At 58.0% G+C, this 53,877-nt stretch carries 46 protein-coding genes (1 of these 46 cut by a window edge); 34 read left to right on the top strand and 12 right to left on the bottom strand.

Going from position 1 to position 53,877, the window contains the following annotated elements:
- The 4 genes from FNT36_RS15850 to FNT36_RS15865 form a co-directional block, all read left to right on the top strand.
- Window positions 1-435, top strand: the 3' portion of a protein-coding gene (locus FNT36_RS15850) for a YDG/SRA domain-containing protein (protein WP_144849689.1). It extends 27 nt beyond the left edge of the window; only the last 435 of its 462 coding nucleotides appear in the window; its start codon lies off the left edge, out of view; the stop codon is at window positions 433-435.
- A 152-nt stretch (window positions 436-587) separates the two neighbouring features.
- The gene (locus tag FNT36_RS15855; RefSeq protein WP_144849692.1) at window positions 588-1,232 is read left to right on the top strand and encodes an O-methyltransferase; all 645 of its coding nucleotides are present in this window, start codon (window positions 588-590) and stop codon (window positions 1,230-1,232) included.
- Window positions 1,233-1,290: 58 nt separating this feature from the next.
- The gene (locus tag FNT36_RS15860; RefSeq protein WP_233635969.1) at window positions 1,291-4,206 is read left to right on the top strand and encodes an outer membrane beta-barrel protein; all 2,916 of its coding nucleotides are present in this window, start codon (window positions 1,291-1,293) and stop codon (window positions 4,204-4,206) included.
- Window positions 4,207-4,439: 233 nt separating this feature from the next.
- The gene (locus FNT36_RS15865; protein ID WP_144849696.1) at window positions 4,440-6,308 is read left to right on the top strand and encodes a lytic transglycosylase domain-containing protein; all 1,869 of its coding nucleotides are present in this window, start codon (window positions 4,440-4,442) and stop codon (window positions 6,306-6,308) included.
- Window positions 6,309-6,359: 51 nt separating this feature from the next.
- Here FNT36_RS15865 and FNT36_RS15870 read toward each other — a convergent pair whose 3' ends face one another.
- Together FNT36_RS15870 and FNT36_RS15875 are read right to left on the bottom strand one after the other, a co-directional pair.
- Complete coding sequence (locus FNT36_RS15870) at window positions 6,360-6,791, bottom strand: hypothetical protein (protein WP_144849698.1); 432 nt, start codon at window positions 6,789-6,791, stop codon at window positions 6,360-6,362.
- A gap of 186 nt (window positions 6,792-6,977) precedes the next feature.
- Window positions 6,978-8,459 carry a TlpA family protein disulfide reductase gene (locus FNT36_RS15875; protein WP_144849700.1) on the bottom strand — a complete coding sequence of 494 codons (1,482 nt, stop codon included), beginning with the start codon at window positions 8,457-8,459 and terminating at the stop codon, window positions 6,978-6,980.
- A 183-nt stretch (window positions 8,460-8,642) separates the two neighbouring features.
- On the opposite strand from FNT36_RS15875, the gene panB reads away from it, so the two are divergent.
- From panB to FNT36_RS15935, 12 genes are all read left to right on the top strand, one after another.
- Complete coding sequence (gene panB / locus FNT36_RS15880) at window positions 8,643-9,458, top strand: 3-methyl-2-oxobutanoate hydroxymethyltransferase (protein WP_144849702.1); 816 nt, start codon at window positions 8,643-8,645, stop codon at window positions 9,456-9,458.
- A gap of 110 nt (window positions 9,459-9,568) precedes the next feature.
- Window positions 9,569-11,050, top strand: a complete 1,482-nt coding sequence (gene creD / locus FNT36_RS15885) for a cell envelope integrity protein CreD (RefSeq protein WP_144849704.1) — start codon at window positions 9,569-9,571, stop codon at window positions 11,048-11,050.
- A 214-nt stretch (window positions 11,051-11,264) separates the two neighbouring features.
- Complete coding sequence (locus FNT36_RS15890; protein ID WP_144849706.1) at window positions 11,265-11,978, top strand: RluA family pseudouridine synthase; 714 nt, start codon at window positions 11,265-11,267, stop codon at window positions 11,976-11,978.
- Window positions 11,979-12,206: 228 nt separating this feature from the next.
- Window positions 12,207-12,980 carry an acyl-CoA desaturase gene (locus FNT36_RS15895; protein ID WP_144849708.1) on the top strand — a complete coding sequence of 258 codons (774 nt, stop codon included), beginning with the start codon at window positions 12,207-12,209 and terminating at the stop codon, window positions 12,978-12,980.
- Between the two features lie 141 nt (window positions 12,981-13,121).
- Window positions 13,122-13,673 carry a 30S ribosomal protein S16 gene (locus FNT36_RS15900; RefSeq protein ID WP_144849710.1) on the top strand — a complete coding sequence of 184 codons (552 nt, stop codon included), beginning with the start codon at window positions 13,122-13,124 and terminating at the stop codon, window positions 13,671-13,673.
- A 99-nt stretch (window positions 13,674-13,772) separates the two neighbouring features.
- Window positions 13,773-14,339, top strand: a complete 567-nt coding sequence (rimM, locus tag FNT36_RS15905; RefSeq protein ID WP_144849712.1) for a ribosome maturation factor RimM — start codon at window positions 13,773-13,775, stop codon at window positions 14,337-14,339.
- An 86-nt stretch (window positions 14,340-14,425) separates the two neighbouring features.
- Window positions 14,426-15,103, top strand: coding sequence for a tRNA (guanosine(37)-N1)-methyltransferase TrmD (trmD, locus tag FNT36_RS15910; protein WP_144849714.1), 678 nt, complete (start codon window positions 14,426-14,428; stop codon window positions 15,101-15,103).
- A 211-nt stretch (window positions 15,104-15,314) separates the two neighbouring features.
- Entirely contained in the window at window positions 15,315-15,695 is a 381-nt protein-coding gene (gene rplS / locus FNT36_RS15915) for a 50S ribosomal protein L19 (protein ID WP_144849716.1), read from the top strand.
- 216 nt (window positions 15,696-15,911) lie between these two features.
- Window positions 15,912-16,697 carry a rhamnogalacturonan acetylesterase gene (locus FNT36_RS15920; protein ID WP_144849718.1) on the top strand — a complete coding sequence of 262 codons (786 nt, stop codon included), beginning with the start codon at window positions 15,912-15,914 and terminating at the stop codon, window positions 16,695-16,697.
- Between the two features lie 19 nt (window positions 16,698-16,716).
- Window positions 16,717-17,538 (top strand): rhamnogalacturonan acetylesterase, encoded by an 822-nt coding sequence (locus tag FNT36_RS15925; RefSeq protein ID WP_144849720.1) that lies wholly within the window; start codon window positions 16,717-16,719, stop codon window positions 17,536-17,538.
- Window positions 17,538-18,500, top strand: coding sequence for a pectinesterase family protein (locus FNT36_RS15930; protein WP_144849722.1), 963 nt, complete (start codon window positions 17,538-17,540; stop codon window positions 18,498-18,500). The genes FNT36_RS15925 and FNT36_RS15930 overlap by 1 nt, the downstream gene beginning before the upstream one ends.
- A gap of 104 nt (window positions 18,501-18,604) precedes the next feature.
- Window positions 18,605-19,864, top strand: a complete 1,260-nt coding sequence (locus FNT36_RS15935; protein WP_144849724.1) for a pyridoxal phosphate-dependent aminotransferase — start codon at window positions 18,605-18,607, stop codon at window positions 19,862-19,864.
- Between the two features lie 92 nt (window positions 19,865-19,956).
- On the opposite strand, the gene porX is transcribed toward FNT36_RS15935, so the two are convergent.
- A complete protein-coding gene (porX, locus tag FNT36_RS15940; RefSeq protein ID WP_144849726.1) occupies window positions 19,957-21,525 on the bottom strand; it encodes a T9SS response regulator signal transducer PorX in 1,569 nt (522 codons plus the stop codon).
- A 239-nt stretch (window positions 21,526-21,764) separates the two neighbouring features.
- On the opposite strand from porX, the gene FNT36_RS15945 reads away from it, so the two are divergent.
- On the top strand, window positions 21,765-22,994 hold the full coding sequence (locus tag FNT36_RS15945) for an HD domain-containing protein (protein WP_144849728.1): 1,230 nt from the start codon (window positions 21,765-21,767) through the stop codon (window positions 22,992-22,994).
- A 36-nt stretch (window positions 22,995-23,030) separates the two neighbouring features.
- Here the strand turns inward: FNT36_RS15945 and dnaA are convergent, their stop codons facing one another.
- The 3 genes from dnaA to FNT36_RS15960 all read right to left on the bottom strand — a co-directional run bounded on the left by dnaA (window position 23,031) and on the right by FNT36_RS15960 (window position 26,563).
- Complete coding sequence (gene dnaA / locus FNT36_RS15950; protein ID WP_144849730.1) at window positions 23,031-24,590, bottom strand: chromosomal replication initiator protein DnaA; 1,560 nt, start codon at window positions 24,588-24,590, stop codon at window positions 23,031-23,033.
- Window positions 24,591-24,746: 156 nt separating this feature from the next.
- Window positions 24,747-25,673, bottom strand: a complete 927-nt coding sequence (locus FNT36_RS15955) for a bifunctional metallophosphatase/5'-nucleotidase (RefSeq protein WP_144849732.1) — start codon at window positions 25,671-25,673, stop codon at window positions 24,747-24,749.
- A 137-nt stretch (window positions 25,674-25,810) separates the two neighbouring features.
- A complete protein-coding gene (locus tag FNT36_RS15960; RefSeq protein ID WP_144849734.1) occupies window positions 25,811-26,563 on the bottom strand; it encodes a 5'-nucleotidase C-terminal domain-containing protein in 753 nt (250 codons plus the stop codon).
- A 137-nt stretch (window positions 26,564-26,700) separates the two neighbouring features.
- Here FNT36_RS15960 and FNT36_RS15965 point away from each other — a divergent pair, with 137 nt between their 5' ends.
- The 7 genes from FNT36_RS15965 (at window position 26,701) to katG (ending at window position 35,765) form a co-directional block, all read left to right on the top strand.
- Window positions 26,701-28,497: a methylmalonyl-CoA mutase family protein gene (locus FNT36_RS15965; protein WP_144849736.1), complete on the top strand. Its 1,797-nt coding sequence runs from the start codon at window positions 26,701-26,703 to the stop codon at window positions 28,495-28,497.
- 14 nt (window positions 28,498-28,511) lie between these two features.
- Window positions 28,512-29,030, top strand: a complete 519-nt coding sequence (locus FNT36_RS15970) for a hypothetical protein (RefSeq protein WP_144849738.1) — start codon at window positions 28,512-28,514, stop codon at window positions 29,028-29,030.
- On the top strand, window positions 29,030-31,138 hold the full coding sequence (gene scpA / locus FNT36_RS15975) for a methylmalonyl-CoA mutase (RefSeq protein ID WP_144849740.1): 2,109 nt from the start codon (window positions 29,030-29,032) through the stop codon (window positions 31,136-31,138). The genes FNT36_RS15970 and scpA overlap by 1 nt, the downstream gene beginning before the upstream one ends.
- A 151-nt stretch (window positions 31,139-31,289) precedes the next feature.
- Window positions 31,290-31,679 carry a spore germination protein GerW family protein gene (locus FNT36_RS15980; protein WP_144849742.1) on the top strand — a complete coding sequence of 130 codons (390 nt, stop codon included), beginning with the start codon at window positions 31,290-31,292 and terminating at the stop codon, window positions 31,677-31,679.
- Between the two features lie 117 nt (window positions 31,680-31,796).
- The gene (locus FNT36_RS15985) at window positions 31,797-32,159 is read left to right on the top strand and encodes a DUF1304 domain-containing protein (RefSeq protein WP_144849744.1); all 363 of its coding nucleotides are present in this window, start codon (window positions 31,797-31,799) and stop codon (window positions 32,157-32,159) included.
- Between the two features lie 87 nt (window positions 32,160-32,246).
- Window positions 32,247-33,035 (top strand): SDR family NAD(P)-dependent oxidoreductase, encoded by a 789-nt coding sequence (locus tag FNT36_RS15990; protein WP_144849746.1) that lies wholly within the window; start codon window positions 32,247-32,249, stop codon window positions 33,033-33,035.
- Window positions 33,036-33,455: 420 nt separating this feature from the next.
- Window positions 33,456-35,765 carry a catalase/peroxidase HPI gene (gene katG / locus FNT36_RS15995; RefSeq protein WP_144849748.1) on the top strand — a complete coding sequence of 770 codons (2,310 nt, stop codon included), beginning with the start codon at window positions 33,456-33,458 and terminating at the stop codon, window positions 35,763-35,765.
- Between the two features lie 107 nt (window positions 35,766-35,872).
- Here katG and FNT36_RS16000 read toward each other — a convergent pair whose 3' ends face one another.
- On the bottom strand, window positions 35,873-36,373 hold the full coding sequence (locus tag FNT36_RS16000) for an ankyrin repeat domain-containing protein (RefSeq protein WP_144849750.1): 501 nt from the start codon (window positions 36,371-36,373) through the stop codon (window positions 35,873-35,875).
- 123 nt (window positions 36,374-36,496) lie between these two features.
- Window positions 36,497-36,682, bottom strand: coding sequence for a hypothetical protein (locus tag FNT36_RS16005; RefSeq protein ID WP_144849752.1), 186 nt, complete (start codon window positions 36,680-36,682; stop codon window positions 36,497-36,499).
- Window positions 36,683-36,871: 189 nt separating this feature from the next.
- Here FNT36_RS16005 and FNT36_RS16010 point away from each other — a divergent pair, with 189 nt between their 5' ends.
- Window positions 36,872-37,303: a hypothetical protein gene (locus FNT36_RS16010; protein WP_144849755.1), complete on the top strand. Its 432-nt coding sequence runs from the start codon at window positions 36,872-36,874 to the stop codon at window positions 37,301-37,303.
- Between the two features lie 16 nt (window positions 37,304-37,319).
- On the opposite strand, the gene FNT36_RS16015 is transcribed toward FNT36_RS16010, so the two are convergent.
- Both FNT36_RS16015 and FNT36_RS16020 read right to left on the bottom strand, forming a co-directional pair.
- A complete protein-coding gene (locus tag FNT36_RS16015; RefSeq protein WP_233635970.1) occupies window positions 37,320-38,477 on the bottom strand; it encodes an NAD(P)/FAD-dependent oxidoreductase in 1,158 nt (385 codons plus the stop codon).
- Between the two features lie 99 nt (window positions 38,478-38,576).
- A complete protein-coding gene (locus FNT36_RS16020; RefSeq protein WP_144849759.1) occupies window positions 38,577-39,647 on the bottom strand; it encodes an SDR family oxidoreductase in 1,071 nt (356 codons plus the stop codon).
- Between the two features lie 266 nt (window positions 39,648-39,913).
- Here FNT36_RS16020 and FNT36_RS16025 point away from each other — a divergent pair, with 266 nt between their 5' ends.
- The 3 genes from FNT36_RS16025 to FNT36_RS16035 all read left to right on the top strand — a co-directional run bounded on the left by FNT36_RS16025 (window position 39,914) and on the right by FNT36_RS16035 (window position 43,123).
- Window positions 39,914-41,077 (top strand): 1-deoxy-D-xylulose-5-phosphate reductoisomerase, encoded by a 1,164-nt coding sequence (locus FNT36_RS16025; RefSeq protein ID WP_144849761.1) that lies wholly within the window; start codon window positions 39,914-39,916, stop codon window positions 41,075-41,077.
- Window positions 41,078-41,215: 138 nt separating this feature from the next.
- Complete coding sequence (gene rseP / locus FNT36_RS16030; protein WP_144849763.1) at window positions 41,216-42,556, top strand: RIP metalloprotease RseP; 1,341 nt, start codon at window positions 41,216-41,218, stop codon at window positions 42,554-42,556.
- 63 nt (window positions 42,557-42,619) lie between these two features.
- Window positions 42,620-43,123 (top strand): DUF6702 family protein, encoded by a 504-nt coding sequence (locus FNT36_RS16035; protein WP_144849765.1) that lies wholly within the window; start codon window positions 42,620-42,622, stop codon window positions 43,121-43,123.
- A gap of 11 nt (window positions 43,124-43,134) precedes the next feature.
- On the opposite strand, the gene FNT36_RS16040 is transcribed toward FNT36_RS16035, so the two are convergent.
- Window positions 43,135-43,812 carry a DUF2461 domain-containing protein gene (locus tag FNT36_RS16040; protein WP_233635971.1) on the bottom strand — a complete coding sequence of 226 codons (678 nt, stop codon included), beginning with the start codon at window positions 43,810-43,812 and terminating at the stop codon, window positions 43,135-43,137.
- A 174-nt stretch (window positions 43,813-43,986) separates the two neighbouring features.
- Between FNT36_RS16040 and FNT36_RS16045 the strand changes: the two genes are divergently transcribed.
- Complete coding sequence (locus FNT36_RS16045; protein ID WP_144849769.1) at window positions 43,987-44,676, top strand: L,D-transpeptidase family protein; 690 nt, start codon at window positions 43,987-43,989, stop codon at window positions 44,674-44,676.
- Window positions 44,677-44,822: 146 nt separating this feature from the next.
- Window positions 44,823-46,469, top strand: a complete 1,647-nt coding sequence (locus FNT36_RS16050) for a glycosyltransferase family 39 protein (protein WP_144849771.1) — start codon at window positions 44,823-44,825, stop codon at window positions 46,467-46,469.
- Between the two features lie 7 nt (window positions 46,470-46,476).
- Here FNT36_RS16050 and FNT36_RS16055 read toward each other — a convergent pair whose 3' ends face one another.
- Entirely contained in the window at window positions 46,477-48,021 is a 1,545-nt protein-coding gene (locus tag FNT36_RS16055; RefSeq protein WP_144849773.1) for a SulP family inorganic anion transporter, read from the bottom strand.
- A 275-nt stretch (window positions 48,022-48,296) separates the two neighbouring features.
- Between FNT36_RS16055 and FNT36_RS16060 the strand changes: the two genes are divergently transcribed.
- From FNT36_RS16060 to FNT36_RS25575, 4 genes are all read left to right on the top strand, one after another.
- Window positions 48,297-49,409, top strand: a complete 1,113-nt coding sequence (locus FNT36_RS16060; protein ID WP_144849775.1) for a YncE family protein — start codon at window positions 48,297-48,299, stop codon at window positions 49,407-49,409.
- Between the two features lie 57 nt (window positions 49,410-49,466).
- Complete coding sequence (locus FNT36_RS16065) at window positions 49,467-50,399, top strand: FKBP-type peptidyl-prolyl cis-trans isomerase (RefSeq protein WP_144849777.1); 933 nt, start codon at window positions 49,467-49,469, stop codon at window positions 50,397-50,399.
- Between the two features lie 353 nt (window positions 50,400-50,752).
- Window positions 50,753-51,949, top strand: a complete 1,197-nt coding sequence (locus FNT36_RS16070) for an acyltransferase family protein (protein ID WP_144849779.1) — start codon at window positions 50,753-50,755, stop codon at window positions 51,947-51,949.
- 997 nt (window positions 51,950-52,946) lie between these two features.
- On the top strand, window positions 52,947-53,877 hold a 931-nt coding region (locus FNT36_RS25575; protein ID WP_233635972.1), incomplete at its 3' end, for a GDSL-type esterase/lipase family protein.

Below are 53,877 nucleotides of genomic sequence, written 5' to 3' on the forward strand. Positions count from 1 at the left end.
GTAGGGTCAGCTCAGCCAGGCGACTTATTTCATTCTCGGCTTGAGCTTTCGCTGCTGGGGCAGCACCGGCCGCGCCGGGCGGGCGTGTGCGCCACGGCGGCCCTAGGTGCTGAGAGTATCATCTTGGCCGACCAATACGAGGACGACGAGATTCATGAAGACTATTTCTGGTACGCAGGCCACGGCGCGCGCGACGCCAAAACTGGTCACCAAATAGCAGACCAAGACCTGAGTTATCGCAATCAGGGCTTAATTCGCAGCCAGGAAACCGGTCAGCCAGTACGCGTTTTCCGGCGCGTTGATGTGGCACCGGCTCCGTGGCAATTCCGCTACGAAGGATTGTGGCGCGTAGTGGCGCATGAATATGCGGTAGGCAAATCAGGCTTTAAAGTCTATCGCTTCCGAATAGAGCCTTTTCGAGAGCGTGCAGCATAAACCTGAGCTGTCTTGCCAAGATGGTAAGAAGAAGCACCTTCTGCATTCAGAATAGCTGACCAATTAATCATATAACTGCTACCTAGGAGCTGGCTGTATCCTCTCGCAAGGACAGCCTAGCTTCTAGGTTGTGCGGTATACTTTCATTTTTAATGACCGACGACCAAATTCAAGCCTACACCGACCAGCATTCCGAACCTGAGCCGCCGCTGCTCTACCAGCTTTGGCGCGAAACCCACTTGCAGCTCTTGATGCCGCGCATGGCCACCGGCCACTGGCAGGGCCGGCTGCTGAGCATGCTCTCGCACCTAATACGGCCCCGGCGGGTACTAGAAATTGGTACTTTCACGGGCTACGCCACGCTGTGCCTGGCCGAGGGGCTGGCCAAAGGTGGACACGTACACACCATCGAAATCAACCCTGAGCGCGAGAGCCGCATTCGGCGCTACGTGGCCGCGGCGGGGCTTTCGGAGGCTATAACGCTATATATAGGCGATGCGCGCGATGTTTTGGCCGGGTTGGTCGGTGAAGTATGGGACTTAGTCTTTATTGACGCCGACAAGATTAACAATGGACTGTACTTTGAGCTAGTCGTGAATCAGGTGAGGCCGGGCGGGCTGCTCATCGTCGATAATGTACTTTGGGGCGGTAAGGCGCTGCCCGACTATCCCTTGAAAGCCAATGACCACGATACGCGAGCGGTACGCGCCTTCAACGACCACGTGCAGCATGACCCGCGCGTGGTGCCCCTGCTGCTGCCCGTGCGCGACGGTCTATTGCTGCTGCGCCGCCAGTAATCCCATCCAACCTTTTGCCCGCGGCTGCGTCGTTAGCATTCGTAATTCCCTGAACCCTATGCGATTTTTACTCTTGGTGGGTGTGGCCTGGCTGCTGGCCTTTTCGGCGCAGGCCCAAAGCGCAGTGCGCGGCAAAGTCTTGGATGCTAAAGACCAGAGCCCGCTCATTGGGGCCAACGTGGTGCTAACGCACTTGCCCGACTCGGTGAAAACCGGTACGGCCGTAGGGGGCGATGGCTCTTTTCAAATTGATAATGTGGCAGTGGGTCGCTACTTGCTCACGGTTTCATTCGTGGGCTACCGCGACCAGCGCCAACCCCTAACCGTGCCCGCCGGTGGGCAGCCCATAGCCCTAGGTGACCTAGCGCTGCAAACTGGCGGCACAGTGCTCAAAACGGTGGAGGTATCTGGCCAGGCCGTGCAAGTGCAGCGCGGCGACACGACCAGTATCAACGCTAAGGCCTTCAAAACCAACCCTGACGCTACGGCAGGCGACCTCATTACCAAGATGCCGGGCATTCAGACCGATGCCCAGGGCAAGACCCAGGCGCAGGGCGAGGCTGTGCAGCAGATATTGGTCGATGGCAAGCCTTTTTTTGGCACTGACCCCGACGCCGTACTCAAAAACTTGCCCGCCGAAGCCATAGATAAGGTCGAGATTTTTGACCAGATGAGCGAGCAAAGTCGTTTTTCGGGCTTCAACGACGGCAACACTCAGAAGACGCTTAACATCATCACCAAGCCAGCCTTTCGCAACGGCCAATTTGGGCGCGCGGTAGGTGGCTTCGGTCCTGGCGCCCTAGGTGACAATGGTCCTTCGCGTTACCGCGCTAGCTTGAATCTCAATGACTTTCATGGCGACCGGCGCACTACGGTGCTAGGGCAAAGCAACAACGTGAATGAGCAGAATTTCAGCTCCGACGACCTCCTAGGGGTTATTGGTAACTCGGCTCAGGGCGGGCGGGGCGGGGGCGGCAACAATGCCTCGGGCAACTTTCTAGTGAATCAAAACGGCGGCATCAACACTACGCACGCGGCCGGCCTCAACTACTCGAACGTGTGGAACAAAGCCACCGAGTTTTCGGGCAGCTATTTCTTCAACCGCTCTAACAACCAGTTAAATAGCAGCACACTGCGCCAATATGTACTGCCGGGCCGCGAGAATACAAGCTATAGCGCGGTTTCCCAATCGGGCAGCATTAACTACAACCACCGGGCAAACTTCCGCATCGACCATAAGATTGACTCGGCCACTTCTGTATTGTTTCGCCCCCGCATATCGTGGCAGCAAAACGATGCCAACCGCCTTTCGAATGGTATTACGGCCAGCGGCGGCCTCACCCAAAGCGAGATTGATAGCCGCTACCTGTCAAATAACCGGGGCATCAACCCCGGCGGCGACCTGCTGCTGCGCCGGCGCTTGCGCGGCCGGCCGGGGCGCACTATCTCGCTCAATATCAATGGGGCATACAATGACCGCACCGGCACCTCGATACTAACTACTCGGAGCGCAGCGGGCACTACTAGCACCAACCTCAACCAACAGTCGCTACTGACCCAAAACAGCGGCAACATTGGCGGCAACCTAGCTTATACCCAACCTATTGGGCAGCATGCCCAATTGCAGGCTAACTACTCGCTCAACTACGCGCCTAATAACTCGGACAAACGCACCTACAACTTCGACGCCGGCGACCAGCAGTACTCGCGCCTCGACACGGCGCTCAGCAACGTATTTAATAACTACTACCTCAACCAGGGCGGCGGCCTGAGCTACCGCTACAACGTGCGCAAGGTGCAAGCCTCGGTGGGCGCCACGGCACAGGTAGCCCAGTTGCGCGGCGACCAGACCTTTCCAACGCCCGGGCCGGTCAACTATACCTTCTGGAACGTGCTGCCCCAGGCCATGCTGATGTGGCGGCCCGACCGCGAGCATAACCTGCGCGTCTTCTACCGCACCAACACTAACGCTCCGGGCATCAACCAGTTGCAGGCCGTCGTTAATAACTCTAACCCTCTGCAGCTTACCATCGGCAACCCGGCGCTGCGCCAGGAATATAGCCACTCGCTAGTGGGGCGCTACTCGGTGAGCAAGGCCGAGAAGTCGAGTAATTTCTTTGTGCTGCTTTCGGGCTCCTACACCCAAAATCCCATCTCGAACCGCACCCTAGTGGCGGCCCGCGATACCGTAGTAACACCCACCGGCACCGACCAGCGCGTAGCCCTGCCCGCCGGTGCCCAGCTCACGCAGTCGACCAACCTGCAGCAGCAGTACTCGGTACGCACCAACCTCAACTATGGCCGGCCGCTGCCCGTCATCAAGAGCAACCTGAACCTGAGCGGAGGCGTCAGCTTTTCGCAAAACCCCGGCCTCGTAAACCAGGGCCTCAACTACGCCCGCACGCCCTCGCTCACGGCCGGCGTGGTACTCAGCAGCAACATCAGCGAGCGACTCGACTTTACGCTGTCTTCGACTTCGGCGCAGAACTACGTGCGCAACACGCTCAGTCAGCAGTTAAATACCAATTACTTCAGTCAGGTATCACGTCTGCGCCTGAGTTGGATAGTGGGCCCGGGCATCTCCTTCCAAACCGATGTAGCCCACCAAGTATATACCGGCCTAAGCAGCAGCTATAACCAAAGCTACCTGCTCTGGAATGCTTCGCTAGGCAAAAAGCTATTCCCAGGCCAGCGCGGTGAAATAAAGCTCTACGCTTTTGACATCCTTAAGCAAAACCGCGCTATCCAACGCAACGTGACGGAAGCATACTACGAAGACGTGCAAACCACGGTACTACAACGCTACCTGATGGTTATGTTCACTTATAATATCCGCTCAGCCAATATGACTACTCTCCCCACTGCCCCCGACGAGCGCGGTGAGCGCCGAGGCCGCGGTGGCTTCGATGGTCCTCCTGGCGGGGGGCGTCCCGGCGGCGGAGGCGGTGGCTTTGGTGGCCCTCCTCGCGGCTAGGGCACCTAGGGCAGCCAGCTGGTCAGCAGTCTAGGCAAACGCCAATTAACCATGCTTATACAGTACATAAAAAAGGAAGCGCTACCGCGCTTCCTTTTTTTGCGTATAGCCGGGCACTCTCTTTTCGTACCGGCCTTTACTCCCCACCAGCTATTTCTACGTCTTCCCAATTCCGTGGCTTTTGCTGTAACTTGCCGGTTCCTGCGAGGGGAAACACTGGCTGGCTTACTCTTATGAAGAAACTGCTTCCGGCATTGCTGCTGGGCCTAGCGAGCCGCTCGGCGGCCGCTTTCCCTAGCACGACTCCACCCACCGTACCGACGACCATCGATGCGATGGGCATGCACCTGACTCTTGACTACGAAGCTCGCCAGCTTGTGCAAGCCAAGGTCAATAGCCTTTGCCGCCACCAAGCCTCGCTGGAAGCCCGCATTGCTCTGGCCGAATCTGCCTTTCCGCTCATCGACCAAGTGCTGGCTGAGGAAGGCGTCCCGGCCGATTTTCGGTATTTGGCTTTGCAGGAAAGTGCCTTGCAGGGCAACGCTGAAAGCAACCATGGCGCGGTAGGCTACTGGCAATTTAAGCGCGAAACCGCCCTTGACTATGGCCTGACTGTAGACCGCAACGTGGACGAACGCCGCCACCTCACGGCCAGCACCCGCGCCGCCGCCCGTTACCTCACGCGCAGCAATGCCACCCTCCATAATTGGGTCAATACGCTACTGAGCTACAACTTGGGCCTAGGGGGCGTGCAGCCCTACACGCGGCCCAACGACACCGATGCGTCGCAGATGACCATCACGGCTAGCAGCAGCATCTACATTCTGGATTTTCTGGCGCAGAAAGTGGTGTTTGAGCCTGCGTGTGCGCAACACACTGTAGCCTTCGTGCCGTGGCGCGAGGTGCCCGCTGCCCCCGGCCTGACCCTAGCTCAGCAAGCAGCTTCTTTTTCGGTTGACCCCGCAGCCGTGGCTCGCCTCAATCCCTGGCTGCTGACTTCGAAGGTGCCTCAGAATGGCCGCACCTATACTTTACTAGTGCCGCTGGCCGGCGCGGCTCCGCTCGCGGCCAGCCCCGTGCCGCGTCGGCCAGCGGCTACCTCTGTAGCCGCCGCACCAGTGGCTACTTCTTTCGTAAGCATCAATGGCTTGCGGGCGCTAGTGGCCCAGCCCGGCGATACACCTGCCTCGTTGGCGGCGCGCGGTGGTGCTAGCACGGGCTTTTTTATGAAAGTAAACGAGCTAGGTCGCGGCGAATTGCTAATTCCGGGGGCACCTTATTTCTTTGAGCGCAAGCGTGAGGCTGCCGAGCAGGAATACCACATTGTGCGCCCCGGCCAAAGCCTTACGGCCATCGCCCAGCATTTCGGGGTATTGCGCCACGCCCTGATGGCTTACAACCACCTGCACCCCGGCGAGGCCCCGCAGCCAGGCTTGGTGCTGTGGCTAAGCCACGTGCGCCCCCGCAATGTGGCTGCCGAGTATCGCCCCCTGCCAGGTAGCCGCCCTGTAGTGGCCCAGCGTGCACCTGCGCCCCCTCCCCCTCCTGCCCCAGCAGTAGAAGAAGAGGAAAGTGACGCTGAAGAGTTAGCGACTATCAACGAGTTGCCCACCGAAGTACCGGGCGCGCCCGTCTTGGACTTACCCGCTGCCCATACCACGCAGGTACCCGTGGCGATGCCCACTAGCCGCCCTATAGTGGTGGCCCCCGTGGTGGTGCGGCAGCGCCCAGCGGCAGTACCCACGCCCACTAGCGCCCCAATGGCAAGCAGTGCATCGGCAGCCGGCACTTACACCGTGGCCCCGCGCGAAACGCTATATGCGCTGGCTCGCCGCCTAGGTGTGCGCCCAGCCGAGCTAGCTGCGTGGAATAATATGTCCCCTACTGCAGCACTTCAGGTAGGGCAGGTTATCCGCCTGAGCGCCCCCGCCCAGCCGCAATACTTGGCGACACGTACTACTACGCATACAGTGGCTCAAGGCGATACTTTTTTCAGTATTTCGCGCCGCTATGGCTGCACCGTGGCCGAGCTACAAGCTAGTAATGGCAAAGCTGAGCCCACGCTCCGTCTCGGTGAAATTATCCGGGTGCCTACGCATTAAGCAGTTTTAGGCCGGCTAAATACCATGTAGCCTCCTAGGTCGGCTAGCAGCCTAAGACACTTTATCCTGTGCTTGTTGCTCTAATAGCCACGCACGGGCAGCCGGCTCGCTGCTAAAGAAAACCGGATGCAACCCGGCGGCATTAGTCCGGGCCAGCATGGCGGTAGTTACCGCATCGTCTACGTGCGGCTGGTGCTGGCTCGTCACCCAGCACGCCGCGTACACGGGCCCACCTAGGCGCTGCGTAGCCAATGGGGCGAATGTCTCACCAAGCCAGTGCATGAACGTAGCAGCAGGCCAAATACGCATCCGCAAATCGAGGTGCCAGAAACGGCAGCGCCCGTGCGTTTCTGCCTCTTGCAGCAAATGGTAATACGAGTCAATCAAGTTTGCTGTCAGCAGGGGCCGGGCCCAGGCAGCACGCAGGATGCCCGAACTAGGCTCTACGATAACAGTGAGGTTGTCATTAGAATACTTGAGCACAGGAATAAAAGGTAGCGCAGGAGCTAAATTGATACGTATCAGGCTGAACGCGAAAACTACTTCTCTTATTTTCCTCTGCCCACAAACCCATTTCTGCGTTAGCAAAAAGATTTATTACGACAAGGGCCCGTGCCAGTCGGTACTGGCACGGGCCCGCTAATATAAACTATTCAATAATAAAAATAATTATAGCTGGCTCAGCATAACGGCGCGGTAAGCAGCCCCACGGCCCACCGCCGCCTTCAAGTCATCTTGTAATGCCCGGCTACTTAGGCGCTTAGGATGCGGGTCAAGAATGGTACCGTCTTCCGCCAGCAGTACAGCTGATGGCAATTTGTTCAAGCCATAAGCTTGCCGCACACCAGCTTGGCGACCGGGCGACACGTAGGCGTGTAGCCCAGGTAGGGTGGCGGAGGGCAGGCCGATGGTTTTTTGCCACGAATCAAACTGCTCATCGAGGGCTACGGCCAGAATTACTACGGGCTGCCCCTTCAGTGCGTCGGTCACCTGCTTAAAGAACGGTAGCTCGTGCTGGCTGGCCGGGAAGCGAGTGTCCCAGAACATCAAATAAACCAGCTTGCCACGGTAATCGGCTAAACTCAGTGAGTCTCCAGTAGCCGTGCACAAAGGCAGCGACGGCGCTCGGCTACCAATGGCTAGGGCGGCATTAGCTACCTGAACAGCGCGTAGCTGCTCTACCCAGCGGCGGGGTGCCTGGGCCGTAGCCTCGTAGTCAGCGAGCAAGCCTTTGGCGTGGGCAATATGCCCGAAGCGAAAAGTTTCGAGCAATACCCTACCTAGTACAATAGGCCGCATAGGCCCACGTAGCAGCTGGCCCGCTACCTGGTAGCACGCCGGGTAGTAGTCGGGGTCGGTAGGTTGGTGGCCCGCAATACGCGCTTGGTAGTGCACGTAGTTCAGCAAAAACTCTTGATAGTGCTGGCTGCTACCCGCCTTCTCATTACCGGGCACTACTGCGTTATCGCGCAAGAAATCGTAGTACGAAGGCGACACCGTGAGGCGCTGCTGGTCGCCCGAAGTTTGCTCGCGCAAGTCTACGTAGGTTAGCCGGTCGTTGGCGTAGGCGTAGTTGATTTCGTTCTGCGCATAGGCTTCAAAAGCAGGCGTGAGCGCCCCGCGTCGGTCGGCCTGCTTAAACAGTGCCAGTTCGTGACTGCGGCGATAATCCAGAAACGCTAAGAACGCCTTTTCCAGCAAGTTGATATTATCGGGCAGGACCTGATAGGCTTCGTTGTCGCTGTACTTGCTTTCTATCTCGCGTAGGTAATTATTGGCATTGGCAGCTTTCTTATCGGGGCTACCCGCCGGGGCCGTAAAACGGCGCGACGCGGCTACGTTGTCGGCGTTGAAATTGATGGCGAGCGCTTGGCCCGGCTCCAAGAACATAGGAGCTTCATCGCCTTCGTAAGTAAGCTGCACGAGCGTGGGACTCGTGATAGGCAAATGTACCTTAAAATTACCCTGGGCATTGGTGTGCGCCCGCACTACCTGCTCGCGAGCATCAAAGGGTTGCGCCGTCCAGCTAATGCTAATGGTGCTGCCAATATCATTGTCGACATGCCCGCTGAGCTCCACGCCTGCCTGTGCCTGCACCAAGCGGGCCACCAGCAAGAAAGCTCCCACCAAAACATTTTTTTGGTAATTCATACGGTCAAATATACCCAATATTATCTAAAATAGCATTTTACCCTCATACGTCTGGACTGCACCACGGTTGGGTTCTTCCGTGCCTTTCTGCTATTCCGCCTTCGCTTAAGCCTTATTCCAAAAATTGTTGCCAGCTTTGTGCGAGCTAATCAACCCGTATTTTCTTCAGTAGATTCCCCCGTCATGTCGCAGCATAAAGAAATTAAGCTAGTTACCACCCACCAAATGCTAGCCATGAAGCAGCGGGGCGAGAAAATTTCGATGCTGACGGCCTACGATTATTCCATGGCTCAGATACTGGATGGCGCGGGTGTTGATGTGCTGCTAGTGGGCGACTCCGCCTCCAATGTGATGGCGGGGCACGAAACCACCCTCCCTATCACCCTCGACCAGATGATTTACCACGCTCAGAGCGTGGTGCGTGGCGTAAAGCGGGCTTTCGTGGTGGTAGATATGCCGTTTGGTTCGTACCAAGGCAACTCGTCGGAGGCGCTGCGCTCGGCCATTCGCATTATGAAGGAGAGTGGTGCCCACGGCCTCAAGCTCGAAGGCGGCGCCGAAATCAAGGAAAGCGTTATTCGCATCCTCACGGCCGGTATTCCGGTCATGGGCCACCTAGGGCTCACCCCGCAGAGCATCTACAAGTTTGGCACGTACAGCGTGCGTGCCAAAGAAGAAGCTGAGGCCCAAAAGCTTATCGAAGACGCGCACCTGCTGCAGGAAATCGGCTGCTTTGGCCTAGTGCTGGAGAAAATTCCGGCTGCCCTGGCCAAGCGTGTAGCCGCCGAGCTTACTATCCCAGTTATCGGCATCGGGGCAGGCCCCGACGTTGACGGCCAAGTGCTAGTAGTGCACGACGTGCTAGGTATCACCAAAGAGTTTAAGCCACGCTTTTTACGACGCTATGCCGAGCTACACGATGTGATGACCGACGCCGTGCGGCACTACGTAGCCGACGTAAAAAGCCGTGATTTTCCTACGCAGGAAGAGGGCTACTAATTCAAAGTAACAATTTATTTATAGCCATAAAAGAAAAGCTGAATAGGTATTTCAGCTTTTCTTTTACACCTTTACTTTGCAAAACAAAGTTCTTCGCATCACGTTAACCTATGCAGCCCCAAGCCCCTACCCTGCTCACGCGCGCCAGCGACTGGGCCCGCAATTCGGTCACGCTGAAACTGCTCAGCATCGGCATCTTACTGCTGCTATTGCTCATTCCGAGCAGCATGGTCGAGAGCCTCATTACAGAGCGTGCGGGCAACCGTGACGCGGCTACTGAGGAGATAAGCGCGCAATGGGGCGGGCCGCAGCTATTGCTGGGGCCAGTGCTGGTGCTGCCATACACCGCTGTCGAAACCCTAGGTACCGACGACAAACGCCCTACCGAAGTAACGCGCTACCTCTGCCTGCTGCCCGATACACTCAGCAGCACCGGCACCCTGGAGCCTGAGCGGCGGCACCGGGGCATCTACGAGGCGGTGGTATACCGGGCCAAAATTCGGGTGCAGGGTGTGTTTCAGGCCCCGCCACTGGCCGACCTAGGGGTGGCGCCGGGGGCCGTGCGCTGGTCAGAGGCTTTTGTAGCGCTAGGCTTGTCCGACCTCAAAGGCATCCGCAGCGGCCTGCGCTTGCGCTGGGACGGGCAGCCGCGCACCTTCGAGCCCGGCCTGCCTAATAGTGATGTACTACCCCGCGGCTCGGCCCCCACGGTGAGCACGCAGGTAAATACTGTGGTGCAGGAGCGCACTCGCTACTCCAAGGCTATAGCTGACGAAGAAGGCAATATTCCCGGTGCAGCAGCCAACGGCCTCAATGCCCTCGTGCCAGTGCCCGATGAAAAAACGCTGACCCAGCGCCACTCCTTTGTATTCGACCTCGACCTGAATGGCAGCACCGGCTTACTACAAGCGCCGCTGGGTCGCCAAACTACCTTGCACCTCAGCGCACCCTGGGCCGACCCTAGTTTCATCGGCGCTTTCCTGCCCGTGCAGCGCACCCTGAACGGGCAGCAGTTTGAGGCCGACTGGCGGGTCTTTCACCTCAACCGTAATTACCCGCAGCACTGGCGCACCAACGAAGCTCGCCCCGATGTCGATGCGTCGACTTTTGGCGTGCGCCTGCTGGTGCCAGTAAATGAGTATCAAAAAACTATGCGGGCTGCCAAATATGCCTTGCTGCCGCTGGCACTCACATTTTTGGTGTTCTTCTTTGTCGAGATTTTGAATCGGCGGCGCATTCACCCCTTTCAATACCTACTGGTAGGGCTAGCGCTGGTCATTTTCTACGTGCTGCTGCTAGCCTTGTCCGAGCACCTGTCTTTCAATGCTGCGTATGGCGTGGCGGCGCTCACCATTGTGGGGTTGGTAACGGCTTACGCGGCGGCTAGCTTCCGGCAGCGGCAGCCCACTGCAGCCACGGCTGGCGTGCTGGCACTGGTATACAGCTTCGTATTTGTGGTGCTGCAGCTACAGGACTACGCTTTGCTCGTGGGCAGTATTGGGCTGGTAGTAGTGCTGGCGGTGGTCATGTTCCTATCGCGTAACATCAACTGGTACAGCCCTGACGAAGACCAAACGCCCATCAAAGCCTAAGCAATGCCACCCTACCACCGGCTCGGCAATAGCGCCGGGCCGGGCAAAACCTAGGGGCCTAGGTGGGTTCATTCGACCGTCTCGCTTACCTTTGCTCGTAGCAGCAGGGGCCCCGACTAGCTGACTAGTTTTGAGTGCGGCCTGCTAACGTGCCGGTGACCCTAGGGGCCTGGCGTTACCCCTGCTGCCTCCGCTTAGACCGCCGTATCCCGACGTGAATCGCCCTAATCTCTGGTCCGAACAGAAAGAAATTCTGTTTGAAGACAATCATTTGCTCGTTATCAATAAGCCCGCCGGCATCCTAGTGCAGGGCGACGAAACCGGCGACGAGCCCCTTTCTAACAAAGCCGCTGAGTATTTGAAATTCAAGTACAAGAAGCCCGGCGCCGCCTTTGTGGGGGTGTGCCACCGCATCGACCGACCGGTGTCAGGCATTGTTATTCTGGCCAAAACCAGCAAAGCGCTAAGCCGTCTCAATGAGATGTTTCGCGACAACCAGGTCAAAAAAACGTACTGGGCGCTTACGGGCAAGCCGCCGGTGCCCGAGCAGGGCATGCTGGTGCATTGGCTGGTGAAGGATACCATTCGCAACGTGACCAAGGCTTACCCGGAGCGCCACACCCAAGGCCAACGCTCAGAGCTAAGCTACGAGCTCCTAGGTCCCGCTGCCAATCGCTACCTACTGCAAGTCAACCCCGTAACGGGCCGGCCACACCAGATTCGGGTGCAGCTCTCGACCGGCCTGGGCACGCCCATCGTGGGCGATGTGAAGTACGGTTTCCTCAACCCGCTGCCTGATGTTAGCATTGCGCTGCACGCCCGGCAGCTTGAGATTCAGCATCCCGTTACGAAAGAGGCACTCAAATTTGTGGCACCGCTGCCCGATGCTCCGCACTGGGATGCCGCCCGAGAGTTTTACAAAGTTTAAGTAGTACAACCCACGACTGGGCGCAAGACCCTTCGCCTAGCTTGGCGGAGATTCTTGCGCCCAGTTGCCGTTTAGGCTCGTTAGGTGCTGCCGTGTAACATTATGGCATTGTGACGCAGCGCAGAATTCTGGCCAAACCCAGGCTGTAATTTTGTATTACTGATGAACTAAGCCCGTCGCGAATAGCTTCTGCGGGCGACGTTCCTCCCACGTTTACAATTTTACTGAATGGCCATTCTGGTTTTCTTCGTTGCCCACTACTACCTGTCGCTGTTCACGCAGACGTTTTACTTGCACCGTTACGCGGCGCATAAAATGTTTACGATGAACAAGTTCTGGGAGAAGTTCTTCTTTCTGTTCACGTACATCTGCCAGGGCAGTTCCTTTTTGTCACCGCGGGCCTATGCGCTGTTGCACCGCATGCACCACGCCTACTCCGACACGGAGCTAGACCCACACTCGCCGCTGTTCTCGAACAACGCGTTTGACATGATGTGGAAGACGAAGAATATCTATAACGACGTACTCAATAACAAGTACGAGTTGGCCGAGCGCTTTGAAGGCGACTACCCCGTGTGGCAAGCCATCGAAAACTTTGGCGATAAGTGGTACTCGCGCATTGGCTGGGGCACGGTCTACGTGCTGTTTTACATCAATTTTGCTACGGTTTGGTGGCAGTACTTGCTGCTGCCGATTCACTTCCTGATGGGCCCAATTCACGGCGCCATCGTGAACTGGGGCGGCCACAAGTATGGCTACCAGAACTTCGACAACCACGACCATTCGAAAAACACGCTAGCGCTGGACTTTCTGGCTTTTGGTGAGCTGTTCCAAAACAACCATCATAAGCTGCCCATGCGCGTCAACTTCGGCGTGAAGTGGTGGGAGTTTGACCCGACGTACATCGCCATTTGGACCCTAGACAAGGCCCGTATCATTAAGATTAAGCGTAAGAACGTGCAGCCCAAGCAGCGCGTTGCGAAGATGGCGAAAGCCGCCTAGGTAACTACTAGTAGCAAGTAAAAGGCCGAAGTTTCGCTTCGGCCTTTTTTATTGGCTTGGTTCTCCGTACCTTTGCGGCCCCAAACTGGGAAATAAATTTCACCCAGACGCACGAGTTGCGTCGCACAACCACCAAGGTTTATGGCAGTTAAAATCCGCCTCGCCCGCCGTGGCCGTAAAAAGGCCGCGACTTACGACATCGTAGTAGCTGACGCCCGCGCGCCCCGCGATGGCCGCTTCATCGAGAAGCTCGGTACCTACAACCCCAACACCAACCCCGCTACCATCAACTACGACGGCGACCGCGCTTTCTACTGGGTGATGAATGGCGCTCAGCCCACCGAAACGGTGCGTGCTATGCTTGCTTACCGCGGCGTATTGCTGCGTCGTCACCTTCAGCTTGGCGTTACCAAAGGTGCGCTGACCCAAGAAGTTGCTGACCAGCGCTTCCAGCAGTGGCTGAGCGAGAAAGATGCTAAAATCGAAGCCAAGAAGACTGGCCTCGTTGACACCAAGGCTACGGCTCGTGCTGCTGCCCTGGCTGCCGAAACTAAAGTAAAAGAAGCTCGTGCCACTGCCCTCGCTGAGAAGCAGGCTGCTGCCCTAGCTGCTGCTGCGCCGGCCCCGGCTGCTGAAGAAGCTACCGAAGGCTCGACGGATACTGCCGAAACTTCGGCTGAAGCTGCTGCGTAGTTTTTGAGCATCAACCGCTAAAAAGAACGTCATGCCGAGCTCGTCTCAGCATGACGTTCTTTTTTGAGCTTTCTCTTCCCCTCCTTTATTTAGCAAGCCATGACCCTCGACGAGTGCTTTGAGCTAGGCTTCATTGTGAAGCCGCACGGCCTGAAAGGCCAGATGGTCACTCAATTGGACGTAGACGATGCGTCTACTTACGACAAACTCAAGACCGTATACCTGGCCCTTCCTACTGCGCCCAGCAAGCTCTCGGCCTATACCGTAGAGCGCGTAAATCCGCAGAATGGTCAGCGCGTGCTCCTAAAACTTCGCGGCATTGAACGCATTGAGGAGGCAGAGCCCCTCCGTGGGTCTAAGCTGTGGCTGCCCCTAAGCGAACTACCCGAGCTAGGTGATGCCCAGTTTTACTTTCACGACGTCATTGGCTTCCAAGTTATTGATGAGAAAGAAGGCGCCCTAGGTGTGGTTGAAAACTTCTACGAGCTGCCACAGCAAGACGTATTGGCCATGCGTTACAAGGGCCAAGAAGTGCTCCTGCCGGTAGTAGATGAGCTAGTAAGCCACGCTGACATGGAAGCCAAACAGCTGTTTGTCAACATGCCTGAAGGTTTGCTGGACATTTACATGAATCCAAACGCCCACAAAAACCCGAACGCTGACTAGTCGCTGATGCCTGCCTAGCGTAGGGAACAGGTCGTCCACAAAGCCCGACTAATCCGTCCATTTGAATAAATCTGCGGTTCAGACCGATGCGTGTAGATATCCTTACCTGCCAGCCCGAGCTGCTCGAAAGCCCTTTCGCCCATTCTATTGTGAAGCGGGCGCAGGATAAGGGCCTAGCCGAAATTCACCTGCATCAGCTGCGCGACCACGCCGTTAACAAGCATGGGCAGATTGACGACTATTTGTTTGGAGGTGGCGCCGGTATGGTGCTGCGCGTAGAGCCCATCGCGGCCTGGATTGACGAGCTGCAAGCTCAACGCCCGTACGATGCCATCATCTACCTTACGCCCGATGGTGAGACGCTGCGCCAGCCGCTAGCTAACCGGCTGTCGCTTCTAGGTAATATCATCATGCTCTGCGGCCATTACAAGGGTGTAGACCAGCGCATTCGTGAGCACTACGTTACGCACGAAATTAGCGTAGGCGACTTTGTACTGAGTGGCGGTGAGCTAGCCGCTGCCATCTTGGTCGATGCCATTGTGCGGCTGCTGCCTGGCGTGCTAGGCAATGAAGAATCAGCTTTGTCTGATTCTTTTCAGGATGACCTCTTGGCACCGCCCGTGTATACCCGCCCGGCCGAGTGGCGTGGGCTGGCCGTACCGGAAATTCTTCTTTCGGGCAACACGCCTAAGATTGAGGAGTGGCGCCACGAGCAAGCATTGGCGCGCACCCGGGCCAAAAGGCCTGATTTATTGAAGGAGTAAATACGAGGAAGAAGGCACCTAGGTGAGCAGCTAAGCAGGCGCCGCAGCTACTTCTCACCTGGCTTTAGTGTTTCTTCTGCACTAAATCACCTCATTACCTTTCAACCTGTTTGCTTTTTTGCGCTTAATTTTCTATCTTTGCGCTCCGTTTCGCAAAATACCAACCTGATGGGCAGCGGCGCTGCCCTCTTTTGTAATTCTTTTTTTCGCCATGAGCGTACTACTCGACTTTATCAATGCCGAAGGCCAGGAGCGCCGCGCCAGCTTTCCCAAGTTTGCTGCCGGTGACACCATCAACGTGCACGTAAAAATCCGTGAGGGCAACAAGGAGCGCATTCAGCAGTTCCAGGGCGTTGTTATCCAGCGTCGCAACCCCAGCACCAACGGTGAGACCTTCACGGTTCGCAAGATTTCCAACCAAATCGGCACCGAGCGTATTTTCCCGCTGCTGTCGCCTAACATCGACAAAATCGAACTAATTCGTCGCGGCCAGGTTCGTCGCGCTCGTCTGTTCTACCTGCGTGGCCTCTCGGGCAAAGCTGCTCGTATCAAAGAGCGTCGCCGCGATGTGGTGAAAGAAGTAGCTGCATAAGCTCCGCTTTCAGCGTCCAATATAGTACCGGCCATCTCCTAGGAGATGGCCGGTTTTTTTGTGCCTAGTGTCACTAGAAAAATGGCAACGTTGCCGGCAACGATTGCGCAGAAAAATGTGGTGGGCTGCCTAGGTGCCGGTGTAGGTTTGCGACTCCTTGCTACTCTCCGGCTAACTTAGTTGGGGTTAGCTCCTCGCCATTTCCCGCCCGCCTCTATGCTCTCCCGCCTACTACCAGTCCTGTTGGGGCTGAGTTTATCGGCACTATTGGCCTTTGTGCCTGCCGCACCTAGTCCCATCAAAGTCTACCTGATTGGAGACTCTACCATGTCCATCAAGCAGATTAAGGCTTACCCCGAGACGGGCTGGGGCATGCCCTTCGCAGCTTTTTTCAATGAGACGGTGACATTGGATAATCGCGCTCAGAATGGCCGTAGCACCAAGACCTTTCTTACTGAAAACCGCTGGCAGCCGGTAGCAGCAGCACTGCACGAAGGCGACTACGTGTTCATTCAGTTTGGGCACAATGATGAGGTGCCTACCAAGGGCAGCTACACTCCTGAAGCCGACTTCACGGCCAATCTCAAGCGCTTTGTGAGCGAAACGCGTAGCCACAAGGGCCAGCCTGTGCTACTCACGCCCGTGGCCCGCCGCAAGTTCGACGAAGCTGGCAAAATAGAAGAAACTCACGCCGCCTACGCCGAGCTCGTGCGAACGGTGGCCCGAGAAACGAATACGCCGCTCATCGACCTCGACCGCACTAGCCAAGCGCTGCTGCAGCAATTTGGCCCTGAAACCTCCAAGCTGCTATTCAACCACCTAGCCCCCGGCGAGCACCCCAACTACCCCGATGGCCGCGAAGACAATACCCATTTCAGCGAGCTTGGGGCCCGCCGCATGGCCGAGCTTGTGCTAGCCGATATCCGCGCCTTGAAGCTAGGCCTAGCCGACCGCGTGGTGCAGGGCACCGTCAAGAAAACTGTAGACCCACAGGCACGCTAATATTCTATCTGCTTCCTTCATGCGCTTCTCTTTGCTTACCAAGACGATGCCGGTGGCCTTGCTAGGGTTGCTGGCATTTGCTCCGGCAACTCCGCCCCCGCACAAAACCACCCTTTTTCTTATCGGCGACTCTACGATGGCGAATAAGGTTCGGGCGACGTTTCCGGAAACGGGTTGGGGCATGTCCCTAGGTACGTTTTTTGACACGACGGTGGTAGTAGACAACCGAGCCCAGAATGGCCGGAGTACGCGTACCTTCCTGGCCGAAAACCGCTGGCAGCCAGTAGTACAAGCCCTACAACCCGGCGACTACGTGTTCATTCAGTTTGGGCACAATGATGAGTCAACCGCTCACCCCGACCGCTACACGCCCCCGGACGCCTACCGCCAGAACCTTATCAAGTTTGTAACCGAGACGCGGAGCCGGCAGGCCACGCCCATCCTGCTCACGCCAGTCACGCGCCGGTACTTTGACAAGGAAGGGCACATCAAGGAAACCCATGTCGCGTATTCGGCAGCGACCCTAGCGGTAGCTAAGGAATACCGCGTGCTGGTAGTTGACATGGATAAACTCAGTCGCGAGCTGATGCAACAGCTTGGCGACGAGCCTTCCAAAATGCTATTTCTGCATCTGGCCCCCGGCGACCATCCCAATTACCCTCTTGGGCGGGCCGACAATACTCATTTTAATGAGCTAGGCGCACGCAAAATGGCGCAACTCGTAGTAAACGACTTACGAGCCCAGCACCTAGCCCTGACCGAACAGCACCTCGCTCAGCCCTTACCTAAGAACAAAGTAGCTGCCCCCACAGGCGCGGCCGCCCAGCCCACCACGCCCTAATGAAAGCACTCTTGCTAGGGGCCACCCTAGGGCTCATCGCCCTGGCAGCACGGGCCCAAGCAGCCCCACCAGCTAGCCCACTCGTGGTAGCGGCCGATGGTAGCGGGCAGTTTCGCACAGTGCAGGCTGCCATCGATGCTGCACCTACTCAGTCGGCCGTACCCATTATCATTCAACTCAAAAAGGGAATCTACCACGAGAAAGTGGTGGTGCCGACGCTGAAAACGCACTTGGTACTGCACGGAGACGAAGCGGCTAGCACCATCATTACCTACAGCGACCACGCGGGCACCAATGGCATTACCACGCCTACTTCTTATTCGGTGCTAGTGCAGGCCAACGACTTCACGGCCGAGAATGTGACGTTTGAAAATGCGGCTGGCTACACAGCCGGCCAAGCGGTAGCGCTGCACGTGGAAGGCGACCGGGCTATTTTCAGGCACTGCCGCTTGGTGGGCAATCAGGATGTCCTCTTTTTAGCAGTTGGTGGTAGCCGCCAGTATTTTCAGGACTGCTACATCGAAGGAACGACCGACTTCATTTTTGGCGCTAGTACTGGGGTATTCGACCACTGTGTTATCAAGAGCAAGAAAAATTCATTTGTAACCGCAGCTTCGACCCCGGAGGGCCAGCCCTATGGGTTTGTCTTTCTGGATTGCCAATTGACTGCTGATACGACGCTGGCCAAAAAAGTCTACCTAGGTAGGCCGTGGCGCCCCTACGCCCGCGTAGCCTACTTGCGCTGCACTCTAGGGCCTCATATTGTGCCCGCGGGCTGGGAAAACTGGCGCAATCCAGAAAACGAGAAAACTGCTAACTACGCCGAGTACCGCTCTACCGGCCTCGGCACCAACCCAGCGGGCCGCGTGCCGTGGTCGCGCCAACTCAGTGCTAAAGAAGCCAAGCAGTACACCCTTGAGCGGCTATTCGGGGGTAAGCAGGCTTGGGAGCCCGGCCGCTAAGTGCGGTACGCCGAGCTACTACACTTCTCAGTAGCTGGCGTCCCGCTGCAACTACTGGTATCTTTGCGGGGTTACTACGTCTTACTTCCCCTACCCCCATCCACATGCGTATTTCCCGGCTAGTCGACCAGATGAGCGGCTCCGAAATTATTAGAATCGGCAACGCTGTGAGCGAGCAAATTCGCCAAGGCGCTACTATCTGCAACCTCACGATTGGCGATTTTGACACCGAGCTTTTCCCTATCCCAGCAGGGCTGCGTGATGGCGTAACAGCCGCCTACCAAGCCGGCCAAACCAACTACCCACCTGCTCCCGGCATTGCCGACCTGCGCCAAGCAGCAGCCGATTTTTTGCAGGCGCGCCTAGGTCTCTCCTACTCGCCCACCGACGAGTTGCTGGTAGCTGGTGGCTCGCGCCCGCTCATCTACGCGGCTTACTTGGCCCTCGTAGACCCCGGCGACCGCGTGGTGTACCCGGTACCCTCCTGGAATAACAACCACTACTGCCACCTATCGGGTGCCGAGCAGGTAGCGGTGACTACGCAGCCCGAGCATGCTTTTATGCCTACTGCCGCCGAGCTAGCCCCTCACTTAGCCGGGGCTACGTTGCTGGCGCTGTGCTCGCCGCTGAATCCCACGGGCACGGTATTTACAAAAGAGGTACTCGAGGAAATCTGCGACTTGGTACTGGCCGAAAACCAGCGCCGCGGGCCCGATGAGAAGCCCTTGTACATTCTCTACGACCAGATATACTGGCTGCTGACCTTTGGCGAAACTCAACACTTCGACCCGGTGAGCCTGCGCCCTGCCCTGCGCGACTACGTGGTGTATATCGATGGTATCTCGAAGTGCTTCGCCGCCACGGGTGTGCGGGTCGGCTACTCCTTTGGCCCCAAGCTCATTATCGATAAGATGAAAGGCTTGCTGGGGCATATCGGCGCCTGGGCTCCTAAAGCTGAACAGGTAGCCACTGCGGCTTTCTTGCCCCAAACCGAGGCCGTCGATGCGTACTTAGCTGACCTTAAGCACGGACTGCAGGCTAGCCTCGATGCCTTCTACCACGGTCTGAAGGACTTGCAAGCTCAAGGGTATCCTGTCGATGCTATTGCGCCAGCCGGCGCCATCTACCTCACCGCCAAAATTGACGCCCTAGGTCGCACTACGCCCACCGGCGAGGTACTCGCTACCACCCGCGAAATCACTTCTTACCTACTCACTGAGGCTAAGCTGGCTATAGTGCCATTTAGTGCCTTTGGTGCGCCGGCCTCTGAGCCGTGGTTCCGGCTTTCGGTTGGGGCCGAGTCGCTCGATTCCATTCAGGCTGCGTTGCCACGCCTGCAAGCCGCGCTAGACAAGCTAAGCTAACGCACCAAACGACTAGCAAAGAGACGCCCTAGGTAGTGCCAGCCTGTGAAAGCTAGCACCACCTAGGGCGTCTCTTTGCTAGTCGCTATTGGTTACCCTTTAGGTGTCAGCGTGATATACGGAATGATACACTCTTCTAGCGAGATACCACCGTGCTGGAACGTGTCCTTGTAGTAGTTCACGTAGTAGTTATAGTTGTTGGGGTAGGCGAAGAAGTAGTCGCCGAGCGTGAACACATAGGCGGTGCTCACGTTTTCGCGGGGCAGGAAAATACTCTCCGGCTTGCGCACCACATACACATCGCGGCTCTCATCAAAACCTAGGTTCTTGCCGTGTTTATAGCGCAGGTTCGTATTCGTATTGCGGTCACCCACAATCTTATACGGGCGCTTCACGCGGATGGTACCGTGGTCAGTAGTAATCACTAGCTTGCCCTTTTTCTCGGCAATGGTTTGGAGCATTTCATAGAGCGGCGAGTGCAAAAACCACGAGCGCGTGATGCTACGGTAAGCGCTTTCATCGGCCGCTAGCTCGCGTATCATCGCCATGTCGGTGCGGGCGTGCGAGAGCATGTCCACGAAGTTGTAGACAATGACGTTGAGCTTGTAGTTGTTATGCAAGTTGCTCATTTTGCCAAGCAAATCCTTGCCGGCCTGCAAGTTAGTTACCTTGTGGTAGCTATGCTTGGCCTTCTGGTTGTTGCGCTGGAAGTTAATTTCCATGAACTCGGCTTCGTGCAGGTTTTTGCCCTCCTCGTCCTCGTCCCATACCCACAGGTTGGGGTACTTTTTCTGAATATCACCCGGCATCATCCCCGCAAAAATGGCGTTGCGGGCGTAAGCCGTTGTAGTAGGCAAGATGCTATAATACAGCTCTTCTGAATCCACCGTGAACAGCTCCGCAATAATCGGCTCCAGAATTTTCCACTGGTCGTAGCGAAGGTTGTCGATGAGCACGAAGTACACTGGCGTATCGCCCGTCTGCTTCATCAGCGGAAACACCTTCTCCTTGAACAACTGGTGCGACATCATCGGCGCGTCTTTGTCGCGGCCATTCACCCAGTCTTCGTAGTTCTCGATGATAAAGCGCCCGAAGTAAGTATTTGCCTCGTCCTTCTGCATGTTGAAGACTTCGGCCATGCTCTTGCCCTCAGTTTCGTTGATTTCCAATTCCCAGTATACAAGCTTCTTGTACACATCAACCCACTCGGAAGGCGACAGACGGTCGGAAAGCTGCATGCCGAGCTGGCGGAAATCGCGCTGGTAGCCCGAGTTAGTAGCTTCGGTAACTAAGCGCTTGTTGTCCAGCACTTTCTTCACCGACAGCAGAATCTGGTTTGGGTTAACCGGCTTGATGAGGTAATCGGCAATTTTGGCCCCAATGGCGCCCTCCATAATATGCTCTTCCTCGCTCTTCGTTATCATCACGACGGGCACTGTGGGGCGCACCACCTTGATTTCGGTCAGCGTTTCGAGGCCGGTGAGGCCGGGCATGTTTTCATCCAGAAAAACTAGGTCGTAACTGTTTTCCTGCACTTCTTCTAAAGCGTCGGCCCCGGAGTTTACAGGGGTTACATCATAGCCTTTCTCCTTGAGAAACAGGATGTGCGGCTTAAGTAAATCAATTTCGTCGTCGGCCCAGAGAATGGAGTATCGTTGCATAAGCAGAAGCGCACCGCACAGGCGTCGCGCATTGGGAATGGTAATGTAGTAATAGCGAAGCTAACGGCCGAAACCGTGCCGGTAGTATCCCGGATGGTAAGCTCGCCGTAGCTTTACCGGAAAACTCACGTTTAGGTTCTTACAAGGGACCACTTAGTCGGCCAACGGGCTGCACTCGTCGGCCAACGCCTTCGCTCCCGTAGGCCAGCCTAGCTAACCTGAAGCTTGGCCTACTTAACATGAACAAAAAGAAGATATTTAACGACCCCGTGTACGGTTTCGTAACCGTGCCTACGGAGCTGTTGTTTGATTTAATTGAGCACCCCTACTTCCAGCGGCTGCGACGCATCCAGCAGCTCGGGCTCACTAACTTCGTGTACCCTGGGGCGTTGCACACGCGCTTTCATCATGCCCTAGGTGCCATGCACCTCATGCAGTTGGCCTTGCGCACGCTCAAGGACAAGGGTGTTAAAATCTCGGCCGCCGAGGGTGAAGCGGCCCAAGTCGCCATTCTGCTGCACGACATTGGCCACGGCCCCCTGTCGCATGCGCTCGAAACGTCGATTTTCCAGGACGTGCCGCACGAACAACTGTCGCTGTATTTGATGGAACGGCTCAACGAGCAGTTTCCAGGGCGGCTCACGCTAGCAATGGAAATGTTTCAGGGTAGCTATGGGCGCGAGTTCTTCCACCAGCTCGTGAGCTCGCAGCTCGATATGGACCGGCTCGATTACCTCAATCGCGACTCCTTCTACACCGGCGTGGAGGAAGGCCGGCCAGGCGCCGACCGCCTCATCAAGATGCTGCAAGTGGTGAACGAGCGCCTGGTGCTGGAAGAAAAGGCTGTGTACTCGGTCGAGAACTTTCTAGTAAGCCGCCGCCTCATGTACTGGCAAGTCTATCTGCACAAGGCTGTTACGAGCGCCGAGCAGATGGTCATCCGCGTGATGCAGCGCGCCCGCGACCTTGCCCGCGCTGGCGTGCCGGTGCCCGGTAGCAGCTGCCTCACCTACTTCCTAGGTCGCGCCGTTACGCTGGCCGAGTTTCAAGAGGATTCTGACATTCTGAACCGCTTTGTGCAGCTCGATGATATTGACATTTGGGGCGCCATCAAGTCCTGGACTAGCCACGAGGACAAAGTGCTCAGCTTCCTAGCCCAAAGCCTACTCAACCGGCAACTGTTCAAAATTGTCATTCGCCCCGAGCCCTACGACGAAGATTTTCAGCTCGGTATAGTGGAGCTGATTGCCGAAACCTTTCAGTTGCCGCTCGAAGACGCCCGGCAGCTAATGATAACCGGCAAGCTCAGCAACACCGCCTACGACCCGAATAGTCAAGAAACTATCGATATCCTGACCAAGCTCGGCAAGGTTGTGAACGTGACCGAAGCATCAGACTTACCCAATATTCGGGCCCTCAGCCAGAAGGTGCAGAAGCACTACATCTGCTACCCAAAGGAAATTCTGTAAACAGAAAGAGGCCCGATTTGCAAATCGGGCCTCTTCCTATTTCTGCACAAATTTCTTGCGCAGCTCGCTTATTTGCTCCTTGAATTTCTTGTCGGAGTCTATCAAGTCCGATACCGTTTGCACCGAGTGGATAACCGTGGCGTGGTCGCGGCCGCCAAAGTGATAGCCGATGGTCTTGAGCGAGTGCGTGGTATGCTCTTTGGTAAAATACATGGCCACCTGACGGGCCGTAACTACTTCTTTCTTACGAGTTTTCTCCTTCAGCAAAGCCACTGGAATGCTGAAATAATCAGCCACCGTTTTCTGAATGAAGTCCACGTTGACTTCGGCCTCGACCTCCTCGATGATGTGGCGCAGGGCACCTTTGGCCATATCTAGGTCGATATCGCGGCGCGTAAGCACGCTTTGGGCCAGCAGGGTTGTGAGTACGCCCTCGAGCTCGCGCACGTTGGTGGGTACCGAGTGAGCCAAGTACTCGACCACCTGCGGGGCGATTTCCATACCGTCCTGCTGGGCCTTGTTCTGGATGATGGCGATGCGCGTCTCAAAGTCGGGGCTTTGAACGTCGGCAGTGAGGCCCCACTTAAAGCGCGAAAGTAAGCGGTCTTCGAGGCCGCTGAGCTCGCGCGGGGGGCGGTCGCTGGTCATCACAATCTGCCGGCCGCCTTGGTGCAAGTGATTGAAGATGTGAAAGAACATCTCCTGGGTCTTACCCTTATTAGCCAGGAATTGAACGTCGTCCAGAATCAGCACATCTACCAATAGATAGAAGTTGGCGAAGTCCTGCACAGCGTTGCGTTGCAGGCTTTCGATAAACTGATTGGTAAACTTCTCGGCCGAGACATAGAGCACAAACTTCTCGGTATTTGTGGCCTTGATGTGGTTGCCGATGGCTTGCACGAGGTGCGTCTTACCTAGGCCCACACCGCCGTACACCATCAGGGGGTTGAAGGCGGTGGTGCCGGGCTTGTTGGCCACCGCGAGGCCAGCCGAGCGCGCTAGGCGGTTGCAGTCGCCTTCCACGTAGTTTTCAAACGTGTAGGTGGTGTTGAGCTGCGACGGCACGATGTTGCGGTCCATCGTTTTGGCTGCGTCAAACGGATTGCGCAGCGTGTTGGCAGCCTGCGCCTGGGCGGCGGTAGCGGTATTGGCGCCAGGCACTAGGTGGCGAGCGGGCGGGGCGCCAGCATTACGGCCAAAACCGTTGTTTTGGGGTGGCGAGCCGTTGCTATTGTAAGGGCGGCCGTTGACAGGGGCGCGGTTTTCGACAGCGGGGGTGCCGGGGGCAGCCTTGCGGGCTGGGGGCAGGTGCATGGCGCGGGGCGGCGCCTGGGCATTACCCTGGTCTACTACCACGCTGTATTCGAGGCGGCCTTCGGGGCCTAATTCTTGAAAAATAGCGCGTTTTAGTTCTTCTACGTAGTGCTCTTCAAGGAATTCGTAGAAGTAAACGCTCGGCACCTGAATGGTGAGCACCTTGCCTTGCAGCTCGACGGGCGCAATGGGCTCGAACCAGGTACGGAAGCTCTGCTCCCCCACTTCGGTGCGGATAACGCGCAGGCAATTAGCCCAAACAATGCGAAAATCCTGCGACATGGAGGAGATAAAACAGAGCCGTATAACCGGCTGGCAACGGCGAAAAAAAAGAGAATTGACCCCGCCTCATACGCAACCGCTCGGGCTTGGGGGGGACAAATTTGCGCATAAACCCGCAGACAAAAAAGCCGCTAAAAGCTTGCTTTTATCGCGGCGCTAGCAGGTAGCCCCCACGGGCAGCACTAGCGACCCCACGGCCCGCATGGGCCGCGCCCCGCGCCGCAGCTCGTAGTCGATGCGCCCTAGGTTAATGCCCGACCAGCCCACCTGGTTGATGAGCGTGACGTGGCCCTGAGGGCCGGTAATAGGCTCGGGCGCAGGCATAAACGTGTGGGTGTGACCACCCAAAATCAGGTCGATGCCGCCGACTTGAGCGGCCAGCTTACGGTCATCTAATTTTTCGCCTTCGTACTTATACCCTAGGTGCGACAGACAGATAACCATGTCGCAACGCTCATTTTGGCGTAGCTGCTGCACCTGGGCTTTGGCCACGGCCACGGGGTCGAGGTACTGGGTAGCGCCGAAATTTTTGTCGGCTACTAGGCCCTTCAGCTCGATGCCCAGGCCAAATACGCCGATGCGGGCCCCGGCCTTCTCAAATACCTTATAGGGCTGAAAGCGACCAGCTAGCGGCGTGCCGCTGAAGTTGTAATTGGCTATCAGGAACGGGAAACCAGCATTGGGTAACTGCTTTTGCAAGCCTTCGAGGCCGTTGTCAAAGTCATGGTTGCCGAAGGTGCTGGCGTCGTACTTCATCCGCGACATCAACTTATACTCCAGCTCGCCCTGAAAAAAGTTGAAATAAGGCGTACCCTGCCAGATATCGCCCGAGTCGAGCAGCAGCACGTTGGGCTCCTGCCGACGGACACTAGCAATGAGAGCTTCGCGCCGAGCCATGCCCCCTAGGCCCGCCCACTGCGGAGCACTCTCGGGAAAGGGCTCAATGCGCGAGTGCATATCGTTGGTATGCAAGATAGTAAGCTTAGCGGGGCCTGCGGCTGCCTTGGCCACGAGGCTAGAACCCAGCAGGCTAAGGCCAGCAGTACCTAGGAGAGATTTCTGAATAAAGTCGCGGCGTATCATAATGCAATAATTTTTTAGGACCTAGGAGGCCCGCTTAACCTGGCGAGTGCAGCGAAACAATTGCGCCCGAACAGCGCACTTAACCGATGTGATTGCTTCGCTAGGCGCCAAGACAAACATTACTAGTCTCAATTTAACTACTTAACTCGTCCTTCAATGCTGGCCGTAACCGGCTTCCCAGCCTTGGTAAGCACCCGAATGTGGTCGGCGATGGCAGTGCGTAGCAGCAGGCCAGTGTGGCGCGGCACCACGGTTTTGAGGAAAGCCATGTTATCGCCGCCGCCCGCTAGGTAGTCGGAAATGGCGATGCTATAGGTCTTAGTGGGGTCGAGGGGCTGGCCGCCGATGCGGATATCCAGGGGGCGCTTGTCGGGGCCGACGGTGTAGGTAGCACCCGAAATGGCCATGCGAACGGGCGCGGCGTAGTCGAAGAGCTGTTGCACCACGGGGCCAGGGGCATCAAGTACCATTAGCTCGTTTTCGAAGGGCATGAGCTCGAATACGTTACCTAGGGTGATGGGGCCGGCCGGCAGCGGGGCACGCATGCCACCGTTGGTCATCACACCCAGCGCGATGGGCTCGTGCAGGGCCTGGGCAGCGGCGGTGCGCTGGAGGTCGGCCACGAAGTTGACAATGAGGTTTTCGCCAGCGTTTTTGCTGAGCGCCACTGGGGCCACGCCCAATACCTCCTGCATTTGGGCCAGCACCTTGTCGTGGTAAGGTTTGATAATGGCATCAGCGCCAGCATCGGGCACGATAGCGCTGCCCACGGGCTGGCTAGTGGCCGTGCTGGGCAGGTGGGCCGTGGCCGTAAGCGGACCGCGCTGGCAAGCCGTGGCCAGCAAAAGCGCGACAAAGCCCGCCGCGGCGGGACGAAGAAGACGTATCATACGTAGCTAAAAGCGGGTAGCCGCCGAAACCACGAATTTACGGCGCTCCGGTGCTTATCGCGCCCCTAGCGAGGCGGCTTTAGGCGGGGGCGGTATCTTTGGCACGGGTTGGTGGCCCGGTTTTTAGTGCTTTCTCTATGTCTGATACGCCTCCGGCCACGCCGGTTTCTTTTCCCGAGTTTTCGCCCGTGTCCACCGCGCAGTGGCAGGCGCAGCTAGCCCGCGAGCTTAAGGGCGCCGACCCGGCCAGCCTGCGCTGGACCATGCCCGACGGGCTAGTGGCCGAGCCCTTCTACCACCGCGAGGCCTTGACCGCCCTGGGTGGCGCGCCCCCACCCCTACCACCCCGCCCCGCTCCCTGCCGCAACGTGGTAGCCCTCACCGTGCCTGCTGGCACCGATGGCCGCCTACAGATAGAGCAGGCCGCCGATGCCTTGGCGCGCGGCGCGGGTGGCATTCACTTTATTTTAAATAAGGAGGTCGCCAATTTTGCCCTAGGCGAGCTGGCCGACCGCCTGCCGCTGGCTACCACCTGGATAGGCTACACGGTGCTACAGCAGCCCGACCAGCTCCTTGAGCGCTTGCGCGACATCAGCCCCAACGAGCCACTACTGGGCTTTCTGCGGTTTGCGCCCATCACAGTGCCCGAGGGAGCCGAGCTAGCCATGTATCGCACCGCACTGCGCCGGTGCCTAGAGCTGGCGCGGGGCTGGGCCAACTTTCCGGTACTGGCCGTGAACGGAGCGTTTTTTGGCAACCGGGGCGCCACACTGACTCAACAAGTGGCTTATAGCCTAAGCACGGCAGCCACCATGCTGGCGTACTTGCCCGATGAGGAATGCGGCATCACGGTGGCTGATGTGGCCGCCAATTTTCACCTCGATTTTGCTATTGGCACCAGCTACTTCCCCGAAATAGCCCGGCTGCGCGCCACACGCCGCCTGTGGGCTACGCTACTGCACGCTTACGGCCTACCGCCGCAAGGCGCAGCCGACCTGCTTATTCACGCCTCTACCTCGACCTGGACCCAAACCACGCTCGACCCGCACACCAACCTACTGCGCCATACCACCGAGGCCATGAGCGCCGTGCTGGGCGGGGCCGATTCCATTCAGGTGGCGGCCTATGACTGTTTGTATCAGCACTACACCGAGTTTAGCGCCCGCCTGGCGCGCAACCAGCCGCTAATATTGCTCGAAGAGGCACACCTCGACTGGGTGGCCGACCCGGCAGCCGGCTCCTACTTCCTCGAAACCCTGACCGACGAGCTGGCCCGCGCCGCCTGGGTTGAGTTTCAGGCCCTCGAAGCCAAGGGCGGCATGCTCGAAGCTCGCAACCAGGCCATGGAAGCCATCAGCAAGGTTGGCTTGGAGAAATTCAAGCGCATTGCCACCGGCCAGGACGTGGTGGTGGGCACCAACCGTTTCCAAAACGCGCAGGAGAAGTTCGATTTTCAGCCTAAGCAGCTGCTGCGCTCGCGCGACTTTGACACTACCCGCGCCACCTACCCCAGCGAGGTGCTGCGCCTGGCTACGGCGCTGCACTTCGAGCGCCGCGCCAATCAAGACAAGCAGGCCACGCTGGTGCTGCTCGGCAATGCCGCGGTAAATGAAGAGATTGCGGCAGCCTTCTGGCACCTGCTGCACCCGGGCCAAACTAGCCAGCCGCCCATGCCCGACATCGCGTCCGATTCGTATTCCGTCCTCTTTTCAAAGCCCGATGAAGCTACCCTGATGTATGCCACGCCCGCGCAGTTCGACCACTTGGCACGGGTGGTGCAGCAGGTGCCCGTGGGCCACATCTTCGATATTCCTTCCCTGATAAACTCCGACCTAGCCACGCTGCTGGAGGCCGTGCGGGTATTTGGCTTCAAGGAATTTTTGGTGGAAGGACACCGCACAGAAGAGGTGCTTGCGCGGCTACAGGGGCGGTAGCTTCCATCTAGCTCATGAAAGCAGCAGGCAAATTGGTGGTTGGGATTCTAGCGCTGCCAGTGGTGCTGACCTTTGGCTATCTATACGCACAGCGGGAGCCGAAGAAGCTAAGATTCTACTTCGAAGACAACTTGGAATCTGACGTCTGGCGCATCCCAATTATTGAGCCTTACCAACTTATAACGGCAGATGGCAGAAGTAAGCAACAAGCTGGATACAGTAGGTGGAATTTTCAGGAGCCGGATTTTAATGTCTCCTTCTATCCCGACTCAATCAACTATCGACGCGGTTTTATCACCTTTCACGATGCTTCTCAGAATAAATATGGAGTTTGCGACGTAAAGCTCAAGAACATCAGCTTTTGCTATGATTATAAACAATTTAGAGAGTTTGTAGCTACGAATAACTTGTCTAAATCTTTGTATAATACAGAATTGGTTTACGAAGGCTGGTCTGAAACCAGGTTACTACCCTGGGCAAAAGAAATTTTAGAGCAACGCTGGAATTTGACAAGTGAAAAAACAATAGACTAATGCGCCCCGACTTCTCCTCCATTGCCTACGACGCGGCTTCCCTCCCACCCGCCGCTAAGCCTACCGACTACCCCGCCACCGGCCCCGCCGTGTACACGGCCGCCGATGCGGCGCACCTGCCGCACTTAGGGTTTGGGGCGGGCATCGCGCCTTATCTGCGCGGGCCTTACGCCAGCATGTACACGGTGAGCCCCTGGACGGTGCGGCAGTACGCGGGCTTTTCGACGGCCGAGGAGTCGAACGCTTTTTATCGGCGTAATCTGGCCGGGGGCCAAAAAGGACTTAGTGTGGCTTTCGACCTAGCCACACACCGAGGCTACGACTCGGACCACCCGCGCGTGGTGGGCGACGTGGGCAAGGCCGGCGTGGCCATCGACTCGGTGGAGGATATGAAAATCCTCTTCGACCAGATTCCGCTCGACCAGATGTCAGTGAGCATGACCATGAACGGGGCGGTGCTGCCGGTGCTGGCTTTCTACATCGTGGCGGCAGAGGAGCAGGGCGTGCCGCCCGAAAAGCTTACGGGCACTATTCAGAATGATATTCTGAAGGAGTTTATGGTGCGCAACACCTACATCTACCCGCCCGCGCCGAGCATGCGGCTCATTGCCGACATCTTCGCCTACACGGCCGAGAAGATGCCTAAGTTCAACTCAATTTCTATCTCGGGCTACCACATGCACGAGGCCGGCGCCACCGCCGATATCGAGCTAGCTTACACATTGGCCGATGGCGTGCAGTACGTGCGCGCCGGCCTAGCGGCGGGCCTCAAGATTGACGAATTCGCGCCGCGCCTGTCCTTCTTCTGGGGCATCGGCATGAACCACTTTCTGGAAATTGCCAAGCTGCGCGCCGGCCGCCTGCTGTGGGCCAAGCTCATCCAGCAGTTTGACCCGCAAAGCCCCAAGAGCCTGGCCTTGCGTACGCACTGCCAAACATCAGGCTACTCGCTCACGGCCCAGGACCCATTTAACAACGTGACGCGGACCACGGTGGAGGCCCTCGCCGCCGCCCTAGGTGGTACCCAGAGCCTGCACACCAACGCCCTCGACGAAGCCCTGGCCCTGCCCACTGACTTCTCGGCCCGCATCGCCCGCAATACGCAGCTCTACCTCCAGCACGAAACCGACATTACTAAAGTGGTGGACCCCTGGGGCGGCTCGTACTACGTGGAAAGCCTCACCGCCGACCTCGCCAACCAGGCCTGGGCGCTCATCGAAGAAGTGGAGGCCCTAGGGGGCATGGCCGCCGCCATTGAAACTGGCCTACCCAAGCTCCGCATCGAGGAGGCCGCCGCTCGCAAGCAGTCGCGCATCGACGCGGGCCAGGAAGTAATTGTGGGAGTCAATAAATATCTGGCGCCCGAGGGCGAAGCGCCCCTGGAAGTGTTGCAGATTGATAACGACGCGGTGCGCGAAAGCCAGGTAGCGCGGCTGCGAAAGATTCGGGCAGAGCGCGACGAAACCGCCGTGCAGGCCGCGCTGGCGGCACTAGCAGCAGGTGCCACCGACACAACTCAAAACCTCCTCGCGCTAGCCGTGACCGCCGCTCGCGTTCGCGCTACCCTAGGCGAAATTTCTGATGCGCTCGAAGCTGCCTGGGGCCGCCACCAAGCCACTACGCGTACCATTCAAGGCGTGTACCAGCAGGGCATGACGGACAACGCCGATTTTGCCCAAGCCCGGCAGGCCGCCCAGGACTTCGCTGCCCGCGAAGGCCGCCGCCCGCGCATGCTAGTAGCTAAAATGGGCCAGGATGGCCACGACCGCGGCGCCAAAATCATCGCCACCAGCTTCGCCGATGTGGGCTTTGATGTGGACCTCGCGCCCCTCTTCCAAACCCCTGCCGAGGTAGCCCGCCAGGCTGTTGACAACGACGTGCACGTGGTGGGCGTGAGCAGCCTCGCTGCTGGCCACAACACACTACTACCCCAACTCATCCGCGAGCTAGAGCAGGAAGGCCGGCCTGATATTCTGGTTATTGCGGGTGGCGTCATTCCACCCCAAGACTACCAATTTCTCTACGACGCGGGCGTGGCCGGTATTTATGGGCCCGGCACCGTGATAGCCAAGGCTGCGCTGGAGATTCTGGAGGAGCTGAGCGAATAAGCTAGTTTTTTAACGAGACAAACCAAAAACGGCTGTCATGCTGAGCTTGCGAAGTATTTTATTACGCTAGAATAGCCGTTCGAACGTGATAAGATGCTTCGCAAGCTCAGCATGACAGAGTAGTTAACCTATCAATCTTTTTCTGTCTTTCATGGAAAACCCCGCCACCGCTGCTACCCCAGCTCAGTCGCTACTTGAGCGCCTAGGCCAGCAGCTTAGCACCACCGCCACGGCGCAGGCTGTGTACGGCACCCCCGTCGAGCGCGACGGTATCACGGTCATTCCGGTGGCGCGGGCACGCTATGGCTTCGGCGGTGGCGGGGGTGGCGGCACCGAGGCGGGCGAAGCAGCCGGCTCTGGCCTAGGGGCTGGGGCGGGCGTATCGCTCACGCCCGTGGGCTACATCGAATTGCGAGAAGGACGCAGCCGCTTCCGGCCCATTAGGTCGTCGGTGGTGCCGCTGGTGGCGGTGAGCGGCGCTATTGCGTGGTTATTGTTAAGGAGTGTACCTAGGTTACTGAATAACCGCAAAGACAGTTGAAACTAACATTCGGCCTATAGCAGCATTATGATTTGCTGGCTCACTAGACACATCTATTTAGTAAGCTTTTGCTGACCACGTCTTTCCTTTGAGCCTCCACTCTTCCAGAAGCTTAGTATGCACTTAGTCAGTCAACTATTCATCGGCCTCGTGGTGCTCATTCACCTGTACATTGTGTGGCTGGAGATGTTTGCTTGGGTCTCACGGGGGCCAAAGGTATTCCGGTCGCTGCCGGCCGAGCTGTTTGTGCCGACCAAAACGCTGGCGGGTAACCAAGGGCTGTATAATGGCTTTTTAGTAGCGGGGCTGGTGTGGGCGTTGCTTATCGCCGACCCGCAGTGGCACCGCAGCGTGGCCACATTCTTCCTGGGCTGCGTAGCGGTGGCGGGGCTCTACGGGGCAGCCACGGCGGGCGGGCGCATCTTGCTGGTGCAAACGCTGCCGGCCGGGCTGGCCCTAGCGGCACTGTGGCTAGCCTAAGCAGTCGGCGCAACCAGGGTTTCGCAAATCAAAATTTGTCCGTTTCAGGTTTGGGTAGCAATAGTCTTCTCCCAAATCTTGAATCTCATGGACCTCCAACTCACAAATAAAACTGCTCTCATCACCGGCTCGACGGCTGGCATCGGCCTGGCTATTGCCCAGCGGCTAGCCGCCGAAGGCGCGCAAGTCGTCATTACCGGGCGCACCGAAGTGCGTATTGAAGAAGCTAAAGCAGCCATCGTGGCGCGGACTCCCGGGGCTAGCGTACGCGGTGTAGCCGTAGATTTTGGCGATGCGGCGCAGGTCGATAGTCTGCTGAGCGAAGTACCTAGGGTCGATATTCTGGTCAACAACGTGGGCATCTTCGAGCCTAAGCCATTTGCCGAAATCACGGATGCTGACTGGCTACGCTTTTTCGAAGTGAACGTGCTCAGCGGCGTGCGGCTTTCGCGCCAGTATTTCCCGCTAATGCTACAGGCCAACTGGGGCCGCATCCTGTTTATTTCGAGCGAGTCGGGCTTGCAGATTCCAGCCGAAATGGTGCACTACGGCACCACTAAAACTGCCCAGCTCGCCGTGGCCCGCGGCCTGGCCGAGCTTACCAAGAGCACCGGCGTGACCGTAAACTCGGTGCTGCCTGGCCCCACGGCTTCAGAGGGCGTCGAAGAATTCTTAAAAAAGCTGGCCGGCGAGGGCAAAACCCGCGAAGAAGCCGAACACGAGTTTTTCCGCGATGCGCGGCCGTCATCGCTACTGCAGCGCTTTATTAAAACCGAGGAAATTGCCAGTATGGTAGCTTACCTCAGCAGCCCGCTGGCAGCGGCCACCAACGGCGCCTCGGTGCGCGTGGATGGCGGCGTGGTACGGGCGATTTAGGTAGACAGCCCTGGCTCAGTTGCCGGGTTACTCATCCTACCCAAATACTACGCTCTGCTTATGCTGCCAGTTTTAGTGGCGGCAGAGCGCCTTACCGGCGAAGCTGACCGCTAGCAAATTTTCTATTCCCAAAGCCCTAGGGGCGCTTTCTGGCAACAGCCGGGGCGCACTCTAGGGCTTTTTGCGCTTAGCCCCCTAGGCCGCCCCGCCGTGTGTACATCGCCTAGGTTATTTGTGGGCGCACAGAGCACCTTGCGCCAAGCCGACCGGCAATTTTTAATGAGAAATTAAGCTAAACCTAAACTTGGACTAAGTCACATGACCGCTATTGCTTTTCTTACGTTAACAGCAGTCGATAAGCTGGGCAATGACGTAACCGCCCATTGGTTGAGGTAATTCTCTCATTTAACTAACCTGCTAATGCTTACTATAAGCAACGACAAAACCAACACCCAGTCCTACGACATGCAGGGCAAATGCCCCTTCGGCGGCGACCGCATCGGCGGGGCCGTGAGCACGCCGCCCGCGCTTTCTGACTGGTATCCCAACCGGCTCAAGGTGGAGCTGCTGCACCAAAACGGCCCGCAGGCCAACCCGCTGGGTGACGATTTTAATTATGCTGAAGCCTTCAACAAAATTGACCTGGCGGCGCTGAAGGAGGAAATCAAGGGCTTCCTGACCTCGTCGGTAGACTGGTGGCCCTCGGACTACCACAACTACGGCCCGCAGATGATACGCATGGCCTGGCACTCGGCGGGTACCTACCGCATTGCCGACGGCGGCGGCGGCGCCGGCGAGGGCTTGCAGCGCTTCGCCCCCATTAACAGCTGGTGGGACAACGGCAACACCGACAAGTCGCGCCGCCTCATCGCGCCCATCAAGCAGAAATACGGCAGCGCTCTCTCGTGGGCCGACCTGATGATACTGACCGGCAACTGCGCGCTGGAAATTATGGGCTTCCCGACCTACGGCTTTGCTGGCGGCCGCCACGACGCCTGGGAGGCCGACAACGCCACCTATTGGGGCCCCGAGGTAATACACGACCTGCGGACGGCCGAAGCGCCCGACAAGATGGTGAACCGCGACAAGCGCTGGCGCGGCCAGAATGGCGATGCCGACTACGACCTCGAAAACCCGCTGGCCGCCTCGCACCAGGCCCTGATATACGTGAACCCCGAGGGTCCTTACGCCAGCGGCGACCCCCTAGGGTCGGCCCGCGACATCCGGGTGACCTTTACGCGCATGGCCATGAACGACGAGGAAACCGTGGCTCTCATCGCGGGTGGCCATGCCTTTGGCAAAAGCCACGGCATGGTGCCCTCTAAAGAAATCGGGATGCCCCCCGAAATAGCGCCAATGGAAGCCATGGGCCTGGGCTGGCACAACCCCAGGGGCAAGGGCAACGCTGAGAATACGATGACCAACGGCATCGAAGGCAGCTGGACGCCCAACCCTACGCAGTGGGACAACGATTACCTGACTAACCTCTTCAAGTTTGACTGGAAGCAGGAGCACAGCCCGGCCGGCGCCCTGCAATGGACGCCCGTAGACCCCAACGCGCCCAAGACGCCCGACGCCCACATCCCCGGCCAGATGAACCGGCTGATGATGATGACCACCGACATTGCCCTCAAGGTAGACCCCGAGTACCGCAAGGTGTGCGAAAAATTCCTAGGCGATTTCGACGCCTTCACTCAGGCCTTTTCCAAGGCCTGGTACAAGCTGACGCACCGCGACATGGGCCCGCGCGAGCGCTACCTAGGTCCCGAAAAAGTCAATGAAAACGACCTGCTCTGGCAAGACCCCATTCCGCTGGCCGACTACGCCCCCATCGACGACGCCGACGTGCAGGCGCTGAAGCAGGAGATTCTGGGCCTAGGCATTTCGGTTTCGGACTTGGTATTCACCGCTTTCTCGGCGGCCGTGACGCACCGCCACAGCGACAAGCGCGGCGGCGCCAACGGTGGTCGCCTAGCCCTGGCCCCGCAAAAAGACTGGGCCGTGAACCGCCGCACGGTGCCTGTAGTAGAAGCGCTGCGCAAGGTGCAGGAGAAATTTAACGGCGCGGCTGCCGGCGGCAAAAAGGTATCGCTGGCCGACCTCCTTGTGCTGGGTGGCTGCGCGGCCCTCGAAAAGGCCGCCGCCGATGCCGGTGTGCCCACCGACGTGCCATTTACGCCAGGCCGTCGCGACACCACGCAGGAACTAACGGACATAGAGATGTTTACGTGGCTTAAGCCCGTGGCCGATGGCTTCCGCAACTACCTCGACCGCAATTTTAAGGACATTGCGCAGGGTGTAGCCCCCGAAGAGTTTTTCCTCGACAAAGCGCACCTGCTTGCGCTGACCGCGCCCGAGTGGGTAGCCCTGACCGGCGGCCTACGGGCCATGAACGCCAACCACGACAACTCGCCCTACGGCATTTTTACCGACCGCGTGGGCGTGCTCACCAACGACTTCTTCACGGTGCTCACCAGCACCGACTACGACTGGAAGAAGGCCGATGCTACGGGCATGACCTTCTCGCTCGAACACCGCTCGACTGGCGAAAGCCGCTACGTAGCCACCCGCGCCGACCTCGTATTTGGCTCTAACAGCCAGCTGCGGGCCGTGGCCGAGGTATATGCGGGCAGCGACGGCCACCAGCGCTTTGTCAAGGCTTTCGTGAAGGCGTGGGACAAGGTGATGATGCTGGACCGCTACGACGTAAAAACCAGCTATTCGGCGTAAAAACGCGCTGGCTGTAAGGACCGGGGCGCTACTGGTGTCCCTCACAAGATGCAGCGGCGTCGTGTGGGGGACACCAATAGCGCCCCGGCCTATTGTGTTCCTACGGGTTAGTCTTCTTCAGGACCACCCAGGAGCTTCCAGGCTTCTTCGTTGCCTTGCTGGCCGGCTAGGTGCAGGGCGGTGAGGCCGCGCACATCGCGCAGCGTGGCATCGGCGCCGGCTTCGAGGAGAATTTTCACTAGCTCGTTGCGTCCGAAGAGGGTGGCAAACATGAGCGCCGTGCCGCCGTTGCCGTTGGTGAGGTCGAGGGCCGCACCGCGCTCGATGAGCAGGCGGGCAATGTCGGCGTAGCCTTTGAAGGCCACGCCCATGAGGGCCGAGTTGCCGCTGGCATCTTGCAGGTTGAGGTCGGCCCCGCGGTCGATGAGCAGGCGGGCGGCGTCGATATGGTCGTCGTAAGTAGCCAGGATGAGAGCCGAGTGGCCTTTGCCATTCTGGGCGTTAATGTCTAGCTGGGGGTCTTGAAGCAGCTGCTCGATGTCGGCTACGTCGCCGCGGCGGGCGGCATCGTAGAGCAGGTCGATAGGTTGGGTGGAAGTGAAAGCCATGATGTCTTTAAGGAATTAAGCTCGCCTACGACAACCTAGGGGGCTGGGATGTTTGCGAGTAGTAGCGGGGACTTTGAATTGGCAGGTATTAAATAGGCAGCACTCACAGGCTAAAGGCTCATGCTACTGCATATTACGAATGAGGGCGGCGTAAAACCAGATAACCTCAGCATAGGCCGTAGGGCGCAGGCGCTCGTTGGTGCCGTGCAGGCGCTCGATAGATTTCTGGTCTATAAGCAAGGGCGAAAAGCGATAGGTAGCCTGCGGGCTTAGGTGGGCGTAGGTGCGGGCTGCTAGTAATTCGTGCATTGCCAAGCAGCCAGACGGCTTTTCGGAGGCTAAGTGCACATCTAAAAACCTCCGCAACCTGCTCGAAAGACTAGGTATTTGTACTGATATAAATAGCGTATTAGTTAGGAGTAAAAACCAGTATGTAGTGCCTAGGTTAGGTGCGGCGGCGGGCCGAAGTTTGCCACCCCGTTTCACTTGTTTTCTTTTATGCTCATCAATTCGCTTCCTGATACGGATGGCAGCCGGTGTACCCTCACGTTTGAAGAACCTGATAAATGGCTGCGCGCAACCTGGCGCGGCTTTATAGACTCGGAAGAAGCCCTGCGCGGAGCCGACAATTATTTAAAGCAACTAGCTAGTATTCATTGCTCCTATCTACTCAACGACAACTCCGACCTGCGCGGCCCTTGGTTTGATTCGCTTGATTGGCTCATGCGCATTTGGGCGCCGCAGGCTGCGCGCATGGGCCTGCGCTACGTGGCGCATGTGGTGCAGGCCGACACGAAGCACGACACCATCACAAACACTCCGCTTACTCCTGGCACCTGCTTGTTCGAGTTACAGTTTTTCGACAACGTGCCCGAAGCTGAGGAGTGGCTGCGCGTTTGCCAGACCAAGTTTCCGGCTACCGTTCGGTAGGCGGCCGGGGCTGGCCCTACCCTAGCAGCCGCTGCAAGCGGCGGCCCAGACCCGGCAGCTGCGCTAGGCGTGCCCCTAGGTTAAGCAGCCACGGTCGAGTGCCCAGCAGCCGCATGAGGCGGTAGTTGCGGGCCAGCACCGGCCCGAGCTGCCGCTGCACTTCAGCGTCGTAGGCTTGCATAAAATCGGCGCTGAAATCGTGCTGAGTCATGCAGCGCCAGGCCTGCGCGGCGGCCATAATGCCGCTGCGCACGGCCATGTCGATGCCGTGACCCTGCAAGGGGTCGATAAGCGAGGCCGCATCGCCGCACAACATGAAGCGCGCCCCGCTGCACCGGCGCTGCCGCCCGCCGCCCATCGGCAGCCCAAAGCCCAGCACCGGCCCCAGCTGCCGCGCTTCGCGAAAGCGGCCAGCCAGCTCGGGGTGCGTCCGCACGGTGTCGAGCAGCAGCTGCTTGAGGTCGACTTTGTGCTTAGCCACAAGCTCGGACAGCATACCTAGGCCCACGTTGTAGCGCCCCGCCCCCACCGGAAACAGCCAGCAATAGCCAGCCAGGTAGTTTTGGCTAAAGAAAAACTCGGTGGTGCCTGACTCGGTGCCAGCCACATTTTCGAAATAAGCCCGCACACCCGCGCTGTGGTGGGCGCGGGCTAGGCGTGGCTCGGGCAGCAGGCGGCGGCCCACTGCCGAGTTGGCGCCGTCGCAGCCTATCACTAGGCGGGCGGTGATTTCGGTACCGTCGGCTAGGTGCAGCTGCACGTGATTGGGCGTGATTTCTAGTGTTTTTAACGCCGCGTTTTCCCGTATCTCGGTATCTGTAAACCGGCGCACCAGCGCAAATAAGGCGGCATCAAAATCGAGGCGCGGACTGTTAAAAGTGCGCAAATTCCAGTGCATGTAGAAGCTCGCACCGCTGGGCGCCACAATGCGGCTGCGGCGCACGTCGTCGCGCGGCTCTAGCTGCCACAGGGCCTCGACATAAGCCGGGTCGAGCTGGCGCAACGCCTTGAGGGCGTGACCCGGCACGGCATCCCCGCAGATTTTATCGCGCGGAAAAGTAGCCTTGTCGAGCAGCAGCACCCGCAGGCCACTACCGCGCAAAGCCAGCGCGCAAGCCGTGCCGGCTGGCCCGGCCCCCACTATGGCAATGTCGTAGTCTACTTCGGTTGGCACGCGGTAAAGGTAGCGGCCACCCAGGGCTCCTACGTACAAAAGCGCCCTCCCCGGTCGAGGAAGGCGCTTTTTATTAGCTGCTAAAGTGCTTACTTCAGCTTAGTTATCCGTCACGGCTACACCCGAATCGTGGCCGTGATGCACGGGCACACCAGCATCCTTCAGCCCATTGCGCGAGCGGCTCGAAATAAGCGCAATCGTGGCGGCTAGGCCCGTGGCGGCAGCCAAGCCAGCCAGCACCGGGTGCAGGGTAGCGCGGGTATAGAGGCTGGTTTCCATTACGTGGCCGGGGTTGCTACCGCGCACTTTGGCGTGAGGGCCGTTGGGGCGGTGCAGCGAGCCGGCGGGGTCTACGGCGCGAGTGCCCTCTTGCTTTTGCTGGGCCACGCCGGTTTTGGCTTCTACCCAGTCCATCACGCCGGGGGCGTACTTATTAGTAGTGCTCATGAGCTTGCCGCCGCCACCCACGTAGATGTCGCGCACCGGGTGCGTGGCGGCGTGTAAGATGGCCTTGGCTACTTCCTCAGGGGCGTATACAGGCTGAGGCAACTTAGGCTTCTCGGGCAAGTAGTTGCGGGCGTGCTCGGGGAAGGGCGTATCAATGGCGGCGGGCTTGATGAGCGTCACGGACACGGGCGCTTTCTCATCAGCTAGCTCGATGCGCAGAGCATCGGTAAAGCCCTTCACGGCGTGCTTGCTAGAAGCGTACATACCTTGGATAGGCACGGCCACGTCACTTACCACGCTACCTAGGTTAATGAGGGCGCCGCCGTGCTTCTTCAGGTGCTTAAGGGCTTCGAGCGAGCCGTTTACAATGCCCCAAAAGTTGGTTTCGTACAGTTTTTTGAAGTCTTCGAGCTTGCCTTGCTCTAGCTTGCCCCACATGCCTACGCCGGCATTGTTAACCCACGTATCGAGGGCGCCGAAGTTAGAGTGAGCGGCTTCGTGGATGCGGCGCACGGCGGCGGGGTCGGCCACGTCGGCGGCTACCACGGCCACGCGGCTGCCTAGTTGGCGGGCCACGGTGTCGAGGTCAGCCTGCGAGCGGGCAGCCAGTACCAGGCGAGCCCCAGCTTTGTGGGCGGCTTTGGCCGTAGCCAAGCCAATGCCGCTAGTGGCGCCGGTAATTACAATAACTTGTTGGTCGAGGGGCTTGAGTTTGAGAGCCATGTGAGGGGAAGAGCGGAAGTAAAAAAAGAAGCGTACCCAACGGGCACGCTAGCTGTACGGCCTAGGGTCGTAAATAGATAGGTCGAGCTTATCATAACAAACCCCACTAGCTGGCAATAGCGCGCGCCGCGAAGCATCTCGGGTGGCACAGTAAACTCAGCCGTCGCAGTCGCTAATAAGCGAGATACTTCGCTACGCGCGTCATAACCAACTAACCTCTGCCTGTGCCGCCCCGCGCCCTACCTTTGAGTATCTATTAACGACGAATGACGGATTCTTTTTCTATAAAAACTCTGGCCTTGCTGGGCTCTACGGGCTCTATCGGCACGCAGGCGCTGGAGGTGGTGCGCGAGCAGCGCAGCCGCTTTCGGGTAGCGGTGCTCACGGCCGGGCGGCAGTGGGAGCTATTGGTGGCCCAAGCCCGCGAGTTTAGGCCCGCCGCCGTGGTCATCGGCGATGACTATTATCAGCAAACCAAAGCGGCCCTGGCCGACCAGCCCGAAACCGAAGTGCTGGCCGGTGACGCGGCCCTCACCGAAGTAGTGCAGCGCCCCGATATCGACGTGGTGCTCACGGCGCTAGTAGGCTACGCCGGCCTGCCGCCCACGGTGGCTGCCATCCGAGCCGGCAAAGACATCGCCCTAGCCAATAAAGAAACCTTGGTAGTAGCCGGCGAGCTGATAACCAACCTTGTACAGCAGTACGGCGTAAAAGTACTACCCGTCGATTCGGAGCACTCGGCCATTTTTCAGTGTTTGGTAGGCGAAGAACAGAACCCCATTGAGAAGGTCATTCTGACAGCGTCAGGAGGACCGTTCCGAGGGCGGTCGGCCCAAGACCTAGCTCACATTACCAAAGCCCAGGCCCTGAAGCACCCCAACTGGACGATGGGCGCCAAAATCACTATTGACTCGGCCACGCTCATGAACAAGGGGCTGGAAGTGATTGAGGCCAAGTGGCTGTTCAATCTTGCTAACGAGCAAGTTGATGTCGTGGTGCACCCGCAGAGCATTGTGCACTCGCTGGTGCAGTTTGAAGATGGCTCGCTGAAGGCGCAGCTTGGCCTGCCCGACATGAAGCTGCCCATTCAGTACGCCCTAGGGTACCCCCAGCGGCTACGCAATGACTTTCCTAGGTTCTCGTTTTTGCAGTACCCCACGCTTACCTTCGAGGCGCCCGACCTAGGTACGTTTCGGCACTTGCCGCTGGCCTACAGCGCCATGCAGCGCGGCGGCAGTGCCGCCTGCGTGCTCAACGCCGCCAACGAAGTAGCCGTGGCCGCATTTTTGCAAGACCAAGTAAGCTTCCTAGGTATGGCCGACGTGGTGGCTGAGTGCCTAGGCCGGGTGCCGTATCTTGCGGCCCCAACCCTGGCCGACTACGCTGCCACCGATGCCGAAGCGCGGCGCGTAGCAACTAGTTTGCTGTAAAAAATGGTTGTCATGCTGACGGAGGAAGCATCTTATCGCGGCTCCTTTAGTCAGAATACTAGTACCCCCCGAGCGTTGCGAACGAGATAAGATGCTTCGCAGGCTCCGCATGACAGTTAGTTTAACTACTTCCCTCCTTTGGAAATTCTCGTTATGATTGGCCAGCTGGTGCTGGGCCTTTCGCTGCTAGTGGGCTTGCACGAGTTCGGGCACTTTGCCTTCGCCAAGCTTTTCAAGATTAAAGTCACTAAGTTTTACATCTTTTTTGACTTCCTGTTTCCGCTACCCAACGTACTCAACTTCAGCTTGCTGAAGAAGAAAGTGGGCGAAACCGAGTACGGCATTGGCTGGTTTCCGCTGGGAGGCTACGTGGCTATCCACGGCATGGTCGATGAAACGCAGGATGCCGATGCCCTGGCCGGCCCGCCGCAGCCCGACGAGTTCAGGAGCAAGCCGGCTTGGCAGCGTCTGCTGGTGATGTTGGGCGGCATCATCATGAACGTGATTACGGGCATCGCCATTTTCACGGCCCTCACCTTTAAGTACGGCGAGAACTACCTGCCCGCCTCGGAGGCCAAGTACGGCGTAGTGCCCAACGGCCTAGGTCGCCAGATTGGCCTGCGCGCCGGCGATAAGATTGTGAAAATCAACGGCCGTCCCTTCAGCGAGTTTGACGAAGTGCGTAGCGCCGACGTTATTTTGGGCTCGCACGCTTTCTACACCGTAGAGCGTAATGGCCAGCTGATGGATATTAACATTCCGGCCAACTTCATGGACCGCCTAGCCAAGCAGGGCGACAGCATTTTTGTAGAAGCCCGCACGCCCTTCACCGTGAAGCGGGTGGTGGGCGGTACGCCCGCTGCCAAAGCCGGCCTGCAAGCTGGCGATGCGGTTACGGCCGTGGGCAACATGCCGACCCCCTACTTCGACCGCCTGCAAGCGGCGTTGCGCCTCAACGCGGGCAAAACGACGACGCTCGCCGTGGAGCGCGCCGGCCAGAAGCTGACCTTGCCCATTACCGTAAACCAGGACGGGCGCATTGGCTTTGAGCCGCTGCCCGCGCTGCACTACAGCCAGCGCCACTACTCATTGCTGGGCTCGGTGCCGCAGGGCACTTCCCAGGCCTTCGGCATTATTGGGGCGCAGGCCAAGGCATTTGGCAAGATTATCCGCCGCGAGGCCTCAGCCTCCGAAAGCCTAGGTGGCCCAGTCGAGATTGCCCAGCAGTATGGTGGGCAGTGGGACTGGCTGCGCTTCTGGCTGCTCACCGGTTCGCTGAGCATGGTGCTTGCCTTCATGAACTTGCTGCCCATTCCGGCCCTCGATGGCGGGCACGTGGTATTCTTGCTCTACGAGATGATACTGCGCCGTAAGCCTTCCGATGCCTTCCTTGAAAACGCCCAGCGCGTAGGCACGGCGCTGATTTTAATGCTGATGCTCTACGTGATTGTGCTCAAGCCCATTCTCAAGCATTTTTAGCCCGCGGCAAAAGCCTTAATTTTAGGAGCGCGATTCTCAGAGAGTCGCGCTCCTTTTTAGTTTATGCGTCGTCTTGCTTTTCTCTCGCTGCTAGTGCCGCTGCTGGCGCTGGCCCGCCACACCTACCACTCCAGCATTCTGGAGCTACGCATCAATCCGCAGCAGCAGCAGGTAGAGCTGGCGCTCAAAGTTTTTACAGACGACCTCGAAAACGCCCTTTCCAAGGGCCGCCCGCAGCATCTGACGCTGCAAGACCCGCGCATTGTGCCCTTGGCCGATGCCTACCTGCGCAGCCACCTCGAGCTGGCCTTGCCCTACACCTCTAGCCGCCAGCCGCGCCTACCGCTCACGCTCCAGTTTCTGGGCATGCAGCCCGAAAAGGATGCGTACTGGCTGTATGCTAAGGCCAAGCTACCCCGCGCAGCCACAGCGGTGTGGCTGCGCAACACAGTGCTGCTCGACCTATTTTCGGACCAGATGAACATCGTAAACGCCGAAGGCAACGATAAGAAAGTGAGTGAGCTGTACCGCGCTGGCCACGACCAGGCCGTGCTCACGCTGAAGTAGCAGCGCTTGCCTTAGCCAGCGTGCGTAGCGGCGGTCAGCCACTCACAAAACGGACCTAGGGCCCGCAGCGCCGCCAGGATGTGCGCGCGAAAATCTTCCGCCCCCAGACGGCGCACCTCGGCATCGGGCAGCTCATGGCTGAGCAAGAAGCTCTTGTGCCGCAGCCACGTGGCATCGGGGTGGGTGGCCTCGTAGCCGGGTGGCATTTTCTTTAGTTGCTCGCCCCCTAGGCCCTGCGGAAAAAACTGGCGGGCAGTGGGCATCGCTAGCAGCTCGTGCAAGTCAGCGGCTTGATAATCTATTTCCTGGCGCACAGCCGCAAGCTGCTCTTTCGTAGGCTCGTAGAGACCGCCCGCCACCAGCGTTTGCCCATTGGGGCCAACTTGAACGTAGCGGCCAGCGGCATCGCCGTGCTTGCCGCCCGCGGCGAAATAGGCCGAGAAGTGCGTTTTGTAGGGCACTTTCACTTTGGAAAACCGCACGTCGCGGTAGATGCGGAAAATGCACTTCCGGGCGTCGAGGCCGGCCAGGGCGGGCTCGTCCTGGGTTAGCTCGCGTAGCCAGTAAGCCACGTCGGCTTCAAAAGCGGCGCGAAGCTGGTCGTAAGTGGTTTTGTGAGTTTGAAACCAATCGCGCTCGTTGTGGCGCGCCAGGTCTTGTAGAAAATCGAGGAGAGCAGCAGGGTTCATAACAACAAAGTTGGCCGGGGCCTGAGCAAGCCCATACGTACCAGCCATGACCTAGGGCGTTAAATTGATACCTAAGCTTATATCGTTGCTCGTACTTTTATCGTTGCTAAAGCATTCATTGCTCAATTGTTTACACTTCTAAGCTTGCGCTTTCTTTTACTTCTTATACTTGGCTTGCTAGTTCAGCCCGCTGCTTCTCAGACGCCGGCCATCTCCCCCACTTTCTGGCAGCAGCAGCTGGCCTACGCCCGCGTGCGGGCCGCCCACGCCCGGTGCTGGCCGGTGCTTGTAGCTCGCCTGCAAGCGCAGCAACTCGACCCCGCTCGGCTAGAAGTCTTTTTCCGCCTTATCAAAACCAGTCGCCAGCTCGAAGTGTGGGCACGCAACCAGGGCGACGCCGTCTTTAAGCCACTGGGGTGTTACCCACTGGCAGCTACCTCGGGTACCCTAGGGCCCAAGCGCCACGCCGGCGACGGGCAGGTGCCCGAAGGGTGCTACCACCTCGACCGCTTCAATCCGGTCAGCGCGTTCCACTTATCCTTAGGCCTCGACTACCCCAGCGCGGCCGATGTGCTGGCTACCGGCCTAGCTGACCCCGGCGGCGATATTTTCATCCACGGCTCCAACGTTACTGATGGCTGCCTGCCGCTCACCGACGCGCTGGTTGAAGAAGTGTACCTACTAGCCGTGGCGGCGCGGGCGGCCGGCCAGGCTAATATTGAGGTCCATATCTTCCCGTTTCCACTCACCGAAACAGAGTTAGCGCGCCGGGCGGCCAGCCCGCACGCAGCCTTCTGGCGAGAGTTGGCCCCCGCATATACCTATTTTGAGCAGCACCGGGTACCAGGGGTAATACAACCTTGATTTTCTGCGCAGTTCATAGTGAGAGCGAGGCTCAGCCTACTTAGCCTCCTTCAGTAGTACCTAGGCCCGATACAGTGCTTAAGATACGTCTAACTGGAAAGCGGAGCTCTTAGCCGCCGTACCGGCTCGCAGTATCTTTACCGCCAATGGACGTTGGGCTACCTATTCGCAAAGCGCCGCGTTATGCGGTGCGCCTGTTTTTTGGTTTCTTACTACTGCTGGGCGGGGTAATTTTTCAGCACTACGGCGTATCATGGGATGAACCCACTGACCGGATGAACGGCCTAGTTAGCCTGCGCTATATGTGTGAGCTGGTGGCCCCACACTGGGCAACCAAGCAGGCCTACCTACAATCGGCACCGCCTTTGCGCGGACACGTAGACAATGACCACGGGGTCTTATTTGAGATTCCCCTAGCCCTGTACGATGTAGTGCGGCCGGGCAACGACCCGCGCGACTTTTATCTGGTGAGGCATTTGGCCGTGTACCTGACAAGCTTGGTGGGTTTGTGGGCGCTGTTTCGCCTGGCTACGCTGCGCTTTCGCGACGAGCGCCTGGGGCTGCTGGCCGCGGGGCTGCTCGTGCTGTCGCCCCGCTTTTTTGCCGAGTCCTTTTACAATGGCAAGGACATTCCATTTGTCGCGCTTTTCACGCTGGGCATTTACACGCTGGTCTGGCTGCTAGAGCGGCCGTCGTGGCAGCGGGCCGTGGTGCACGGCCTCGTGACGGCCGCCGCCACAGATGTCCGCATTCTAGGTTTGCTGCTGGGGCCTTTTACATATACGTTGCTCGCGCTTCAGTTTTTCAGCGCGCCGGCCGCGTTGGGGCGGCGCACGCTGTGGCACGTGGGGCTGGCTTACCTGCTAGCGCTGGCCGCCGGAGTGGTGGCCGGGTGGCCCTACCTCTGGGAGCACACGCTACAGCACTTCGCGGCTGCCTTCGCCAGCCTTAGCCACTTCGAGCATCGGTGGAACGGAGAACTGTTGTACTGGGGGCACATTATTCGGGCGGCAGAGGTACCCTGGCACTACGCGTTGGTGTGGATTACCATTACTACGCCAATTGCTTATCAGGTAGCCGGCCTAGTGGGCCTAGGGGTGACAGCGGCTGAATTGCTGCGCCGCCCGTGGCCTCGGCTACGCACCGCTACGGGCCGCTTCGACCTGCTAGTAACTGGCTGGCTAGTGCTGCCGCTCGCCGCAGTCATTGGCCTGCATTCTAGTATCTACGATGGCTGGCGACACCTCTACTTTATTTATCCGGCGCTACTGCTGCTAGCTATTCGGGGTGGGCTGGCCATTGCGCAGTTGGCGCAGCGCGGCGCGGGCTGGCGGCGGCTGGCTTTGGGCCTGAGCCTACTGGCCGGCGCTGAAGCGCTACTCACGGCGGGCCGCATGGCCTACATGCACCCGCATCAGCAAACGTATTTCAGCTACCTGCCTCGCCACCTGGTAGCGCCGCTGTTTGAGCGCGACTACTGGGGAGTTTCTTACCGCCAGGGTCTGGAATACCTAGTGTCCCAGCACCCAGTCGGCCCCATTTACGTCGAGCCGGCTGGAGAAATGCCTTTTGAAAATAATAAGATTTGGCTTTCGGAGGATGACCGTAGCCGAGTGCTGCGTGGGCCCAATATGCCGGGCCGGTATTTCATCGTAGCGTACCGAAGCATGCTAGGTCCTTACCCGCCCTCGGTAGGCACGGAGGTATATACGCTGCGCGCCGACGGCGTTCCTATCCTATCCATTTTTAAACGGGGGCAAGACCCGATTCCGCCTGCCCCCACAAGATGGTAGCTACACGCTAATACGCCACGTCGGCCCCAGCCACGCGATAGTTAGGGTCTTCCAGAATATTGACCTCGACCAAGGCACCGGCCTTGCCGAGCAGCACGCGGCAATCGGGGCTGAGGTGGCGCAGGTGCAGAGTTTTGCCAGCGCGCTGGTAGCGCTCAGTGAGCTTGTGCAGGGCGTCGAGGGCCGACATATCGGCCACGCGACTGTCCTGGAAGTCGATAATGACTTCGGCGGGGTCGTGGGCTACGTCAAACTTTTCGGTGAACGCCTGCACCGAGCCGAAGAACAGCGGGCCGTAGAGCTCGTAGTGCTTCACGCCGCTGGCATCGAGGTAATGGCGGGCCCGAATGCGCTTGGCATTTTCCCAGGCAAAGGCCAGGGCCGATACCACCACCCCTAGAAGCACCGCCAGGGCCAGGTTTTGCGAAATGGCCGTGACGAGCGTCACGAGCAGCATCACCACCACATCGGTGCGGGGCATGCGGCGCAGGATGTGCAAGCTAGCCCACTCGAAGGTGGCTATCACCACCATAAACATCACGCCTACCAGCGCCGCCAGCGGCAGCCGCTCGATGAGGCTGGAGCCGGCTACCACAAACAGGGCCAGCGCGCTGGCCGCCACCACGCCCGACAGCCGCCCCCGCCCGCGCGACTCTAGGTTGACCATCGTTTGGCCTATCATGGCGCAGCCACCCATGCCGCCAGTGAAGCCCGAAGCCACGTTGGCCAGGCCCTGGGCTACGCAGTCTTGGTTGCTGCGGCCGCGACTTTCGGTTACTTCGTCTACCACCGTCAGGGTCAGCAGGCTTTCGGTGAGGCCCACCATCGCCATAATGAGTGAATACGGCAGCACCATTCCTAGGGTATGCCAGCTGAACGGCACTTGCGGCAGGTGCAGCGTAGGCAGTCCGCCGGCAATAGAGGCAATATCACCTACTGACTTGGTTTGCAGTCCACCTAGGATAACCAGCGCCGACACTACCACAATGGCCACCAGCGAGCCCGGCACGGCCTTGGTCACCTTAGGCGTGAAGTACACCAGCGCCATCGTGAGGGCCACCAGCCCTAACATCAGCGCTAGCGCCGGGCCCGCCAGCCAGTGCTCGGCACCGGCCGCATCACGCACCTTAAACTGCTCGAGCTGAGCCATGAAGATGATAGCCGCCAGCCCGTTGACAAAGCCATACACCACCGGCTGCGGCACCAGCCGAATAAACTTGCCCCAGCGCAGCAGCCCGATGGCAATCTGGATGAGCCCCATGAGCACCACGGCCACGAACAGGTACTCGACGCCCTGCTGCACCACCAAGCTCACAATAACCACGGCCACCGAGCCCGCCGCGCCCGATATCATACCCGGCCGACCACCTAGGACACTTGTGACCAAACAGATAACAAACGCCGACCCAATACCCACTAGCGGGCTGATGTGCGCCAGCAGCGCGAAAGCCACTACCTCGGGCACCAAGGCCAGCGCTGTAGTGAGGCCAGCTAATACTTCGTTTTTAACGTTGAACTTGTACTGAGAAAAATAAGAACTTACAACCGACATAAAAAGCTGAATCGAAGGCAAAAGAAAAGCCGCACGCTTCCGGCAGGAAGCGGCGGCAGGGGTAGCTTTGGCCGGTACTCAGGGTGGAGTAAGCTTGAAACGCAGAGGAATAGTGAGGAGCATACGCACCCACAAAGGTACGCCCGAGGTAGGCAAACGCTCAGACAGCTGGGTATTGGCGGCACCCTAGGTGCTCTTTCTGCCACGTAGAGCAAACAAACTGTCCGGCACGGTTTTTTCGTTGAAGGGACTGTTTGCTTCCTTTTGCTTGGCTTATGCGTTTTGTATTGTTAGTTGTTGCGGCGTTGTTTCTTAGTGGGCAAGGGGCGTGGGCCCAGCGCCCTACCGACAAGTGGTACTTTGGCCGGCAAGCGGGGCTCGATTTTAGCAGCGGCGCCCCTACCCCGCTGCTCGATGGCGCCATGACCACCTACGAGGGCTGCGCCACCGCTACCACCAAGCGTGGCGAATTGCTTTTTTACACCGACGGCCAAACCGTGTGGAACCGCCAGCACCAGCCCATGCCCAATGGCCGGCGCCTCATGGGCTCGGGCAGCAGCACGCAGTCGGCTCTCATCGTGCCCGACCCCGGCTCGGGCAACATCTTCTATGTCTTTACGGTAGCGCCGCAGGGCGCGCCCAATGGCCTGCGCTATTCGGTGGTAGACATGACCCGCGACAATGGCCTCGGCGACGTACCTAGGGCCAACCTATTGCTACTCACACCGGTGGCCGAGAAGCTAGCCGCCGTGCGCCACCCCAACGGCCGCGACGTGTGGGTGGTAGCTCACCGCTGGAACTCTAATGCCTTCATCGCCTACCTCGTGACGGCCGATGGCGTAGCCGCCAAGCCGGTGATGAGCAACGTGGGCGCCATGAACGCCGGCCCCGGCCGCAATGCCATTGGGGCGCTCAAGTTTTCGCCCGATGGCACCAAGTTGGCTGCCGCCATCTGGCGCGAGAGCAACAAATTTGAGGTCTACGACTTCGACCGCGCCACGGGCAAGGTGAGTAACGCGCGCAGCTTTGGGCCCTACCCTGAGGCGTATGGCGTCGAGTTTTCGCCTGATGGCACCAAGCTCTACGGCACCTGCAACGGCAACAGTAACCACAAAACGCCGACCGCTAGCCCCGAAACCCAGGTGTGGCAATTCGACCTCAAAACCAAGGCCGCCGTGCAAGTCGGCCGCTCCTCTAATCACAAAATCGGCGCCCTACAGCGCGGGCCCGACGGCAAGATTTACGTGGCCCGCGAAGACAACTCGTTTCTAGGGGTCATCGGCAGCCCTAACACGGCGGGCACGGCCTGCGGCTACGTCGATGACGGTCTCAAGCTGGGCGGGCGGCGCAGCAAGCTCGGGCTACCGGGCTTTGTGGTAGAGCCCTAGGCCCCTGGGTATGGGCAAAACGCCCGCCGTGCGGTAACTTTGAACAAATCTTATCGCATGAAAAAATATTTCTTTAGCGTGATGCACCGCTTTGGCGTGGTGCTTTGCCTGGCCCTCGCGGGGGGCGCAACCCTCTCGAGCTGCAGCAAGGATGAGACGTATGTCGACTACTCGGCTACCGACGATGCCCTCATCAAAACTTACCTCACCACCAACAATATCACTACGGCCCAGAAGCAGGCCTCGGGCCTGTACTTCATACCCACGGTCACGAACGCCAACGCCACCAAGGTGACGATAGGCCAAAATGTATCGTTTCTGTTTACGGGCACGCTGCTCAATGGCACTGTATTTGGCACCTCGGGCCAGGATGTAACCAAAGCCGCCAGCTTCGTGCTAGGCAAATCCAACACTATATCGGGCTTGCAGGAGGGCATTTCGCTTATGCACCTAGGCGACAAGGCAACGCTGCTCATCCCATCAGGCTTGGCCTTTGGGCCAACTGGCAGCGGGTCGGCAAGCAGTGGCACCACGGTACCGCCTAATACCGTTGTACGCTTTGAGGTAGAAGTCGTTGACCTCAACTACGCCGCCACCGACGACGCCCTCATTAAAAAATACCTCGCGGCCAACAACATCACGGGCGCACAAAAGACCGCGTCGGGCCTCTACTACCTACCCGTGGTCGCGAATGCAACCGGCACCCAAGCTGTGGCCAACAAAAGAGTGTCAGTACTGTACACTGGCAAGCTGCTCGACGGCAGCACGTTTGATGCCTCTTCGCAGCGCGGCAACACGCCCTTCACCTTTACGCTAGGCAAAGGCGAGGTTATTCCGGGCTGGGATGAGGGCATCGCGCTCATGCGCAAAGGCGAGAAAGCCACGCTGTTCATTCCTTCAGCCCTAGGCTATGGCCCTGTTAGCCCCGGCACCGCCATTCCGGCCAACTCGGTGCTGCGCTTCGATGTAGAAGTAACGGACGTGCAATAATCATTGGCTAGCGCGGCTTCACCGGCCGCCAGCACACCTTAGGAAGGGGCGGTTGCCAGTGTGGCAGCCGCCCCTTTTTGCTTGTCATGCGTATGGTCCAGCCTAATTAGCTGCAGGTAAGGCCCAACAAAGCATAGCTTCTATGTCTGCTACTATTGCTACTAGAAATTGGACAACAGCAGGCCATCTTAACACGGTATAATCACTTTTTAAGCTCCTGCTCATTAAAAATTCATTTTACTTATTATAAATGCATTACACTTACTAATAGCACAACAGTTAGCAACATGAATATTTGATTAAGCATATAATTTCATCAAATATTAATTTACGGGTTGGTATTGTTGTATACCATGAACCACCCCGCCCACCAGCCGAAAGTTTTTTTCCCTAACCTAGACGGGCTACGCACTATCGCCTGCCTGCTTGTTTTTGGTTTTCACGGCTTTCTTTCTATTCTTCCCGCCCATTCCGTTCACGTCCACGGCTCGTCGGCGCTGCTATATGGCACTATGGGTGTCAACTTCTTCTTCGTTCTTTCTGGGTTCTTAATTACCTACCTTTTACTGGACGAAGAGCAACGTACCCACACCATCGACCTACTGGGGTTTTATCGCCGCCGCGTCCTGCGCATCTGGCCGCTGTTTTATGTGTGCGCCGCCTATGGTTTTTTGGTAGTGCCGCTATTGATGCACTGGCTGCGGGTACCTTACTACGAAAGAGCCAGCGGGTGGCTGCACCTAGCTTTTTTGGGCAACCTCGACTCGGTGTGGCAGGGCGTGCAGCCCACCGCGCATAGCTTGGCTGTGCTGTGGTCGGTGGCCATCGAAGAACAATTTTACTTGATTTGGCCCGTGCTGCTCATGGTTGTTTTTCGGCAGTGGCGGCCGGGGGCCTTTCTACTGGTGATAGTAGCGTCCGTTTGGTTTCGCTATGCGCATAGCACCAACGCCTTCCTGCTATACCGGCACTCGCTGGCCGTGATGTCGGACATGGCAATGGGTGGCGCGGCCGCTTGGGCCTGCTTTCATTACCCGGTGCTGCAGCGCCACATTGCGGGTTGGTCGCGGTGGACCATCGCTGGGCTCTATCTGCTAGGGGCCGCTTGCATTTTGCTAGGTGAGAAAAACGTGCTGCCCGAAACGGCCACGCTGCTCGCCATAAAGCGGGTTGCCTATGCCTGTGTCTTCGTGTTTATTATCCTAGAGCAGAACTACGCTACTCACTCTTGGTTTAAGCTTAAAAATAGTCGCTGGCTTACTTACTGGGGCACCTTTACTTATGGCTTCTATTGCTTGCACCCTATTGTGCTTGAGTGGCTGGTGCTTGGCTCCGAACAACTGCACTTAGCGCCCTCGGCGCTCAATACCATCGTGCGCGCTACCGTGGCACTGCCCCTCAGCGCCGGCTTGGCATGGCTCATCTATACATACTGGGAAAAGCCTTTTCTACGGCTCAAAAACCGCCGCCAGCCAGCCGAAGCCTCTCTTCCCTCTACCGCGCAGCAGCCAATACACCTGCCCGTGTCATCTGCGCTGGCCGAGTCCTAATAGGTAAGCCCGCTTGCGGTCATAGTTCCTTTAGCCATTCATAGTGGCAGTAGCATCTACTGGCTGGGCTTAGGTACCTAGGTGCCTAAGCCCAGCCAGTAGATGTCGTTTTAACAGAGTAGTATTCGGCGCGCGTTAGGGTTCACCTAAGCGCTCTTTCAAGCCAGTGGGCCACCTCATCCCCTTAACCAAATGGTTAGGGAGGGCGAGGTGGCCCACTGGCTTTTGTCGTTCGCCCTTGTCCGGTAGGAGGCTCAACTGCTTCGCTCCGAGGCTGCTATTGCTTAGTCAACGCCTGCTCCAAAAAGCCTTGACAGAGGAGATAATCTCCAAAAAATATAATTTAACTTTTCCAAGCTGGCTTTTAGACTGGTTTACAATCGCATTTGCTGATTTTGAACAATGCTGAGCTTAGTGTAGACTTTTTCATTCTGCACTAAGCTATCATTAAAATTGCACTTTTATACATATTTCATCTCAATGCGTTGTTCTTCATGTTTATAATGAGCGCCCTTATTGTACTTTTGAAAAAAATTCATACTTAATTCATCTGACAAGCGATGTAATCCTACCGTATTCCCACATTTTGGGAGGAAGATTATCGCCTCTTTCTATCAATATTATTAGTAGCTAGTGCCTGCTGTTGCTGCTCAAACAGGCTATTCAGCCTGCTTGGGGCCTACTCTGGCGCGGTATACCTGCTTGCAGGATATTCATTTATTACTATTCCTACTCTACGGCCCGGGTATGATACCTAAGCTTTGGTCTCACTGGCCAGGGCCACCTAGGTGTGTCAGTTTTCACCCGTCGTGCCAGCTACCCACTACTCTTTGATTCTTCTTTAGATACTCCTCTACTACCCGTTCATCGTTTTATGCGAAATATTTCTTCGACACTCAGGTTTTCAAGTTCAACTCTCAGCAATACTTTAAGAAACAGCTTTCTTTTACTCTTACTGCTAAGCTTACCAACGCTACTCCGGGCGCAGGTTAAAATTATGCCGCTGGGCAACTCCATCACTCAGGGCAACACCCAGCACAATAGCTACCGACGCGCGCTGTGGTTTAAGCTGCGCAATGCGGGCTATAACGTTGATTTTGTAGGTAGCCAGCATGGCAACTTTGGGGGGGCGCCGCCCAATCCAGACTTTGACATGAACAGCGAAGGCCACTGGGGCTGGCGGGCCGACGAGCTGCTAGGCTCCATTAGTAGCTGGGCCACTACCTACAAGCCTGATATCGTGCTGATGCATGCCGGCTCGAATGACATGATACAGGGCCAGAGTGTAGAAAGCACGATAAGCGAAATTAGCCAGCTCATAGACCGGTTGCGGGCTGCCAATCCGAACGTTAAAATCCTGTTGGGCCAGCTTATCCCTACTACCCTGGCTGCTAATAGCAACATTACGGCGCTGAACAACGCGCTGCCCGGACTTGCCAGCCAGAAAAGCACGGCCCAATCGAGCATCATCATTGTAAATCAGAACGCAGGCTTTAATGCGGCGACTGACACGTTTGATGGGGTGCACCCGACCGATGGAGGCGAAGAGAAAATGGCGACCAAGTGGTACCAGGCGCTACAGCCACTGCTAACCGCCACTCCCCCGCCGGCCGCCATAGCGTTGCGCACACCCGAAAACCCAGCTAACACCACGGCTGGCCTGAACTACCAGTACTACGAGGGCACCTGGCTGCAACTACCTGATTTTAATAACCTTCCGGTTGTTAAAGCAGGCACTACCGAATTGCCCACCCTAGACATGCGCAACCGGGACGACGACTTTGCCGTGCGCTACACTGGTTTTGTGGACGTGCCCGCCGATGGCGAATACACTTTCTACACCTCGTCGGACGATGGCTCGCAATTGTTCATTGGTTCGACGCTGGTCGTGGACAACAACGGGGCCCACGGCCTACAGGAGCGAGCTG

It is taken from the genome of Hymenobacter setariae (assembly GCF_007713685.1).
In the GTDB taxonomy this organism is placed as follows: domain Bacteria; phylum Bacteroidota; class Bacteroidia; order Cytophagales; family Hymenobacteraceae; genus Hymenobacter; species Hymenobacter setariae.

Excerpts from the sequence above, each read along its gene's own strand:
- FNT36_RS16025 (WP_144849761.1), top strand. The coding sequence starts at position 39,914 with ATGACGGATTCTTTTTCTATAAAAACTCTGGCCTTGCTGGGCTCTACG.
- FNT36_RS16035 (WP_144849765.1), top strand. The coding sequence starts at position 42,620 with ATGCGTCGTCTTGCTTTTCTCTCGCTGCTAGTGCCGCTGCTGGCGCTG.
- FNT36_RS15980 (WP_144849742.1), top strand. The coding sequence starts at position 31,290 with ATGGAAAACCCCGCCACCGCTGCTACCCCAGCTCAGTCGCTACTTGAG.
- FNT36_RS15920 (WP_144849718.1), top strand. The coding sequence starts at position 15,912 with ATGCTCTCCCGCCTACTACCAGTCCTGTTGGGGCTGAGTTTATCGGCA.
- dnaA (WP_144849730.1), bottom strand. The coding sequence starts at position 24,590 with ATGTCGCAGGATTTTCGCATTGTTTGGGCTAATTGCCTGCGCGTTATC.
- FNT36_RS15985 (WP_144849744.1), top strand. The coding sequence starts at position 31,797 with ATGCACTTAGTCAGTCAACTATTCATCGGCCTCGTGGTGCTCATTCAC.
- FNT36_RS16000 (WP_144849750.1), bottom strand. The coding sequence starts at position 36,373 with ATGGCTTTCACTTCCACCCAACCTATCGACCTGCTCTACGATGCCGCC.
- FNT36_RS16060 (WP_144849775.1), top strand. The coding sequence starts at position 48,297 with ATGCGTTTTGTATTGTTAGTTGTTGCGGCGTTGTTTCTTAGTGGGCAA.
- FNT36_RS15935 (WP_144849724.1), top strand. The coding sequence starts at position 18,605 with ATGCGTATTTCCCGGCTAGTCGACCAGATGAGCGGCTCCGAAATTATT.
- FNT36_RS15860 (WP_233635969.1), top strand. The coding sequence starts at position 1,291 with ATGCGATTTTTACTCTTGGTGGGTGTGGCCTGGCTGCTGGCCTTTTCG.
- FNT36_RS15875 (WP_144849700.1), bottom strand. The coding sequence starts at position 8,459 with ATGAATTACCAAAAAAATGTTTTGGTGGGAGCTTTCTTGCTGGTGGCC.
- FNT36_RS15960 (WP_144849734.1), bottom strand. The coding sequence starts at position 26,563 with ATGATACGTCTTCTTCGTCCCGCCGCGGCGGGCTTTGTCGCGCTTTTG.
- FNT36_RS16020 (WP_144849759.1), bottom strand. The coding sequence starts at position 39,647 with ATGGCTCTCAAACTCAAGCCCCTCGACCAACAAGTTATTGTAATTACC.
- FNT36_RS16010 (WP_144849755.1), top strand. The coding sequence starts at position 36,872 with ATGCTCATCAATTCGCTTCCTGATACGGATGGCAGCCGGTGTACCCTC.
- FNT36_RS15865 (WP_144849696.1), top strand. The coding sequence starts at position 4,440 with ATGAAGAAACTGCTTCCGGCATTGCTGCTGGGCCTAGCGAGCCGCTCG.
- rimM (WP_144849712.1), top strand. The coding sequence starts at position 13,773 with ATGACCCTCGACGAGTGCTTTGAGCTAGGCTTCATTGTGAAGCCGCAC.
- FNT36_RS15965 (WP_144849736.1), top strand. The coding sequence starts at position 26,701 with ATGTCTGATACGCCTCCGGCCACGCCGGTTTCTTTTCCCGAGTTTTCG.
- FNT36_RS15895 (WP_144849708.1), top strand. The coding sequence starts at position 12,207 with ATGGCCATTCTGGTTTTCTTCGTTGCCCACTACTACCTGTCGCTGTTC.
- panB (WP_144849702.1), top strand. The coding sequence starts at position 8,643 with ATGTCGCAGCATAAAGAAATTAAGCTAGTTACCACCCACCAAATGCTA.
- FNT36_RS15970 (WP_144849738.1), top strand. The coding sequence starts at position 28,512 with ATGAAAGCAGCAGGCAAATTGGTGGTTGGGATTCTAGCGCTGCCAGTG.
- FNT36_RS15855 (WP_144849692.1), top strand. The coding sequence starts at position 588 with ATGACCGACGACCAAATTCAAGCCTACACCGACCAGCATTCCGAACCT.
- porX (WP_144849726.1), bottom strand. The coding sequence starts at position 21,525 with ATGCAACGATACTCCATTCTCTGGGCCGACGACGAAATTGATTTACTT.
- FNT36_RS16070 (WP_144849779.1), top strand. The coding sequence starts at position 50,753 with ATGAACCACCCCGCCCACCAGCCGAAAGTTTTTTTCCCTAACCTAGAC.
- trmD (WP_144849714.1), top strand. The coding sequence starts at position 14,426 with ATGCGTGTAGATATCCTTACCTGCCAGCCCGAGCTGCTCGAAAGCCCT.
- FNT36_RS15955 (WP_144849732.1), bottom strand. The coding sequence starts at position 25,673 with ATGATACGCCGCGACTTTATTCAGAAATCTCTCCTAGGTACTGCTGGC.
- katG (WP_144849748.1), top strand. The coding sequence starts at position 33,456 with ATGCTTACTATAAGCAACGACAAAACCAACACCCAGTCCTACGACATG.
- FNT36_RS16040 (WP_233635971.1), bottom strand. The coding sequence starts at position 43,812 with ATGAACCCTGCTGCTCTCCTCGATTTTCTACAAGACCTGGCGCGCCAC.
- creD (WP_144849704.1), top strand. The coding sequence starts at position 9,569 with ATGCAGCCCCAAGCCCCTACCCTGCTCACGCGCGCCAGCGACTGGGCC.
- scpA (WP_144849740.1), top strand. The coding sequence starts at position 29,030 with ATGCGCCCCGACTTCTCCTCCATTGCCTACGACGCGGCTTCCCTCCCA.
- rplS (WP_144849716.1), top strand. The coding sequence starts at position 15,315 with ATGAGCGTACTACTCGACTTTATCAATGCCGAAGGCCAGGAGCGCCGC.
- FNT36_RS15925 (WP_144849720.1), top strand. The coding sequence starts at position 16,717 with ATGCGCTTCTCTTTGCTTACCAAGACGATGCCGGTGGCCTTGCTAGGG.
- FNT36_RS15990 (WP_144849746.1), top strand. The coding sequence starts at position 32,247 with ATGGACCTCCAACTCACAAATAAAACTGCTCTCATCACCGGCTCGACG.
- FNT36_RS16065 (WP_144849777.1), top strand. The coding sequence starts at position 49,467 with ATGAAAAAATATTTCTTTAGCGTGATGCACCGCTTTGGCGTGGTGCTT.
- FNT36_RS16050 (WP_144849771.1), top strand. The coding sequence starts at position 44,823 with ATGGACGTTGGGCTACCTATTCGCAAAGCGCCGCGTTATGCGGTGCGC.
- FNT36_RS15900 (WP_144849710.1), top strand. The coding sequence starts at position 13,122 with ATGGCAGTTAAAATCCGCCTCGCCCGCCGTGGCCGTAAAAAGGCCGCG.
- FNT36_RS15945 (WP_144849728.1), top strand. The coding sequence starts at position 21,765 with ATGAACAAAAAGAAGATATTTAACGACCCCGTGTACGGTTTCGTAACC.
- FNT36_RS15930 (WP_144849722.1), top strand. The coding sequence starts at position 17,538 with ATGAAAGCACTCTTGCTAGGGGCCACCCTAGGGCTCATCGCCCTGGCA.
- FNT36_RS16005 (WP_144849752.1), bottom strand. The coding sequence starts at position 36,682 with ATGCACGAATTACTAGCAGCCCGCACCTACGCCCACCTAAGCCCGCAG.
- FNT36_RS16055 (WP_144849773.1), bottom strand. The coding sequence starts at position 48,021 with ATGTCGGTTGTAAGTTCTTATTTTTCTCAGTACAAGTTCAACGTTAAA.